At 74.7% G+C, this 56,053-nt stretch carries 51 protein-coding genes and 1 other RNA gene (2 of these 52 only partly in view); 29 read left to right on the top strand and 23 right to left on the bottom strand.

Translation table 11 applies throughout. The features are described 5' to 3' along the window. The 3 genes in view from AA0005_RS15285 to AA0005_RS15275 are tightly spaced (at most 14 nt apart) and all read right to left on the bottom strand, a layout consistent with a single transcriptional unit that may run on beyond the window. Window positions 1-176: the 5' end (the start) of a DUF4350 domain-containing protein gene (locus AA0005_RS15285; protein WP_413450988.1), read on the bottom strand. The gene continues 988 nt to the left of window position 1, outside the view; the window shows 176 of its 1,164 coding nt (coding positions 1-176); it begins with the start codon at window positions 174-176; its stop codon lies beyond the left edge, outside the window. Continuing rightward, on the bottom strand, window positions 173-817 hold the full coding sequence (locus tag AA0005_RS15280) for a DUF4129 domain-containing protein (protein ID WP_413450987.1): 645 nt from the start codon (window positions 815-817) through the stop codon (window positions 173-175). Before AA0005_RS15280 ends, AA0005_RS15285 begins: the two co-directional genes overlap by 4 nt. 14 nt (window positions 818-831) lie before the next feature. After that, window positions 832-1,953: a glycerophosphoryl diester phosphodiesterase membrane domain-containing protein gene (locus AA0005_RS15275; protein ID WP_413450986.1), complete on the bottom strand. Its 1,122-nt coding sequence runs from the start codon at window positions 1,951-1,953 to the stop codon at window positions 832-834. Between the two features lie 121 nt (window positions 1,954-2,074). Between AA0005_RS15275 and mtrA the strand changes: the two genes are divergently transcribed. The 9 genes from mtrA to AA0005_RS15230 all read left to right on the top strand — a co-directional run bounded on the left by mtrA (window position 2,075) and on the right by AA0005_RS15230 (window position 14,330). Continuing rightward, complete coding sequence (gene mtrA / locus AA0005_RS15270; protein ID WP_413450985.1) at window positions 2,075-2,758, top strand: MtrAB system response regulator MtrA; 684 nt, start codon at window positions 2,075-2,077, stop codon at window positions 2,756-2,758. Continuing rightward, on the top strand, window positions 2,755-4,398 hold the full coding sequence (gene mtrB / locus AA0005_RS15265; protein ID WP_413450984.1) for an MtrAB system histidine kinase MtrB: 1,644 nt from the start codon (window positions 2,755-2,757) through the stop codon (window positions 4,396-4,398). Before mtrA ends, mtrB begins: the two co-directional genes overlap by 4 nt. Continuing rightward, a complete protein-coding gene (locus AA0005_RS15260; protein ID WP_413450983.1) occupies window positions 4,395-6,083 on the top strand; it encodes an LpqB family beta-propeller domain-containing protein in 1,689 nt (562 codons plus the stop codon). Before mtrB ends, AA0005_RS15260 begins: the two co-directional genes overlap by 4 nt. Before the next feature lie 228 nt (window positions 6,084-6,311). Then, window positions 6,312-7,079 carry a ComF family protein gene (locus AA0005_RS15255; protein ID WP_413450982.1) on the top strand — a complete coding sequence of 256 codons (768 nt, stop codon included), beginning with the start codon at window positions 6,312-6,314 and terminating at the stop codon, window positions 7,077-7,079. 332 nt (window positions 7,080-7,411) lie between these two features. After that, window positions 7,412-8,041, top strand: coding sequence for a ribosome hibernation-promoting factor, HPF/YfiA family (gene hpf, locus AA0005_RS15250; RefSeq protein WP_413450981.1), 630 nt, complete (start codon window positions 7,412-7,414; stop codon window positions 8,039-8,041). A gap of 66 nt (window positions 8,042-8,107) precedes the next feature. Beyond that, window positions 8,108-9,376: a winged helix-turn-helix domain-containing protein gene (locus AA0005_RS15245; RefSeq protein WP_413450980.1), complete on the top strand. Its 1,269-nt coding sequence runs from the start codon at window positions 8,108-8,110 to the stop codon at window positions 9,374-9,376. Between the two features lie 75 nt (window positions 9,377-9,451). Beyond that, window positions 9,452-12,358: a preprotein translocase subunit SecA gene (gene secA, locus AA0005_RS15240; RefSeq protein ID WP_413450979.1), complete on the top strand. Its 2,907-nt coding sequence runs from the start codon at window positions 9,452-9,454 to the stop codon at window positions 12,356-12,358. Window positions 12,359-12,504: 146 nt separating this feature from the next. Next, window positions 12,505-13,692, top strand: a complete 1,188-nt coding sequence (locus AA0005_RS15235) for an LLM class flavin-dependent oxidoreductase (RefSeq protein ID WP_413450978.1) — start codon at window positions 12,505-12,507, stop codon at window positions 13,690-13,692. Between the two features lie 20 nt (window positions 13,693-13,712). After that, window positions 13,713-14,330 (top strand): FMN reductase, encoded by a 618-nt coding sequence (locus AA0005_RS15230; protein WP_413450977.1) that lies wholly within the window; start codon window positions 13,713-13,715, stop codon window positions 14,328-14,330. 4 nt (window positions 14,331-14,334) lie between these two features. Here the strand turns inward: AA0005_RS15230 and AA0005_RS15225 are convergent, their stop codons facing one another. Both AA0005_RS15225 and AA0005_RS15220 read right to left on the bottom strand, forming a co-directional pair. Continuing rightward, window positions 14,335-14,814: an Rv3235 family protein gene (locus tag AA0005_RS15225; RefSeq protein ID WP_413450976.1), complete on the bottom strand. Its 480-nt coding sequence runs from the start codon at window positions 14,812-14,814 to the stop codon at window positions 14,335-14,337. After that, entirely contained in the window at window positions 14,811-15,689 is an 879-nt protein-coding gene (locus AA0005_RS15220) for a LysM peptidoglycan-binding domain-containing protein (protein ID WP_413450975.1), read from the bottom strand. Before AA0005_RS15220 ends, AA0005_RS15225 begins: the two co-directional genes overlap by 4 nt. Before the next feature lie 133 nt (window positions 15,690-15,822). Between AA0005_RS15220 and AA0005_RS15215 the strand changes: the two genes are divergently transcribed. Further along, window positions 15,823-16,332 carry a hypothetical protein gene (locus tag AA0005_RS15215; RefSeq protein ID WP_413450974.1) on the top strand — a complete coding sequence of 170 codons (510 nt, stop codon included), beginning with the start codon at window positions 15,823-15,825 and terminating at the stop codon, window positions 16,330-16,332. Window positions 16,333-16,335: 3 nt separating this feature from the next. Here AA0005_RS15215 and AA0005_RS15210 read toward each other — a convergent pair whose 3' ends face one another. Further along, a complete protein-coding gene (locus AA0005_RS15210) occupies window positions 16,336-16,551 on the bottom strand; it encodes a helix-turn-helix domain-containing protein (RefSeq protein ID WP_413450973.1) in 216 nt (71 codons plus the stop codon). 137 nt (window positions 16,552-16,688) lie between these two features. On the opposite strand from AA0005_RS15210, the gene AA0005_RS15205 reads away from it, so the two are divergent. From AA0005_RS15205 to AA0005_RS15195, 3 genes are read left to right on the top strand one after another with little or no spacing between them, the layout of a single operon-like run. After that, complete coding sequence (locus tag AA0005_RS15205) at window positions 16,689-17,333, top strand: hypothetical protein (protein ID WP_413450972.1); 645 nt, start codon at window positions 16,689-16,691, stop codon at window positions 17,331-17,333. Then, on the top strand, window positions 17,330-18,598 hold the full coding sequence (locus AA0005_RS15200; protein WP_413450971.1) for an AAA family ATPase: 1,269 nt from the start codon (window positions 17,330-17,332) through the stop codon (window positions 18,596-18,598). Before AA0005_RS15205 ends, AA0005_RS15200 begins: the two co-directional genes overlap by 4 nt. Before the next feature lie 35 nt (window positions 18,599-18,633). Next, complete coding sequence (locus AA0005_RS15195) at window positions 18,634-19,116, top strand: DUF6912 family protein (protein ID WP_413450970.1); 483 nt, start codon at window positions 18,634-18,636, stop codon at window positions 19,114-19,116. 3 nt (window positions 19,117-19,119) lie between these two features. On the opposite strand, the gene AA0005_RS15190 is transcribed toward AA0005_RS15195, so the two are convergent. The 11 genes from AA0005_RS15190 to AA0005_RS15140 form a co-directional block, all read right to left on the bottom strand. Continuing rightward, a complete protein-coding gene (locus AA0005_RS15190) occupies window positions 19,120-22,119 on the bottom strand; it encodes an AAA family ATPase (RefSeq protein WP_413450969.1) in 3,000 nt (999 codons plus the stop codon). After that, complete coding sequence (locus AA0005_RS15185) at window positions 22,119-23,333, bottom strand: exonuclease SbcCD subunit D (RefSeq protein ID WP_413450968.1); 1,215 nt, start codon at window positions 23,331-23,333, stop codon at window positions 22,119-22,121. Before AA0005_RS15185 ends, AA0005_RS15190 begins: the two co-directional genes overlap by 1 nt. 53 nt (window positions 23,334-23,386) lie before the next feature. Continuing rightward, window positions 23,387-23,872, bottom strand: a complete 486-nt coding sequence (locus AA0005_RS15180) for a DUF1992 domain-containing protein (RefSeq protein ID WP_413450967.1) — start codon at window positions 23,870-23,872, stop codon at window positions 23,387-23,389. 37 nt (window positions 23,873-23,909) lie between these two features. Beyond that, window positions 23,910-24,611 (bottom strand): alpha/beta fold hydrolase, encoded by a 702-nt coding sequence (locus AA0005_RS15175; protein WP_413450966.1) that lies wholly within the window; start codon window positions 24,609-24,611, stop codon window positions 23,910-23,912. A 63-nt stretch (window positions 24,612-24,674) separates the two neighbouring features. After that, window positions 24,675-25,478 carry a histidinol-phosphatase gene (gene hisN / locus AA0005_RS15170; RefSeq protein ID WP_413450965.1) on the bottom strand — a complete coding sequence of 268 codons (804 nt, stop codon included), beginning with the start codon at window positions 25,476-25,478 and terminating at the stop codon, window positions 24,675-24,677. A gap of 170 nt (window positions 25,479-25,648) precedes the next feature. Beyond that, window positions 25,649-27,451 carry an exodeoxyribonuclease V subunit alpha gene (recD, locus tag AA0005_RS15165; protein ID WP_413450964.1) on the bottom strand — a complete coding sequence of 601 codons (1,803 nt, stop codon included), beginning with the start codon at window positions 27,449-27,451 and terminating at the stop codon, window positions 25,649-25,651. Then, window positions 27,448-30,777, bottom strand: a complete 3,330-nt coding sequence (locus AA0005_RS15160) for a UvrD-helicase domain-containing protein (protein ID WP_413450963.1) — start codon at window positions 30,775-30,777, stop codon at window positions 27,448-27,450. Before AA0005_RS15160 ends, recD begins: the two co-directional genes overlap by 4 nt. Further along, a complete protein-coding gene (gene recC / locus AA0005_RS15155; RefSeq protein ID WP_413450962.1) occupies window positions 30,774-34,112 on the bottom strand; it encodes an exodeoxyribonuclease V subunit gamma in 3,339 nt (1,112 codons plus the stop codon). Before recC ends, AA0005_RS15160 begins: the two co-directional genes overlap by 4 nt. A 54-nt stretch (window positions 34,113-34,166) precedes the next feature. Beyond that, window positions 34,167-35,213, bottom strand: coding sequence for a ribosome small subunit-dependent GTPase A (gene rsgA / locus AA0005_RS15150; protein WP_413450961.1), 1,047 nt, complete (start codon window positions 35,211-35,213; stop codon window positions 34,167-34,169). A gap of 11 nt (window positions 35,214-35,224) precedes the next feature. Continuing rightward, window positions 35,225-36,562 (bottom strand): 3-phosphoshikimate 1-carboxyvinyltransferase, encoded by a 1,338-nt coding sequence (gene aroA, locus AA0005_RS15145; RefSeq protein WP_413450960.1) that lies wholly within the window; start codon window positions 36,560-36,562, stop codon window positions 35,225-35,227. Window positions 36,563-36,630: 68 nt separating this feature from the next. Beyond that, window positions 36,631-37,146 carry a DoxX family protein gene (locus AA0005_RS15140; RefSeq protein ID WP_413450959.1) on the bottom strand — a complete coding sequence of 172 codons (516 nt, stop codon included), beginning with the start codon at window positions 37,144-37,146 and terminating at the stop codon, window positions 36,631-36,633. Window positions 37,147-37,247: 101 nt separating this feature from the next. On the opposite strand from AA0005_RS15140, the gene AA0005_RS15135 reads away from it, so the two are divergent. Further along, the gene (locus AA0005_RS15135; protein ID WP_413450958.1) at window positions 37,248-37,949 is read left to right on the top strand and encodes a sigma-70 family RNA polymerase sigma factor; all 702 of its coding nucleotides are present in this window, start codon (window positions 37,248-37,250) and stop codon (window positions 37,947-37,949) included. After that, window positions 37,946-38,227, top strand: coding sequence for a mycothiol system anti-sigma-R factor (gene rsrA / locus AA0005_RS15130; RefSeq protein ID WP_413450957.1), 282 nt, complete (start codon window positions 37,946-37,948; stop codon window positions 38,225-38,227). Before AA0005_RS15135 ends, rsrA begins: the two co-directional genes overlap by 4 nt. A 64-nt stretch (window positions 38,228-38,291) precedes the next feature. On the opposite strand, the gene AA0005_RS15125 is transcribed toward rsrA, so the two are convergent. Next, window positions 38,292-38,366 (bottom strand): 50S ribosomal protein bL37, encoded by a 75-nt coding sequence (locus AA0005_RS15125; protein ID WP_372435141.1) that lies wholly within the window; start codon window positions 38,364-38,366, stop codon window positions 38,292-38,294. A gap of 115 nt (window positions 38,367-38,481) precedes the next feature. Between AA0005_RS15125 and AA0005_RS15120 the strand changes: the two genes are divergently transcribed. Continuing rightward, entirely contained in the window at window positions 38,482-39,453 is a 972-nt protein-coding gene (locus AA0005_RS15120; protein WP_413450956.1) for a zinc-binding dehydrogenase, read from the top strand. A 3-nt stretch (window positions 39,454-39,456) separates the two neighbouring features. Here AA0005_RS15120 and AA0005_RS15115 read toward each other — a convergent pair whose 3' ends face one another. Continuing rightward, complete coding sequence (locus AA0005_RS15115) at window positions 39,457-39,999, bottom strand: hypothetical protein (protein ID WP_413450955.1); 543 nt, start codon at window positions 39,997-39,999, stop codon at window positions 39,457-39,459. 177 nt (window positions 40,000-40,176) lie between these two features. Here AA0005_RS15115 and smpB point away from each other — a divergent pair, with 177 nt between their 5' ends. The 4 genes from smpB (at window position 40,177) to ssrA (ending at window position 43,503) form a co-directional block, all read left to right on the top strand. Further along, on the top strand, window positions 40,177-40,692 hold the full coding sequence (gene smpB, locus AA0005_RS15110; RefSeq protein ID WP_413450954.1) for an SsrA-binding protein SmpB: 516 nt from the start codon (window positions 40,177-40,179) through the stop codon (window positions 40,690-40,692). Beyond that, window positions 40,689-42,548 carry a DUF2207 domain-containing protein gene (locus AA0005_RS15105; protein WP_413450953.1) on the top strand — a complete coding sequence of 620 codons (1,860 nt, stop codon included), beginning with the start codon at window positions 40,689-40,691 and terminating at the stop codon, window positions 42,546-42,548. Before smpB ends, AA0005_RS15105 begins: the two co-directional genes overlap by 4 nt. A gap of 71 nt (window positions 42,549-42,619) precedes the next feature. Beyond that, complete coding sequence (locus AA0005_RS15100; protein WP_413450952.1) at window positions 42,620-43,039, top strand: hypothetical protein; 420 nt, start codon at window positions 42,620-42,622, stop codon at window positions 43,037-43,039. A gap of 97 nt (window positions 43,040-43,136) precedes the next feature. Further along, window positions 43,137-43,503: a transfer-messenger RNA gene (ssrA, locus tag AA0005_RS15095) on the top strand. A 61-nt stretch (window positions 43,504-43,564) separates the two neighbouring features. On the opposite strand, the gene AA0005_RS15090 is transcribed toward ssrA, so the two are convergent. Next, complete coding sequence (locus AA0005_RS15090) at window positions 43,565-43,780, bottom strand: DUF1918 domain-containing protein (protein WP_413450951.1); 216 nt, start codon at window positions 43,778-43,780, stop codon at window positions 43,565-43,567. Between the two features lie 115 nt (window positions 43,781-43,895). Between AA0005_RS15090 and AA0005_RS15085 the strand changes: the two genes are divergently transcribed. Beyond that, on the top strand, window positions 43,896-44,390 hold the full coding sequence (locus AA0005_RS15085) for an N-acetyltransferase family protein (RefSeq protein WP_413450950.1): 495 nt from the start codon (window positions 43,896-43,898) through the stop codon (window positions 44,388-44,390). Window positions 44,391-44,398: 8 nt separating this feature from the next. Here AA0005_RS15085 and AA0005_RS15080 read toward each other — a convergent pair whose 3' ends face one another. Continuing rightward, window positions 44,399-45,274, bottom strand: coding sequence for an alpha/beta fold hydrolase (locus AA0005_RS15080; protein WP_413450949.1), 876 nt, complete (start codon window positions 45,272-45,274; stop codon window positions 44,399-44,401). A 92-nt stretch (window positions 45,275-45,366) separates the two neighbouring features. Further along, window positions 45,367-47,568 (bottom strand): DUF222 domain-containing protein, encoded by a 2,202-nt coding sequence (locus AA0005_RS15075; protein WP_413450948.1) that lies wholly within the window; start codon window positions 47,566-47,568, stop codon window positions 45,367-45,369. Between the two features lie 279 nt (window positions 47,569-47,847). On the opposite strand from AA0005_RS15075, the gene AA0005_RS15070 reads away from it, so the two are divergent. Together AA0005_RS15070 and AA0005_RS15065 are read left to right on the top strand one after the other, a co-directional pair. Beyond that, the gene (locus AA0005_RS15070; protein ID WP_413450947.1) at window positions 47,848-48,705 is read left to right on the top strand and encodes a DUF72 domain-containing protein; all 858 of its coding nucleotides are present in this window, start codon (window positions 47,848-47,850) and stop codon (window positions 48,703-48,705) included. Then, the gene (locus tag AA0005_RS15065) at window positions 48,702-49,115 is read left to right on the top strand and encodes a pilus assembly protein CpaE (RefSeq protein ID WP_413450946.1); all 414 of its coding nucleotides are present in this window, start codon (window positions 48,702-48,704) and stop codon (window positions 49,113-49,115) included. The genes AA0005_RS15070 and AA0005_RS15065 overlap by 4 nt, the downstream gene beginning before the upstream one ends. 48 nt (window positions 49,116-49,163) lie before the next feature. On the opposite strand, the gene AA0005_RS15060 is transcribed toward AA0005_RS15065, so the two are convergent. Then, window positions 49,164-49,853: a DUF4352 domain-containing protein gene (locus tag AA0005_RS15060; RefSeq protein WP_413450945.1), complete on the bottom strand. Its 690-nt coding sequence runs from the start codon at window positions 49,851-49,853 to the stop codon at window positions 49,164-49,166. Between the two features lie 169 nt (window positions 49,854-50,022). On the opposite strand from AA0005_RS15060, the gene AA0005_RS15055 reads away from it, so the two are divergent. The 6 genes from AA0005_RS15055 to AA0005_RS15030 all read left to right on the top strand — a co-directional run. Then, window positions 50,023-51,261, top strand: a complete 1,239-nt coding sequence (locus AA0005_RS15055) for a sensor histidine kinase (protein ID WP_413450944.1) — start codon at window positions 50,023-50,025, stop codon at window positions 51,259-51,261. A gap of 23 nt (window positions 51,262-51,284) precedes the next feature. Continuing rightward, window positions 51,285-51,962: a response regulator gene (locus AA0005_RS15050; protein WP_413450943.1), complete on the top strand. Its 678-nt coding sequence runs from the start codon at window positions 51,285-51,287 to the stop codon at window positions 51,960-51,962. A gap of 196 nt (window positions 51,963-52,158) precedes the next feature. Beyond that, window positions 52,159-53,028: a CAP domain-containing protein gene (locus AA0005_RS15045; protein ID WP_413450942.1), complete on the top strand. Its 870-nt coding sequence runs from the start codon at window positions 52,159-52,161 to the stop codon at window positions 53,026-53,028. A 148-nt stretch (window positions 53,029-53,176) separates the two neighbouring features. After that, the gene (locus tag AA0005_RS15040; RefSeq protein ID WP_413450941.1) at window positions 53,177-54,808 is read left to right on the top strand and encodes a TIGR04028 family ABC transporter substrate-binding protein; all 1,632 of its coding nucleotides are present in this window, start codon (window positions 53,177-53,179) and stop codon (window positions 54,806-54,808) included. Then, entirely contained in the window at window positions 54,805-55,812 is a 1,008-nt protein-coding gene (locus AA0005_RS15035) for an ABC transporter permease (protein ID WP_413450940.1), read from the top strand. Before AA0005_RS15040 ends, AA0005_RS15035 begins: the two co-directional genes overlap by 4 nt. Next, window positions 55,809-56,053 carry the start of an ABC transporter permease gene (locus tag AA0005_RS15030; protein WP_413450939.1) on the top strand. The gene runs 625 nt beyond the window's last position, so only the first 245 of its 870 coding nucleotides appear in the window; it begins with the start codon at window positions 55,809-55,811; its stop codon lies off the right edge, out of view. Before AA0005_RS15035 ends, AA0005_RS15030 begins: the two co-directional genes overlap by 4 nt.

Here is a 56,053-nt window from a genome sequence, read left to right as displayed (position 1 = left end):
GCGGCCTGTGCACCGCCGGGCTGCGGGTTGTCGGGGGCGAGCGGCACCGCGGACGTCGACTCCCGCCCGACGACGATCGCCACGACAGCGGCGACCGCGACGAGTGCGCAGGCGAGGAGGAAGAGGACCTGACGGCGGCTGCGCCGCGGCGGCGCGGTGGCGAGCTCGGTGCTCATCGCACCGCCGCCCACGTCGCACCCACGGCCGCCGGGCTCACCGGGCGGCTGCGGGCGACGGCGGTGGCGAGCTCGCGCAGCCGCGCGTCCTCGGCCTCACCGGGGGTGGCCGAGCCGTAGCAGACGTCGTCGAAGAGGTTCCCGGCCCAGGTGAGGCCGGCCGCGCAGTCGGGCAGCTGCCGGGCGGCGGCGGTGCTCGCCTCGTGGGCGGTGAGGCCGGGGCGGTCGTCGAGGACCGCGCGCTCGTCGAGGGACCGGATGACGGCCCGGAAGCGCATGAGGACCGCCGTCGGCCAGTCGCCACGGCGGGCGGCGGCGTCGGCGGAGGCCGTGAGGTCGGCGCTCGTCGCGTCCGCGTCGTCGAAGACGGCGTGCGAGCGGCTCGGCCCGCCACGCCAGCGGGCGCGGACGGGGCCGGCGAGGTAGAGCGCGACGGCGAGGAGCACGACCGCCCCGACGACGACGATGACGGGCACGACGTTGGGCGGGGCGGAGACCTCGAGCTCGACGAGCCGCTGGAGCTGCTCGACGAACCAGGCCCAGGCGCGCTCGAGCAGGTTCGGCTCGGTGTCGTACGCGCTGCGGGAGAGCTCCTCCTCCGCCCAGCGGCGCGCCTCCTCCGCGTCCGGCTCGACCGGCACGCCCAACCTCACGGTCACCCGCCCTGTGCCGCGCGGGCGAGCTCGACGTCCAGGCCCTCCTTGCGCATCCGCACGTCGATGTAGAGCAGCGCCAGGACGGCGGCCATGACGGGGATGGAGATGGCCGAGCCGACGAGCTGACCGATCGAGGAGATGACGAGCGGGAGCAGGACGTCGCCCTGCACCGTCGTGAAGACGCTGCCGACCATCGTGAAGGGCACCGAGAGGATGCTGATGAGGATCGTCACGAGGACGACGGTGAGCGCCATGATCCCGAACAGGCGCCAGAAGTTCCCGCGGGTGAGGCGCCACGAGCGTGCGATCGAGGCGAGGACCCCGGTGCCCTCGAGCATGATCGCGCAGGTGGCCAGCATGAGGCGTACGCCGAAGAAGCCGATGATGCCGACGAGGAGGAGGAACATCAGCGGGACGACGACGAGCGCGGTGAGGACGCCGTCGCCCGTCACCTCCGCGAGACCGACGGCGACGGCGACCGTGAGCGCGATCGCCCCGACCGCGCCGACGATCCCCGCCACGCCGAGGAGGAGGGACAGCACGACGAGGCGCCACAGCCGCCCCCGGGCGCGCTGCCACACCTCGCCGAGGGTGATCTTGCGGCCGAGGACCGACTCGCTGACCGAGATGATCGCCAGGCCCTCGAGGACGAGGGTGGCGAGGCTGACGGCGGCGGAGCTGAGGAGGAGTCCCGCGACGCTGCCGACGCCGAAGAGGGCGTCGAACTCGGCGACCCCGGACTGCGCGGCACGCTCGACCCGGCCCAGGAGCGGCACCGTCAGGGCGATCTGGACGACCGACCCGACACCGATGACGATGATCGCCAGCCCGAACATCACCAGGGGGTTGCTGCGGATGGCGCGGAAGGCGCCGTCGTAGATCTCCCCGAGCGTGAGCGGGCGCAGCGGGATGATCCCGGGCTGCACCGCCGTCGGGACCGGGGTGAAGCCGGGGCCGTAGTAGCCGCCGGGTGCCTGCCCGTACTGCCCGTACTGCCCCGGCGGGGGGCCGTACTGCCCGGGCGGGGGGACGGGTGGACCCGGCGGCGGCGCCTGCTGCCCGTACTGGCCATACTGCCCGTACTGGGGCGCCGGCTCCTGCTGGCCTGGTTGCTGGCTCATCGGTCCCTCCCCGGTTCTCAGCGGTCATCGTGCCACGGACGGGGACCGGCTCGGGGCGGTGGTGCACGACATGGCCGGGGGGCTCACCGGATTCGCCGCGGTGGGTGCGACGATAGTGGGCATGAACGCTCGAATTCTCGTGGTCGACGACGACACCGCGCTCGCCGAGATGATCGGCATCGTGCTCCACGGCGAGGGCTTCGACACCGTCATGTGCGCGGACGGGTCCCAGGCGCTGGAGATGTTCCGTGCCGAGGAGCCCGACCTCGTGCTTCTCGACCTCATGCTCCCGGGCATCGACGGTATCGAGGTGTGCCGCCTCATCCGCGCCGAGTCCGGCGTCCCCGTCGTCATGCTCACCGCGAAGTCCGACACGATCGACGTCGTCGCCGGGCTCGAGGCGGGCGCGGACGACTACATCCCCAAGCCCTTCAAGCCCAAGGAGCTCGTCGCCCGGGTCAAGACCCGCCTGCGCCGCACGACCGGCCCGCAGACCGAGCGCCTGACCATCGGGGACCTGTCCATCGACGTCGCCGGCCACCAGGTGACCCGCAACGGCGAGCCCATCGCGCTCACGCCGCTGGAGTTCGACCTGCTGCTCGCCCTGGCCCGCAAGCCCTGGCAGGTCTTCAGCCGCGAGGTCCTGCTCGAGCAGGTCTGGGGCTACCGGCACGCCGCGGACACCCGCCTCGTCAACGTCCACGTGCAGCGGCTGCGCGCGAAGATCGAGAAGGACCCGGAGAACCCCGAGGTCGTCGTCACCGTCCGCGGCGTCGGGTACCGGGCAGGCAGCCCGCAGCGGTGAGCCAGGAGCCGCAGGAGGAGACCGGCCCGCGCGGGTGGGCCGGTCGCGCCGTCGACCGCTGGCGCTCCTCCCTGCGGCTGCGCGTCTCGACGACGACGGTGCTCGTCGGGGTCGCCGCGCTCATCCTCCTCGGGGCGGTCGTCAGCGTGACGATCCGCGACGGGCTCTTCGAGACCCGCCGCGACGAGATCCTCGCCGACGCGGCGGCCCGCACCCGTTCGGCGCAGCAGTCCTCCGACGCCGCGATCGCCAACACCGGCCCGCAGGTGCAGCAGCTCGCCGCCGACATCGTGGCCGGCAGCCGGGCGGGGGGCAGCGGGGTGGTCGGCAGCATGCTGCTGCGCAGCCCGGACGAGTCCGCCCAGGTCCTCATCAACGAGGTCGTCCTGCCCGAGCGGCTCCTCGACGGCGCCGTCCTCACCGAGGAGATGCGGGCCGCGGTCGCGGAGGGCGGGCAGCACTGGCAGTCGATCTCGCTGCCGTCGAGCGCGGGTGGTGGCCCGGGGATCATCGTCGGCTCGGACGTGAACCTGCCGGTCGTCGGGACCCACGAGCTCTACACCGTCTACACCCTCGCCCCGGAGGAGGACACCCTCACGCTCGTCATCCAGGTGCTCAGCGCCGGTGCCGTCGTGCTCCTCATCTTCCTCGCCGCGATGACCGGCTTCATCGCCCAGCGGGTCCTGGGTCCGGTGCGGCAGGCAGCGCGGACGGCCGAGCGCCTCGCCGACGGGCTGCTCGACGAGCGGCTCGAGGTCCAGGGGCACGACGAGCTCGCCACCCTCGGCCGCACCTTCAACGAGATGGCCGAGAGCCTGCAGGACCAGATCGAGCGGATGGCCGAGCTCTCCCGCCTCCAGCAGCGCTTCGTCTCCGACGTCTCGCACGAGCTCCGCACCCCGCTGACGACCATCCGGATGGCCAGCGAGGTGCTCCACGCCAGCCGCGACGAGTTCGAGCCGGCCGTGCGCCGGTCCGCCGAGCTGCTCCAGACCCAGCTCGACCGCTTCGAGCAGATGCTCGCCGACCTCCTCGAGATCAGCCGCTTCGACGCCGGCGCCGCGCTCCTCGACGTCGAGGAGCGCGACCTGCAGGACGTCGTCGCCCACGCCGTCGAGCTGGCCGCCCCGCTCGCCGAGCGCACCGGCTCACGGATCACCGTCACCGGCCCCGGCCGGCCCTGCACCGCCGACATGGACCCGCGGCGCGTGGACCGCATCGTGCGCAACCTCCTCGTCAACGCGATCGAGCACGGGGAGGGACGGCCGATCGACATCACGGTGGGGGCCAACGACGTCGCCGTCGCCGTCGTCGTCCGCGACCACGGCACGGGCATGACGCCCGAGGCCGCCAGCCACGTCTTCGACCGCTTCTGGCGCGCCGACCCCGCCCGCGCCCGGACCACGGGCGGCACCGGCCTGGGCCTGTCGATCTCCCTGGAGGACGCGCGCCTGCACGGCGGCACCCTCGAGGCGTGGGGCCGCCCCGACGAGGGCGCCGCCTTCCGCCTCACCCTCCCGCGCCGGGCCGGGCTCGTCATCTCCTCCTCCCCGCTGCCGCTGCACTCCGCACCGGAGGAGCCCGTCGCCGACGACACCGGACCCGCCTCCGTCCCCGACCTCAGCCAGGGGGGCCGATGACTTTGCGCCGCCGCACCGCCGCCCGCCTCACGGCGGCCCTCGCTGCCGCCCTCGCCCTCGTCGGCTGCGTCAGCCTGCCCGACTCCGGACCCGTGACGGCCGTCGACACGGTCGTGCCCGCGGGCAGCCCCGTCGCGCTGCTCGCCTACGGCCCCACCCCCGACGCCACCGCCAACCAGATCGTCCAGGGCTTCCTCCGGGCGGTCGCCGCCGGCGGTAACGACGAGTTCGCCGTCGCCCGGGAGTACCTCGCCGGGCCGGCCGCGGAGACGTGGAACCCCCGCTCCCAGGTGCGCGTCTACACCGCCCGCGACATCACCTACACGCAGGCGCCCGACGGCGCCGTGCGCGCCAGCGCGGTGGCCGCCGCCAGCGTCGACGAGCACGGCCGCTACACGGAGGCGACCCCCGACACGGTCATCGAGGCGGACTTCACGCTCGCGCGCATGCCGGACGGGCAGTGGCGCATCGTCGACCTCGACGACGGCATCCTCCTGTCCCCGGTGGTCTTCGAGGCGCAATACAACCAGTACAAGCTCTACTTCCCGAGCCCGGACGGCGAGGCGCTCGTCCCCGAGGCCCGGTGGTACCCCGACCGCAGCGCCGCCTCCCTCATCGTGCGGCACCTGCTCGAGGGGCCCTCGCCGTGGCTGGCCGGCGGGGTCACCACCGCCGTGCCCACCGGCACCCGTCTGGGAGAGGACAGCGTGACGGTGAGCGACGGCGTCGCAACCGTCGACCTCACCGCCGAGCCGCTGGCGCTCGAGCCGGCCCAGCGGGCCCTCATGGTGGCCCAGCTCCAGGAGTCGCTGCGCACCGTTCCCGCGATCCAGTCGGTCGACGTGCGCGTGGGCGGCAGCCCGCTGCCCGTCGACGCGGAGACGCCCGAGCTGCTGCGCAACCCCTACGTGACGGGCAACCCCGTCGTCGTCGCCGACGGCCAGGTGCAGCGCTTCACGGGATCCGAGCTGGTTCCGCTGCCCGAGTCGACCCTCGTTTCGACCCCGCGCGCACCCGCGCTGCCCTACGAGGGAGCACCGGGGCGGGCGGTGGTGCTCGACGGCACCGACCGGCTCGTCTCCCTCCCCACCGACGACGACCCCGGCGCGGTGCTGCTGACCGGGCGTGACCTCCTGCCCCCGTCGGTCGACCGCCACGGCTGGGTGTGGACCTCGCCCCGGGCGAGCGACGGGGTGCTGCGCGCGGTCCTGCCCAACGGCACGGCCGCAGAGGTGGACGCGAGCTGGCTCGACGGCGCCGAGGTGCTCTCGGTCCGCATCTCGCGCGACGGCACCCGCGCCGTCGTCGTGTGGCGGGACGCGGAGGTCGAGCAGGTCGAGGTCGCCGCCGTGCTGCGGGACGCCGACTCCCAGCCACTCGCGCTCGGCGACCCGGTGCGCCTGGGGGAGTCCCTCACCAGTGCGCTCACGGCCACCTGGGTAGACGAGCAGACGATCGGCGTGCTCGGGACCAGTGGCGGCGAGCCGGCCGTGGCGGTCCACCTCGTGACGATCGGCGGGCCGACCACTGACCTGCCGCCCGTCGAGGACGCCACCCGGCTCTCCGCCGCCACCGGCGACCGCACGATCGTCGTCGGCACCGAGGCGGGTGACCTGTACGAGCGCAACGGCCTGGGCTGGACCCTGGCCGCCAGCGACGTCCGCGACCCCGCCTACCCCGGCTGACCACCCCCCGCCCTGGCGGCGTGCCTCCCGGGCTGATCGTGATCTGCGTACAAGTCCGAGACACGCTCACGACACGCTGGGACACGTGCCGATCAGACCGCCCTCGGGCGGCGGTGTGCGCAGATCACGCGCATGGCGCTGCTCCCCAGCTGACCCTCCCGGGCGGGGTCCGCACCGGCCGCCCGGCCCGGCCAGCGTTCAGGCCGCCGTGCCGGCGACGCTGGTCCGGTGCCAGCGACCCCGCCGATCCGCACGCCCCGTACCGCCCGGGTACTCACCGAGGGGCTCGCCCTCGTGCTGCCCGCCGACTGTGCCGGCTGCGCTGCGTGGGACGTCGCGGTGTGCCCGGCCTGCCGCGAGCTCGTGTCCCTCACCCCCGTGCGCAGCGACCGGGACGCTCCCGCGCTCAGCCTCCTCGGCGACGCCGGCTCGCTGCTGCCGGTGTGGTCGCTGGCCGACTACGCGGGCCCGGTCCGCGGCCTGGTCCTCGCGTGGAAGCGCACCGGCCGAGCCGACGTCGCGCGCGTGCTGCTGGAGCGGGCTCGCCTCGGGGCCGAGACGTGGGCGGCGGACCCCGAGCTGGACCTCACGGGAAGCGGCGACGTCGTCGTCGTGCCGGCGCCCTCCGGGTTGCGCCGACGGCTGCGCGGGGCGCTCGTCGCCGGTGACCTGGCCGACGCCGTCGCCGCCGGGATCGCAGCCTCCGGCGCCCTCGAGCCGGGGCGGGAGGTGCGCTCGGCCGACCTCCTCCGGCGCTCGGGCGGCCGACGCCACCAGGCCGGGCTCGGGGTGCGCGCCCGCGCTCGCAACCGGGGCGGGGGAGTGCGGGTGCTGGCGACGCCGCGCCCAGGCGACGTCGTCGTCCTCGTCGACGACGTCCTCACGACCGGCTCGACCCTCGCCGCCTGCGCGCGGGCACTGACCGGCACCCGCGTGGCCGGGGCCCTGGTCCTGGCGGCCACGCCGCCGCCCGGCCGGACGGCGCCCCTCGCCTGAGGCGGGGGCGGAGAATCCGGCTGTCGGCGAGAGTGTGGGGCGAGTCCGACTCTCGGTGGGGGCGGGCCCGGCTTCCGACGGGGGAGGGGCCCGGCTTCCGGCGGGGAGGGAGCGGCACCGGGGAACCGTTTCCACGAGGCGGGACGACCATCCCAGGTCAGGGGAGCGAACCTCGACTAACGTTCATGTATGGACGCCCTCTCGCCCCGCCGGCAGCTGCCGGAGGCACGCGAGCTCCGAGGAGAGGAGGTGCCAGACATCTTCCTCACCCGCCACAGCCGGCGGGACGCATCAGGAACCGACTAGGTTTCACTCTCTCTACGGAGGACACCATGGACATCGCCGTTGTTGCCCGTAACACCGAGGTGGCGGAGCGCTTCCGCACGCACCTGGAGGACAAGCTCTCGAAGGTGGAGCAGCTCGCCCCTCGCGCGCACCGCATCGAGGTGGAGATCACCCGGGAGCAGAACCCGCGGCTCGCCGACCAGGCCGAGCGCGTCGAGCTCACGGTGATCGACCGCGGACCGACAGTCCGGGCGGAGGCCGCCGCGGACGACCGGTACGCGGCCCTGGACCTGGCGACGACGAAGCTCATGGAGCGCCTGCGCCGTTCGCGCGACCGGCGCAAGAACCACCACCGCCGCGCCGGCGCCAAGGCGCCGACGCTCATGCCCGACACCCTGCCCGAGCCCGTGGAGGAGGAGGCGCCGACCGCGCCCACCCCGCCGACCGAGCCCGGGGTCGCGGTCGAGGCACAGCTCGGTGACTCACCCGTCATCGTGCGCCAGAAGCTGCACGACACCGCCCCGATGACGGTCGACCAGGCCCTCTACGAGATGGAGCTCGTCGGCCACCCGTTCTACCTCTTCATCGACGAGGAGACGAAGCAGCCCTGCGTGGTCTACCACCGCCACGGCTGGACCTACGGGATCATCCGGCTCAACCACCAGGTCCAGGACTGACGGACGACGACGGCGGGTCGCGGCAGACGCTGCGGCCCGCCGCCGTGTTTCGGTAGCGTCACCGGCGTGACGCGCACCATCAGTCTCGCCCAGGCCCGCAGGGTCGCGATCGCCGCCCAGGGCCTGGACCGCCCACGGCCGACGACGGTGACGATGCGCCACCTCACCGGCACCCTCGAGCGCATCGGGCTGCTCCAGATCGACTCCGTCAACGTCCTCGCCCGCGCGCATCTCCTGCCGCTCCTCGCCCGGCTCGGGCCCTACGACACCGCGCTCGTGGACCGCGCCTCGGGCCGCGCCCCGCGCCGCATGGTCGAGGCGTGGGCGCACGAGGCCTCCTACCTGCCGGTCGAGACCTACCCGCTCGTCGCCGGCACGCGCCGGCGCTGGGCAGGCATGGACCCCGCCGTCATCGAGCGGAAGCACCCGGGGCTGCTGCGGCTCGTGCGCGACGTCGTCGCCGAGCGTGGGCCGATCACCTCACGGGAGGTCGAGGCGCTCGTCGACGCGCGGTACGCCGAGCGCGGCGAGGGGTGGGGCTGGCGGTGGAGCGCGTCCAAGACCGCCCTCGAGGCCCTCTTCGACGCCGGGGAGATCACCGCGGCGCGGCGCAACGCCCAGTTCGAGCGCGTCTACGACCTCACCGAGCGGGTGCTGCCCGCCCACGTCCGCGACCGGCCGGCGCCCGCCGTCGAGGACGCCGTACGCGAGCTCGTCCGCATCGCCGCCCGCGCCCACGGTGTGGGCACCCTGCGCTGCCTCGCCGACTACTTCCGCCTCGGCCAGCGGGTGATCCGCGGCGCCGTCGACGAGCTCGTCGACGCCGGCGAGCTGCTCCCCGTCACCGTCACCGGCTGGGACCGCCCGGCGTGGATGCACGCCGCCACCCGCGTGCCGCGCCGTACCGCGGCCCGCGCCCTGCTCGCCCCCTTCGACCCGCTCGTCTTCGAGCGCCGGCGCCTGCTCGAGCTCTTCGGCATGCACTACCGCATCGGCATCTACACCCCGGCACACCTGCGCACCCACGGCTACTACGTCCTGCCCTTCCTCCTCGGGGAGCACCTCGTCGCGCGGGTCGACCTCAAGCACGACCGCGACGGCGGCCGCCTCCTCGTCCGCAGCGCCTTCCTCGAGCAGCCCCGCCCCGGTGACGGGGCGACGTGGCCGGCACCCGCCGTCGTCGTCGCCGAGCTGGCCCGGGAGCTGGCCGTGATGGCGACGTGGCTGGGCGCGGGCGCCGTCGTCGTCGACGACGACGCGCGCGGCGACCTGGCCCGTCCGCTCGGAGCGGAACTGGACGGGGTTCGGCTCCCGGACGCTGACGCTTACCATTGACGGCAGGCGTGCGCACAGACGGTGCGCCCGACGCCGAGCAACGGCGCCGACTTGTCGAACCGGGAGTGGAACCGCGTGGCTTCGATCCTCAGCAAGATCTTGCGCATGGGCGAGGGACGGGTGCTCAAGCAGCTCACCGCGATCGCCGACCAGGTCAATGCGCTGGAGGAGAGCGTCAGCGGCCTCACCGACGCCGAGCTGCGCGCGGAGACCGACCAGTTCAAGGAGCGCCTCGCCGCGGGGGAGACCCTCGACGAGCTCCTGCCCGAGGCCTTCGCCACCGTCCGCGAGGCCGCCAAGCGGACCCTGGGCCAGCGGCACTTCGACGTCCAGGTCATGGGTGGTGCCGCGCTGCACCTCGGCAACATCGCCGAGATGAAGACCGGTGAGGGCAAGACCCTCGTCGCGACGCTGCCGGCCTACCTCAACGCGCTGACCGGCAAGGGCGTGCACGTCGTCACGGTCAACGACTACCTCGCCGGCTACCAGGCCGAGCTCATGGGCCGTGTGTACCGCTTCCTCGGCCTCACCACCGGCGTCGTGCTCTCCGGCCAGAAGCCCGACGAGCGCCGCAAGCAGTACGCCGCCGACATCACCTACGGCACGAACAACGAGTTCGGCTTCGACTACCTGCGCGACAACATGGCGTGGTCCACCGCCGAGCTCGTCCAGCGCGGCCACCACTTCGCGATCGTCGACGAGGTCGACTCGATCCTCATCGACGAGGCGCGCACCCCGCTCATCATCTCCGGGCCCGCCTCCGGCGACTCGAACAAGTGGTACTCCGAGTTCGCCCGCCTGGCCATGCGCCTCAAGCGGGACGACGACTACGAGGTCGACGAGAAGAAGCGCAACGTCGGCGTCCTCGAGTCCGGGATCGAGAAGGTCGAGGACCACCTCGGCATCGACAACCTCTACGAGTCCCTCAACACCCCGCTCATCGGCTTCCTCAACAACGCCCTCAAGGCCAAGGAGCTGTTCAAGCGGGACAAGGACTACATCGTCCAGAACGGTGAGGTCCTCATCGTCGACGAGCACACCGGCCGCGTGCTGGCCGGGCGCCGCTACTCCGAGGGCATGCACCAGGCCATCGAGGCCAAGGAGGGCGTGCAGATCAAGGCGGAGAACCAGACGCTCGCCACGATCACCCTGCAGAACTACTTCCGCCTCTACGACAAGCTCTCCGGCATGACCGGTACCGCCGAGACCGAGGCGGCGGAGTTCTCCAGCACCTACAAGATCGGCGTCGTGCCCATCCCGACCAACCGGGACATGCAGCGCATCGACCAGCCCGACCTCATCTACAAGAACGCCCAGGTCAAGTACAAGGCGATCGTCGAGGACATCGTCGAGCGGCACGCCAAGGGCCAGCCGGTACTCGTCGGCACGACGAGCGTGGAGAAGTCCGAGCTGCTGTCCTCGCTGCTCAAGCGCAAGGGCGTCCCGCACGAGGTCCTCAACGCGAAGAACCACGCCCGTGAGGCCGCGATCGTCGCGATGGCCGGACGCAAGGGCGCCGTCACCGTCGCCACCAACATGGCCGGCCGCGGTACGGACATCATGCTCGGCGGCAACGCCGAGCACATCGCCATCGACGCGCTGCGCCAGCGCGGGCTCGACCCCGAGGAGAGCCCCGAGGAGTACGAGGCCGCGTGGCCCGAGGCCCTCGAGGAGGCCCGGCGCTCGGTGGCCGCGGAGCACGAGGAGGTCGTCGAGCTCGGCGGCCTGTACGTCCTCGGGACCGAGCGCCACGAGTCGCGCCGCATCGACAACCAGCTGCGCGGCCGCTCCGGCCGACAGGGCGACCCGGGCGAGTCCCGGTTCTACCTGTCGATGGAGGACGACCTCATGCGGCTGTTCAACTCCGGGCTCGCCATGCGCGTGATGGACGGCTCCGCCTTCCCCGACGACATGCCCCTCGAGGCCAAGATGGTCTCCCGCGGGATCGCCTCCGCCCAGGCGCAGGTCGAGGGCCGCAACTTCGAGATCCGCAAGAACGTCCTCAAGTACGACGACGTCCTGTCCCGCCAGCGCACCGTCGTCTACGAGGAGCGCCGCCGCGTCCTCGAGGGGGAGGACCTGCAGGAGCAGGTCCAGGGCTTCCTCGACGACGTCATCTCCGGTCTCGTGCGCGAGTACACCGCGGGGCCCGACGCCGGCACCTGGGACCTCGAGACCCTGTGGGCCGAGCTCGCCCGCGTCTACCCCGTGTCCATCACGGCCGAGGACGTCATCGAGGAGGCCGGCGGCCAGAACCGGCTGAGCGCCGACATGCTCGTCGAGGAGCTTCGCTCCGACATCCACCTCGCCTTCCAGCGCCGTGAGGAGGAGCTGACCCCCGACGTCATGCGCCAGCTCGAGCGTCGGGTCGTCCTGTCCGTGCTCGACCGCAAGTGGCGCGAGCACCTCTACGAGATGGACTACCTCAAGGAGGGCATCGGGCTGCGGGCCATGGGCCAGCGCGACCCGCTCGTGGAGTACCAGCGCGAGGGCTACCAGCTCTTCCAGGCCATGAACGAGGCCATCAAGGAGGAGTCGGTCAGCTACCTCTTCAACCTCGAGGTCAAGGTCCAGCAGCCGGGCGAGGCTCAGGCCGACGGCCAGGCCGCCGGCAACGGCCAGGGCGGGGTCACCGCCGAGGCCGCGGCGGCGACCGCCGCCGGTGCCCGCCTGGGCGCGACGGCGAGCGACGGTGCCAAGCAGTCCGGGCGCCGCGCCGGCGCCAAGTCGGTGACGGCGAACCGCGCCGCTGCGGCACCGGCCGGCGACGGCCCGCAGATCGTGGGCCTGGAGGAGCCGCAGCGCCCCTCCGCGCTCACCTACACCGCCCCCTCCGCCGACGGCGACACCCGCCCCACCGTGCGCACCGAGGGCAAGGGCGCGGCCGCCGGGAGCGGGCAGGCCGGGGCCGCCCAGGCCGCCGCCGGCGGCGGCAACCGCGAGGCACGCCGCCGCGCCGCCAAGGCCGCCAAGAAGCGCTGAGCAGCCACTGCCGACGCCCCGCACTGCACCCGCAGCGCGGGGCGTCGGCGTGTGACGTGGCCCTCGGCGCGGCCGGAATAGATCCGCGACGGACCCGGTTGGACGGGGTGTACATGCATACGCATCGAGTCTGAGGGGCTGGCACCATGCAGTTCGGAATCTTCACGGTCAGTGACGTCACCACCGACCCGACGACGGGGTGCACGCCCGACGACACCGAGCGGGTGCGGGCCATCCTCACCATCGCCGAGCACGCCGACCAGGCCGGGCTCGACGTCTTCGCCACCGGTGAGCACCACAACCCGCCCTTCGTCGCCTCCTCGCCGACGACGATGCTCGGCTACCTCGCCGGCCGGACGAAGAACATCGTCCTGTCCACGGCGACGACGCTCATCACGACGAACGACCCGGTGAAGATCGCCGAGGACTACGCGATGCTCCAGGTCATCAGCGAGGGCCGCATGGACCTCATGATGGGCCGCGGCAACACCGGGCCGGTCTACCCGTGGTTCGGCAAGGACATCCGCCAGGGCGTCAACCTCGCCGTGGAGAACTACGCGCTGCTCCGCCGCCTGTGGGAGGAGGAGGTCGTGGACTGGCAGGGCAAGTTCCGCACCCCGCTCCAGGGCTTCACCGCCACCCCCCGCCCGCTCGACGGCGTGCCGCCCTTCGTCTGGCACGGCTCGATCCGCACCCCCGAGATCGCCGAGCAGGCCGCGTACTACGGCGACGGCTTCCTCCACAACAACATCTTCTGGCCCCTCGAGCACACCTCCCGGATGGTCCAGTACTACCGCCAGCGCTACGAGCACTACGGCCACGGCCGCGCCGACCAGGCGATCGTCGGCCTCGGTGGTCAGTTCTTCGCCCGGAAGAACTCCCAGGACGCGTGGAACGAGTTCCGCCCCTACTTCGACAACGCGCCCGTCTACGGGCACGGCCCCTCGATGGAGGACTTCACCCGCGAGACCCCGCTGACCGTCGGGTCCCCGCAGCAGGTCATCGACCGGTACGCCACGATGCGTGAGCACGTGGGCGACTACCAGCGCCAGCTCTTCCTCATCGACCACGCCGGCCTGCCGCTCAAGACCGTCCTCGAGCAGATCGACATCCTCGCCGAGGACATCGTCCCGGCGCTGCGGGAGATCAACGAGTCCAAGCGCCCGGCCCACGTGCCCTCCGACCCGCCCAGCCACGCCGAGCGTGTCGCCGCGGCCCGCGCCGAGGGCAAGGCCGGCGACGGCCACGTCGCCGGCGAGGACCGCTGGACCGGCCGCCGCGCCGAGGACGAGGCCGCCGCGACCGCCACGCGCGGTGCCGCCTTCGGACTGTGAACCGACAGGAGAGAACAGACATGACCAGCCGCACCATCGCCGTCGTCTCCGCCGGGCTGAGCCAGCCCTCCTCCACCCGGATGCTGGCCGACCGGCTCGCCCAGGCCACCACCGAGGCGCTCGCCGAGCAGGGCGTGACCGCCGAGGTCACGGCCGTCGAGCTGCGCGACCTCGCCCACGGCATCACCGACGCCATGCTCACCGGCTTCCCCACCGGAGAGCTGCGCACCGCCCTCGAGTCGGTCACCGGCGCCGACGGCGTCATCGCCGTGACGCCGATCTTCATGACGAGCTACTCCGGGCTGTTCAAGTCCTTCGTCGATGTCATCGACAAGGACGCCCTGCGCGAGGTGCCGGTGCTCCTCGGCGCCACCGGCGGCACGCCCCGCCACTCGCTCGCCACCGAGTACGCCATGCGGCCGCTGTTCTCCTACCTCCACGCCGACGTCGTCGGGACCGCCGTCTTCGCGGCCACCGACGACTGGGCGGGGCAGGGGGACGACATGAACCCGCTGCCCGAGCGCATCCGGCGGGCCGGCCGGGAGCTCGCGGACAAGGTAGCCGCCCGCCCGGCGCGCGCGGCCGCCGCTGACGAGTTCGATGCCGTCCCCGACTTCGCCGACCTGCTCGGCCGGTAGGCGCTCAGCCGATCTCCAGGGCGGTAGCCCGCCAGCGGCCGCGGTGGCACTCGACACGCACCGCGGCCGCCCGGATGCGCACGCCGTCGTGGACGACGACGGCGGCCTCGTGGACGCCCGGGCGCACCTCCGTGCAGCGCACCCTCCGGACTCGCGCGCACAGCGCGGGGTTCGGCCGGCCGAGGATCCGCACCGCGAGCCCGGCCCGCCGGGCCAGCGACTCGTAGAGCTCGGCACTGAGCCAGCGCGCGAGCTGGGCGGTGGGCCGGCTGCCGGTGAGGACCTCGACCGCGGCGCGCACGAGCGTGCCCGCCCACGGGCCCACGGGCGGCAGCCCGCTGAGGTCCTCGCCCGCCGGTGGCGGGTCGGCCGCCTCGGCCGGGGTCTCGGCGCTGAAGCGCACCCGGTCCCAGGTGCGGGCCTCCTCCAGGCTCGGCGTGGCGGGCCGCGGCGGTGCGGCGAGGGGTGGGGCGAGCGTGGTCATCGCTGCTCCTTCGGTTCGGGGGCCTGCAGGGTCTGGCCCGGGTGGATGAGGTGGGGGTCCGCGCCGATGACGGCGCGGTTCGTCGCGTACCAGCGCGGCCACTCGGCCGCGACCTGCGCGTCTGTGACTTCCGGCCCGAGCCGGGCCCGGGCGATCGACCAGAGCGAGTCGCCGGGCCGCACGACGTGCGCCGCTCGGCTCGGGGTGGGTGCGGCGGGTGCTCCGCGTGCGGTGCCGACGGGCGCGGCCACCGGCGCCTCCTGACGGGCGCTGCCGACCGCCGCCGCACTGCCCGCCGGGGACGGTGCGGGTACCGTCGCGTCCGGTGCCGCGGGCGTGGGCTGCGCCCGCGCCGGGGTGTCGGGCGGCGGGGGTGGCTGCGTGGGCGGCGTCTCCGCGGGCGGCTGGTCGGCCGCCACCGGGGACGGCTCCGGAGTCGGTTCGCCGGCCGTCTCCTCGCCGTCTGCCGAGGGCTCGGGCGAGGCGAGCGAGCCGATCCCGGGCCGCAGGTCGTGCGGGACGGCGTCGTCCGCAGTGGTCCCGGCGCTCGCCGGCAGCGCCGCGAGGGCGAGGCCCGCCCCCATGCCGACGACCGCGGCCCGGCGCAGGACGGGTGCCCCCGCCGTCCCGACCGCGGCGCGGAGCCCGCGGGCCAGGCGCGGGGCGCGCCGCCCGAGCTCCGCCACGTGGGCGAGCAGGAGGGCGGTGGCGGTCAGCGCGTACCAGGCCGCGACGAGCGTGCCACCCGCCGCGGCCGCGATTGCGACGGCGTCGTCGACGCGGACGACGCCCCGGGCGGCGAGCTCGCCCGCCCAGCCGCCGAGCAGCACTGTGACGAGCGTGGTGAGTGCGGCGAGCGCGGCGGTCCGAAGCATCCCTTGCCCCCGTATGGTGTCGGACGATGGCGTTTGATGTGCTTTGGTGTGGCTAGGGTCACATGTGTACGCCTCGACAGGCGTCCTGTCCAGGGGGAGGCGGCGGGGTGTGGACGGGCACTACCGTGGGCCGATGCGGTGGGAAGCCCTCTTCGACGACCTCGAGCGCCAGTTCCTCCAGGCGGCGCGGGTGGCCGAGGACGAGGAGGTCGTCGACCTCGCCGAGGCGGAGCAGGCGCAGGTGTCCCTGGCCGACCGGCTCCGCGCCCGCCACGGCCAGGCCGTGGCCCTGCGCCTGAGCGACGGCAGCGACGTGCACGGCACGGTCGTCGACGCGGCGGTCCAGTGGCTCCTCGTCGCGGACGCCGGCCGGCGGGTCCTCGTGCCGACCGCCGCCGTCGCGGCGGCTAGGTCGCTGGGGGCGGCCGCTCCCGAGGCGCCCGTCGTCGAACGGCGGCTGCGGCTGACGCACGTGCTGCGAGCGCTGGCGCGGGAGCAGAGCGCCGTCGTCGTGCGGACGACGGCGGGGGACTTCCGGGGGCGCATCACCCGGGTCGCGGCGGACCACGTCGACGTCGAGGGCGAGCCGGGCGGCGTCGTCGCCGTCGCGCTCGCGCACGTGCTGACGGTGCAGACCGCCTGAGGGTCAGTCGGGCAGGTCCTCACCGCGGGCGAGCGCGGAGCGCGTCCGGGCGTACTGGCGCTGGATGTACTCCTCGAGGACCACGGCCTCCACGCGCCACACCCCCCGGCCACCGACCTGGATGGCGGGCAGGTCGCCCGAGCGCACGAGCGAGCGGGCCTGCGCCACGGAGACAGACAGCTCCTCCGCGACGTCCGCGAGGGTGAGGAAGCGCGCCATAGGCCACAGTCTCTCACCGTGGCGGCGTGCCGCGGCGCACCTGTGCACAGCGCGGCCGTCCAACAGCGCTGTGGAGAACGCCCCCGCGGCGGGTCCGGAGCAGGCACGATAGGCCCAAGCACGCGGAGGGGAGTGCGATGAGCGACGACGACTCGGCACAGCGGCTGAGGCGGCCCAGCTGGCGTGACCCGCGCCTGGGCGTCGGGGTGCTGCTCGTGGCTGCCTCCGTGGCCCTGGGCAGCTGGACGGTCGCGCAGGCCGACCGGACGACCGAGGTCCTGCTCGCCGTCGAGGCCCTGACGCCCGGCGACCGGCTCGCCGACGCGCAGCTGCGGCCCCACGCCGTCCGCCCCGACGGCCTCACCGGGACCTACCTCGCCGCCGGCGACGAGCTGCCCGAGGACGCGGTCGTCACCCGGGTCGTGGGCGAGGGGGAGCTCGTGCCGGCGGCGGCCGTGGGGAGCGCGGAGGAGGTGGACCTGCGTCCGGTCGTCGTCGCGCTGCCCGGCGCCACGCCGAGCGACGTCGTCAAGGGCGCGGCCGTGGACCTGTGGCTCACCGCGCCGGCCGCGCCCGGCGTCCAGGCCGAGGTGGAGCCGCCGACGCCGGAGCTGCTGGCCGAGCGGCTCGTCGTCTCCGACCTGCTCGAGGCCGACACGATCTTCGCCGGGGCGGGCGGCTCCGCCGTCCAGGTGCTCGTCCCGCGAGCCGAGCTGCCCGCCGTCCTCGGTGCGCTGAGCGGGGAGGGGCAGATCGTCGTCCTCCCGGTGCCGGGCGCATGACGAGCGGGGTGCTGCTCGCCCTCACGGGGCCGGAGGAGGCCGAGCTCGTCTCGCTGGTCGACGGGCCCGGGACGGGCCTGCAGGTGGTGCGCCGCTGCGCCGACGTGCCCGAGGTCCTCGCCGCCGGGCTGGCAGGCCTGGCCTCCCTCGGGGTGCTCTCGGCCGAGCTGCCGGGCCTGGACCGGCCGGTGCTGCGGCAGCTGGCCGGCAGCGGGGTCCGCACCGTGCTCGTCGCCGAGGAGGCCGACGCCGAGCGCTGCCGCGCGCTGGGCGCCACGGCGGTCACCTGGGTGGGGGCAGGCCCGCAGGAGTGGTTGCGGGTCCTGGCGGAGCTGGCCGGCAGCGAGCCGGCCGAGCGTCCGGCGCCCGCGCGGCCCGAACCGGCGGACGACGCCGTCCCGTCCGGGCGCCTCGCGGTCGTGCGGGGCCCGCGCGGGTCACCGGGCCGGACGACGGTGGCCGTCAACCTCGCCCACGAGCTCGCCGAGCGCGCCGAGGTGCTCCTCGTGGACGCCGACACCGAGGCGCCGAGCGTGACGCAGGTCCTCGGTGTCCTCGACGAGACGGCCGGCATCGCGGCAGCCGCCCGGCTCGCGGGGGACGGGCGCCTCGACGACGCCGCCCTCCTCCCGCTGACGCGGCGGCTCGGCGGCGGGCCGCGCCTGCTCACCGGCCTTACCCGCGCTGACCGGTGGCGCGAGCTGCCGGCCGCGTCCCTCGACGTCGTGTGGGAGCGGGCGCGCGCCGTCGCCGGGTGGACGGTCGTGGACGTGGGGGCCGGGATCGACGACTCCGCCGGCAGCTTCGGCCCCCGCCGCCACCAGGCGGCGCTGTCGGCGCTCGGGGCGGCGGACGTCGTCGTCGTGGTCGGTGCGGCGGAGCCGGTCGGCATGCACCGCCTCGTCATGGGGCTGCAGGAGCTGAGCGACTCCGGGGTGTGCGGGCCGCAGGCGCAGCGGGTGGTCGTCGTCAACCGGGTGAGGGGGTCGGCGGCGGGCGCGAGCCCCGAGCAGGCGGTCGTCGAGTCGCTCGCGCGCTTCGCGGGGGTGAGCGCGCCGCTCCTCGTGCCCGACGACCGGCCCTCCCTCGACCGTGCCGTGCTGCGGGGCGCGACCCTCGCGGAGGTAGCGCCGGGCAGCCGGGCGCGCGCCGCCCTGCGTGAGCTCGCCGACCGGCTCGCCGGGCCGGTCGAGGAGACCCGCAGGCGCCCGCGGGGCAGACGCTCGGGCAGAGTGGTCCGGGCGGCTCGCACCGGCGCGGGATGACGCGCTCTCGTACGTCCGTGCGGAACAATGCCGGTATGCGGATCTACCTGCCCGCCACCAACGCGGACCTCAGCCGACCGGCCGGGGTCCCGCCGCGCTGGGCGCACGCGGTGACGGCCGAGCTGCGGCGGGCACTTCCCGACGAGGACGACGAGGGCCTGGAGGCCGCCGCGATGCTCGCAGCGGCCGACGAGAGCGTCGTCCACCTCCGGGCGGCGGCCTCCGCGGTACCCCGCCGGGTCGTCATCGCGGCCGACGTCGAGGACTCCGCCGTCGTCGTGCCTGGGCGGGCTCGCCCGTGGCAGCCCGGGGACGACCAGCTGCCCAGCGCCGTCGAGGTCCGCGCGATCGTCCCGTGGACGGACGTCGTGAGCATCCACGTCGACGAGCCGCAGGCGGAGGGCGACGTCACCGCCGCCCTCGCGGACGACGACGCCGTGGACCGCGCCGCCGAGCACGACCTCCTGTGGCACGACATCGTCGAGCGCGAGGTGCTCGCCCGCGAGCTGCGCGGCTGAGCGCTAGGCCCGCACGGTCAGCGTGGAGGCGCCCGAGCCGAGGCGCCGCACCTCGATGCGCTCGGCGATGCGCTCCTTGAGCTCGTTCACGTGGCTGACGATGCCGACGGCGCGGCCACCGGCCTGCAGGCGACCGAGCTCCCCGAGCACGCCGTCGAGGGTGTGGGGGTCGAGCGAGCCGAAGCCCTCGTCGATGAACAGGGTGTCGAGGGAGATGCCGCCCGCCTCGCTCGTCACGACGTCGGCCAGGCCCAGGGCCAGGCACAGCGAGACGTAGAAGGTCTCGCCGCCGGACAGGGTGTGGGGGTCGCGGGTGGTCTCGGTGACGTGGTCGTGGACCGCCAGGCCGAGGCCCGCCTTGCGGGAGCGGCCCTCGCGCTCGTCGATGCGGGTGAGGGCGTACCGGCCGTCGGACATGACGGTGAGGCGGTCGTTCGCGGCGGCGACGACGTCCTCGAAGCGGCGCAGCAGGACGAAGGTCGACAGCGTGGTGGCGCGGGCGTTGCCCTCGCCGGCCGCCGCGAGCTCGCCCATGCGCAGCACCGGCGCGGCGCGCTCGGTGACGGCACGGTGGCCCTCGAGGACTGCGGTGAGGGACCCGTGGCAGCGGCGCAGCCGGGTGACGGTGTCCGCGGCCCTGCCGGCGGTCTCGGTGGCGGCGATGAGGGCGGAGTGCCGCTCGGCGTGCACGGCCTCGGCGGTCTCGACCGCGGGTACCTCCTCACCGGTGAGCGAGGCGATGGGGGCCTCGGCCAGGCACTCGCGCACGCGGGCCGTCGCGGCGCCGTGCGCGCTGACCTCACGCTCGAGCTCCGCCATCCGGGAGGACGGCAGCTGGGCGGCGGAGGCCGCGGCGGCGTCGGCGAAGCCCGACTCGATGAGCGCGGCCGCCAGCGCCGCGGCCGCCTCGTCCTGCCGGTGGCGGGCCGCGTGGTGCGCGTCGCGGGCGTCGACGACCCGCTGTGCCGTGCCGAGCCGGGTCTCGATCCGCCGGGCCCGGGCCGCGACCGTGCCGGCGTCGGCGGCGCCACGGGCGCAACGCTCCCGGTCGGCGGCGATGGCGGCGCGCCGGCCCCGGAGCTCCTCGGACGCGGCGGCGAGGGCGCTCTCCTCGCGGCCCGCGGCCTGCCTGAGTCGCTCGGTCTCCGCATCGAAGGCAGCGAGCTCCTCCTCGCGCAGGGCGGCCAGGCGGACGGCCTCCCGGGCATCGGTCAGCTCCTCCTGCGCGGCCGCGAGGGACTGCTCGGCCTCCGCGAGAGCGACGCCCCCGGCGGCCTCCTGCGCAGCCCGCAGCCCGGCCTCGGTCTGGGCACGAGCCTCACGGGCGGCGCTGAGGGCCTCCTCCGCGCGCACCCGGCGGGCGGCGGCGGCGTCGACGTCCTGCGTCGTCGCGTGCTCGGGAGAGCGGGGCGCAGGGGACGGGTGCTCGGTGCCGCCGCACACGGCGCACGGCTCGCCCGGCTCGAGCTCCGCGGCAAGGCTGCCCGCCATCCCGGCGATCCACCGGCCGCGTACCGCCCGCTCGTCCTGGGCGACGGCCGCGGCGCTGGTCGCCGCTGCGGTGACCGCAGCCTCGGCCGCCACGAGCTCGGCGAGGTGCTGGTCGGCGCGCCGGGCGGCGTCACGGACCGCGCGACATGCCGCGACCCGTGCCTCGGCGGCGGGCACGCTCATCGCCTCGCGCTGGATCCTCGTCAGCGCCTCCGCCAGCCGCTCCCGCTGCCCGGGACGCGCATCGAGCGCTGCACGGCGCTCCTCGAGGGCGGTGCGCCGCTCGGTCAGCGCGGCCTCGTCCGCCTCGACGGCCGTCTCCCGGGCGGCCAGCCCGGCCTCGAGCTCGAGCAGCTCGACGAGCCCGCCGCGCTCCCCGGTGAGCCGGGTGACGACCTCGCGCAGACCGGCGAGCTCGAGGTCGGTGAGGTCGGCGTCGGGACCATCGGCGGAGGCGGTGCACACCTGCGTGAGCCGCTCCTCGGCCTGCTCGGCTGCGGTGCGGGCCGCGGCCTCGGCACGCAGCGCGCCGGCGGCCACCGCGGCCCGCCGCGCGGCCGCGAGCTCCTCGCTGCGCGCGGCAACGGCCTCCTCCCGCTGCGCGAGGAGCTCCTGCTCGGCGAGGAGCTCGCGGCGGCGGCTCACCCGCTGGGCGAGGTCACGCTCGGCGTCGAGCGCCTCCTGGGCGGCGCGCTCGGCGGCACGCGCCTCCTCCCGGCGACTCTCCGCGGCGGCGTGCTCGCTCTCGGCGCGGGCGACGACGGCGGAGGCCGCCTCCTCGAGCGCCGCGGCGTCGAGCTCGGCCGCCGCCTGCTCGAGCGTGGCGAGGGAATCGTCCTCCTCGGGCAGGAGCGCGACAAGGTTGCCGACGCAGCCGGTGACCGCCCGGTGGGCGGCCTCGAGCTCGCGGCGTGCCTCTCGGGCCATGGCGACGAGCTGCTCTTGGACGCGCTGGTAGACCTCGGTGCCGAAGACGTCCTGGAGCACGGCGGCCCGCTCGTCGGGCTTGGCACGCAGGAAGGTGGAGAAGCGCCCCTGCGGCAGCACCACCGTCTGGCTGAACTGGCTGCGGTCCAGGCGCACGATCCGCCGGACCTCGGTGCCGACCTCCTGCGTGGTGGCCGCGAGCGGCTCACCGGCGAGGTCGGAGACGGACTCCAGGCGCCACAGCTTGGCAGTGGCGTTCTGGCGGGTGGTGCCCTCCCCACGGCGCTTGGGACGCTGGAACGCCGGGGTGCGCCGCACCCGGTAGATGCCGGCGCCGGTGGAGAAGACGACCTCGATGACCGGCTCGGTGCCCGGCGCGTGCGCGGAGGGCAGGCGGTCGTCCCGGGCGGGGCTGCCGAGGGTGCCGTAGAGGCCGAAGGTGATGGCGTCGATGAGCGTGGACTTGCCCGAACCGGTCGGCCCCTCGAGGAGGAAGAGCCCGCCCGCGGAGAGCTGGTCGAGGTCGACCTCGTGGCGCCCGGCGAAGGGGCCGACGGCCTCGAGGGCGAGGTGGTGGATGCGCATCACGCACTCCTCTCGGCGGCGAGCGCGGCCTCGTACGCCGCCCGCAGCACCGCGGTCTCGGCCTCGGTGGGAGCCGTGCCGGTGACCTCGTGGACGAACTCGGCCGCCACCTCGAGGGGGTCGCGGGACGTGGTGACGGCGCGCGCCGGGCCACCGATGAGCGGCACCGCCGGCCGGTGCTGGACGACGAGGGCGTGCGGGAAGCGCTCGCGGACCCGGGCGTAGAGCTCACGCGGCCGCGCGGTGTCGGTGACCGCGACCCGCACCCAGTCCTGCGCCTGCGCGTCGAAGGCGGGGGAGAGCAGCTCCTCGAGGCTCCCCGACACCTCCGAGAGCCTCCGCGGGCACGGCGCGGGCAGGAGCTCGGTGTGCGCGACGCCCTCGCTGCCGAGCTCGACGAGCACGCTCGACTTCGTGTGGTGCATCTCGGAGAAGGAGTAGGCCAGCGGCGAGCCGGAGTACCGGGCCACCGGCCCGCGCCCCGCCGTGCTCTCCGGGCCGACCCGCTGCGGGCCGTGGAGGTGGCCGAGGGCCACGTAGTCGGGGGCAAGGTCCCCGCCCGTGAGGACCTCGAGCGGGACGGCGTCCACGCCGCCGACCCGGATGTCGCGCTCGGACTCCGAGGCGCGCCCGCCGACGACGAAGGCGTGGGCCATGAGGACAGCCGGCACCCGCGGGCCGCTCACGCGACGGGAGGCGAGGTCGGCGCGGACCCGGCGCATGGCTGCCGCGGCCACCGCCTCGTGCGAGCGCGCGGGGACGGCGGTGGCGCCGTCGTCGTCCTCCTCGGCGAGGCGGTGGCGGGTGGTGTCCGGGTCGAGGTACGGCAGGGCGTAGACGAGCGCGGAGGACGCGCCGTCCGCGGACGGCAGCTCGACGGGGCGGGCGAGGTCCTCGACGCGGGCGCGCACGGCCAGGCGCTCGCGGAAGAGCGGGGCGGCGAAACCGAGCCGGGTGGCGGAGTCGTGGTTGCCCGGGGTGAGGACGACGCGGGTGAGCTCGGTGAGCCGCAGCAGCGCGTCGGTGAGGAGGTCGACGACGGCGACGGGCGGGATCGCGCGGTCGTACACGTCACCGGCGACGAGGACGGCGTCGACGCGCTCCTGGCGCACCACCTCGACGAGGTGGTCGAGGAAGGCGGCCTGGTGCTCGACGAGATCGACCCCGTGCAGGGTGCGCCCCAGGTGCCAGTCCGAGGTGTGCAGGATGCGCATGGGACGACGGTAACCGCGGCCACCGACATCGCCGGGGAGGCTGGGGAGCGGCGTCACCCACCACGCGTGCGACGCCACCACCTGCGGCGGCGGGCGGGAGGCGCCTGCTCGGCGGGAGCGGGTGGGCCGGCGGCGGGCTCGCGGTCGGCGCGCCACCGGGCGACGACGGCGTCGACGTCCGCGGGCGCGACCGGGAGCAGCGGGCCCGTGGGGGTGCGGATGTAGTCGGCGACCCGCCGGTTGAGCGCGCGGACGGTGTCCCGGACGGCGTCCTCGTCGCGCAGGTGGCGCACGGTCTCCGACAGCGCCGCGAGCTCCTTGCGCAGCAGCAGCGCGGGCGGCAGGAGGCCGTCGGCGGGCAGGTCCTCGCTGCGGAGCTTCTGGCGGATCCACCAGTCCTCGTGGAGCGGCTCGTCGATGCCCGGCAGCGGCTTGCCCGCGCCCGGCAGGTCGGCGAAGGCCCCGCGGGCCTCCGCGTCGCGGACGAGGCGGTCGACCCAGGTCTCGACGGGGACGTCGTGCGGCCGGCGCTCGGTCATCGCCCCATTCTCCCCGTCCACGCCGGAGCGCAGCGAGCTAGGCGCCCCTGCCGGCGACCTCGGCGATGACGGCGGCGAGCTCCGCGGGCCGGGACCACATCGGCCAGTGGCTCGTCGGCAGGTCGATCCACGTCGTGTCGGTGAGCTCGGGGATGCCGGCGAGCCAGGCCATCGTGCCCTCGGCGGCGTAGCTGCGGTAGGCCTCGGCCGTGAAGCTCGTGCAGACGAAGGTGCTGGGGATGTCGCGCCGTGCGTCGTCGACGAGGTCGGCCGCCCCGCGCAGCACCCCACCGGGCTGCGGGACGGCGCGGCGCCGGAAGGTCTCCAGCTGGTCCTCGCTCAGGCCGTCGAGGTTCTCCTCGGCGGCGAGGGACTCCCAGTCCAGCGGCATCTCGACGCCGTCGAAGTCGGGCTCCATGGCGCCGACGCCCGGCGCGGTGTCGACGTAGACCATGGCCGCGAGGCGGTCGGTGAGCCGGTCGCTCGCCGCGTGCCCGGAGAAGCCGGCGCCGCTGTGGACGACGAGGACGGTGGGCCGCCCGGTGGCCTCGACAGCGGCGACGATGGCCTGCACGTGGTCCTCGAAGGTGACGGCCGAGCGGTCGGTGCCGACGGCGTCGAGGCCCGGGAGGGTCAGGGCCTCGGCCTCGACGCCGGCCTGCTCGAGCCGGGCGAGGACCTCCTCCCAGGCCCAGGCGCCCAGCCAGAAGCCGGGGACGAGGACGACAGGGTGTGCCATGGCGCTGCTCCGCTCGTCGGACTGGGGCCGAGCGTAGTCGCGACGGCGGAGCCGTGGAAGGGCTCAGTCCTCTTGCGCGGTGAGCATTTGGAGGACCTCGTCGTGGAGGAGGCCGTTGGTGGCGACGGCGTTGCCGCCGAAGGGCCCCGGCGCCCCGTAGAGGCTGGTGAAGCGGCCGCCGGCCTCGGTGACGATCGGGACGAGCGCGGCCATGTCGTAGGTCTCGAGCTCGGGTTCTGCCGCGAGGTCGACGGCGCCCTCGGCGACGAGCATGTAGGACCAGAAGTCGCCGTAGGCGCGGGTGCGCCAGCAGCGCTGGGCGAGGTTGAGGAAGGAGCGCAGGCGGGAGGCCTCCGCCCAGCCGTCGAGGGAGGAGTAGCTGAGGGACGCGTCCTCGATGCGGGACACGCTCGACACGTGGAGCCGGCGCGCGGACGACAGCGAGCGCCCCGTCCAGGCGCCGGAGCCGAGGGTGGCCCACCAGCGCCGGCCCAGGGCGGGGGCGGAGACGACGCCGAGGACGACCTCGTCGTCCTCGACCAGCCCGATGAGCGTGGCCCACACCGGCACCCCGCGCACGAAGTTCTTCGTGCCGTCGATGGGGTCGATGATCCACTGCCGCGCGGAGCGGCCGGTGGTGCCGAACTCCTCCCCGAGCACCGAGTCGCGCGGCCGGGTGCGGCCCAGCTGGGCGCGGACGATCTCCTCGGCCGACTTGTCGGCGTCGGAGACGGGGCTGAGGTCCGGCTTGGTCTCGACGACGAGGTCGAGGGCCTGGAAGCGGGCCATGGTCTGGGCGTCGACCTGGTCGGCGATGACGTGGGCCAGGCGCAGGTCGTCGTCGTACCGGATCCGCGTGATGGACATGCGCCTCACGCTAGCGGCGCCGCCGCGCGGCGCGGGGACGCGCGCCGGGGATGCGGGTAGCCGGAGAATCCGGCTCTCGGCGATAAGTGTGCTGTCGGCGGTAACTGTGCTGTCGGCGGTAACTGTGCTGTCCGCGGGAGGGGGGTGGTCGGGGGAGAACGAGGGGTCGGCTACAGGGGGGTGCGCAGGCCGCTGGCGCGGCGGACGGGGGTGTCCACGGCGCGGCGGACGGCGGCCGCGGTGCCGACGACGCGCACGTGCTCCCGCGCGCGGGTGACCGCGGTGTAGAGCAGCTCGCGGGTGAGCAGCGGGGAGGCGGCGGGCGGCAGGACGAGGGAGACGCGGGTGAACTGGCTGCCCTGGCCGCGGTGGACGGTCATCGCGTGGACGGTCTCGACGGCGGGCAGCCGGTGGGTGCGCACGCGCACCGGGGAGTCGGGGTCGCCGAGGACGGCGACGACCCCGCCCTCGCCGTCGGCGACGACGACGCCGGTGTCCCCGTTGTACAGGCCGGTCTCGCGGTCGTTGGCGGTGACGAGCAGCGGACGGCCGGGGTACCACGGGCTCGTGCCCCGGACGTCGGGTGCCTCTGGGTGCGGGCCCGCCGCCTCCGTCACCCACTGCTCGACGAGCGCGGACCAGTGCGCCACCCCCGCCGGCCCACGGCGGTGGGCGACGAGCAGGCGGTGGGAGCCGAGCGCGCGCAGCGCCCCCTTCGCGTCCCCGGCGCGGGCGGCCAGCACGAGCTCGCGGCCGGCGGCCCCGGCGTCCGCGCGCAGCGCGGCGAGGTCCTCCTCGCGCGGCAGCTCCTCCTCACCGAGCTCGATGAGCTCGACCGACGGGTGGCCCGCGCGCAGCAGCCGCAGCGTCTTCTCGGCGTCGCCGGCGCGGATCGCCGCGGCGAGCGGGAGGATCGCGCTGCCCTCCTCCTGCCGGTGGACGGTGACGAGGCGGACGACGCCGCCACTGCCGCTCTCCGGGGCGCGCGCCACGAGGTCGCCGAGCACCGCCCCCGCCTCGACCGAGGCGAGCTGGTCGGGATCACCGACGAGCACGAGCCGGGCGTCGGGCCGCAGCGCCTCGAGCAGCCGGGCCATGAGCGGCAGGGACACCATCGAGGTCTCGTCGACGACGACGACGTCGTGCGGCAGGTGCCGCCCCGGGCCGTGCCGGAAGCGGGTGGAGCTGCCGGGCAGCCAGCCGAGCAGGCGGTGGAGGGTCGAGGCGCTCAGCGTCCCGACCCGCTCCCGGTCCTCGGCGCCGAGCGACCCGACGACCTCGTGCACCGCCTCCTGCAGGCGTGCCGCGGCCTTGCCGGTGGGGGCGGCCAGCGCGATGCGCAGCGGGCCGGCGACGTCCTGGAGGACGGCGATGAGGCGGGCGACCGTCGTCGTCTTGCCCGTCCCCGGCCCGCCGGTGAGCACGGTGAGCCGGCCGGTGACGGCGGCCGCCGCGGCCGCCCGCTGCAGGTCGTCACCGGCGGCCGGGAACAGGCGGTCGAGGGCGGTGGCGAGCCGGGCGGGGTCGGCCGGGGCGCTGGGAGCGGCGAGTCGGGCGTCGACCTCGCGGCGCACGACCATCTCGTCGCGCCAGTAGCGGTCGAGGTAGAGCCGCCCGCCCACCCAGCGCACCGGGTGGTCGGCGGGCCCGTCGACCCCGGCCGAGACGAGCGGGCTCGCCTCGATGGCCGCCGCCCACGCGGCGGGTTCGGGCCACGGGAGGTCGGGGGTCTCGGCGTCGGCGGCGAAGGACGCGGCGTCCTCGAGGTGGAGGCACACGGAGCCCGAGCGCACCGCCCGGGTGGCGAGGGCGACGGCGAGCAGCACGTTCTCGTCCGCCTCACCGACCAGCGCCCCGAGGCGCCGGGCGACCTGGACGTCGGCCGCGGCGACCACCCCGGCCGCGTTGAAGCGGGCCAGGAGCGGGGGAGCGTGCAGCGCGAGGCGGGGGTCGCCGTCGTCGAGGATGGTCATGACCCCTCCAGCAGTGCGGACAGGGCGACGACGAGCGAGGCGGGCGGACGCCACGCCATCACCCCGTAGGGCGTGCCGTCCGCGGCAGGCGTGCCGGGGCCGGCCATCCCGCGGACGAAGAGGTAGAGCCCGCCGCCCAGGTGCCGCTCGGGGTCGTAGCCCCGGTGGCGCCAGCGCAGGTAGCGGTGCAGCGCGGCGAGGTACAGCAGCAGCTGCAGCGGGTAGTGCGAGCGCATCATCGCGTCGGCGACGGCCTCGGGCCGGTAGTGCCACAGCGTGAGGGGCTCGTCGGGCGGCGCGAGCCGGTTGGTCTTGTAGTCGACGACGAGGTAGCGGGTGGCGTCCCCGGACCCGTGCCGCAGCACGGCGTCGATGCTGCCGGTGAGGTAGCCGTGCAGCCGCTCGGGTCCGAGCGCGGCGAGCTGGTCCGCGTAGGGCGCGAAGACGTCGTCGGCCGGCAGGTGGCGGCGCAGGAGGAGCGCGAGGTCGACGAGCGTGGCGGCGCTCGCGGCGGGGTAGTCACCGCCCGCGAGGGGCAGCTCGAACTCCATCTCGGCGAGCCGGTCGCGCGGCGCGAACTCCGCGAGGGTGGCACCGCCGGCCAGCGGCCCGAGCGGGGTGGCGAGCACCTGCTCGAGGGCGACGGCGAGGGCGTCGGGGTCGAGCCCCGGCACCCGCGCGGTGCCCGCCTCCGCGCACCGGGCGCGCAGCTCGGTCGCGAGGTCCGGTGCGCTGGTGTCGACCTCCTCGAGCACCTCGTGGACGACGGTCCCGAAACCGGTCCCTCCGGGCAGCTCGGCCATCGGCGAGGGCACCTCGCGGGCGGGGTCGGCGCCGCCCAGGCCGGTGACGACGACGTCCGTCTCGTCCTCCACGCCTGTGCCCTCCGGCTCGCTGCCCACCGCCTCGTGGTGCGCAGCGGCGGTGAGCCCCGTGTAGGAGGTGCGCCGCCACGTGTGGTCGAGGCTCCGGCCCAGCCGCGCGACCGACAGCGCGGGCCGCTCGGGCGCCGGCGGCTGCCAGGTGACCGGGGCCGGGCGGGCGGTCACGCGCTCGAGGGCGACCGTGCCCCCGGAGCGGGCGACGACGTCGGACAGCGCCTCGGTGACGGCGTCGTCGGTGCGCACGGGCACGCGCGGCGGCGGCTCCTGGCCCGGGGAGTGCCCGCCCTGCAGGAGGCGGGTCAGCGGCCCGGCGGGGGAGTTCGACGACGGTGCCCAGTGGACGACGACCTGCGCCGCGGCCCGGGTGAGCGCGACGTAGAGGAGGCGCAGATCCTCCCCGCGCTCCTCGGCGAGGTGGCGCTCGCGGGCGTCGTCGTAGCCGGGGTCCTCGGTGCCGCCGACGTGGAGGAGCCGGGTGCCGGCGTCGTCGTGGTAGCGCAGGATCGGCGGGGTGCGCGACTCGTAGCGGTCCCAGCCGAAGGGGACGTAGACGACAGGGAACTCCAGGCCCTTGGAGGAGTGGACGGTGACGACCTGGACGGCGTCGGCGTCGGTCTCGAGGCGGCGGCTGCGCTCCTCGGCGTAGTCGCGGTCCGCCTCGGCGATGCGGGTGCGCAGCCAGTCGGTGAGCGCCGCGACGCCGAGCCCCTCCTCCGTCGCGGCCAGGTGGAGCGCCTCCCCGACGTGCCGGACGTCGGTGAGCACCCGCTCCCCGCTCGTGGTGGCCAGCAGCCGCTCGGCCACGCCCTCCGCGGTGACGGCCTCGACGAGCGCCGCGACGCCCCGCTCGGTGAGGAGCCGCGCCCAGCCGCGGACCGTGTCCGACAGCTCCTCGCGCGCGGCGTCCTCCGCGGTGCCGAGGCGGGCGGCGTCCCAGCCGAGGAAGGGGGTCAGCGCCAGCGCCGCGGCCCGCCCGCCGTGCCCGGGCTGCTCGAGCGCGGTGAGGAGGGTGAGCCAGTGCCGCGCGGCGTCGGTGGCGAAGACACTGAACAGCCCGGAGACGACGGCGGGCACACCGGCGGCGGCGAGCGCGTCCCGCACGGCGTCGGCGTCGGCGTTGCGCCGGGCCAGCACGGCGATGTCACCGGGGTGCAGCGGCCGCCAGTCCTCGCCCTCGCGCAGGCGGGTGGTGCCGAGCTGGGCGACGACGTCCGCGGCGACGTCCTGCGCCACGAGCCGGCGCACGTCCGCGACCCGCGGGTTCTTCGTGCCGGCGAGCCGGAAAGGCTCCCGGGTGACCTGCCGCAGCCGCACAGGCGCCCCGCCCTCCAGGCGCCGCTCCCCGGTGTGCGCGGCCGCGACGGGCCGCACGACGATGGCCTCGTCCCCGAGCGCGGCGCCGCCGAGCACGGCCTCGAGCCCGGTGAGGAGCGGGGCGTCGCTACGCCAGTTGCGCCCGAGCGTGGCCGTGCTCGTGGCGAGCTCGTGGGCCTGGAGGTAGGTGACGACGTCGCCACCGCGGAAGGCGTAGATCGCCTGCTTGGGGTCGCCGATGAGCACGAGGGTGCGGTGCCCGTGGAAGGCGGTGCGCAGGATCTCCCACTGGACGGGGTCGGTGTCCTGGAACTCGTCGACGAGGACGACGGCGTAGCGCTCGCGGACGCGCGCGGCGGCGGCCGGCCCGTGGACCGGGTGGGTGAGGGCGTCGCGCAGCAGGGTGAGGAGGTCGTCGTAGTCGAGGAGGCGGCGCCCGCGCTTGCGGAGGCGCACCTCCTCGCGCACCGCCTGCGCCAGGGCGTGGCGGTGCCCCGGCAGCGAGTCCGGCGGTGCGTCGGTGGGGCGCAGCGCGGCCTGGTGGTCGCTCACCGCCTCCTTGCCGATGGTGCGCGCCTCCTCGGGGCTCAGCTCGGGCTGCCGCGAGCCGGCGTAGCGGCGCAGGTAGACGTCGTCGAGGACCTCCTCGCGCAGGTCGGCGACGTCGGGGACGAAGGTGTGGTCGGGGTCGAGGTCCGCCGCCACTCCGAGCGAGGTGAGCATCTGCTGGCAGAAGCCGTGCGTCGTCGTGATCGTCGCGGCGTCGAGCTGGGACAGGGCGCGGGTGAGCCGGCGACGGCGGGTGGTGACCTCGGCGTCGTCGGTGGCGGCGAGGTGGGCCACGACCTCGTCGCGGCTGTCGCGTGCGGCGGCCGGGTCCCGCAGGGCGTGCTCGGTGGCGAGCAGCCGGGCGCGCACGCGGTCACGCAGCTCGGAGGTGGCGGCGCGGCCGAAGGTGACGAGGAGGAGGTCGGCGAGGTCGACGCCCAGCTCGGCGACGTAGCGGGTGGCCAGGGCGGCGATGGTGAAGGTCTTGCCGGTGCCCGCGCTGGCCTCGAGCACGGTGGTGCCCTCGGGCAGCGGGCCGCACACGTCGAAGACGGGCAGGTCGAGCTCGGTGGCGGTCACGGCTTGTCCACCCGTTCGTGGGCGAGGAGGGGCTCCCACACGCGGCGGGCGAGGACGCCGAGGCGGCTCGGGTCCTGGGGGAACCAGGCCCGCTCGCTCTCGGTGGGGGTGCCGAGGATGTCGTCGAGGCTCGCGCCGCTGCCCCAGCAGATGACGTGGTGGGCGTCCTCCCGGAGGAACTGGTCCCCGTCCCAGGCACGCCGCGCGTTGACGAGGGCCATGTCCGGGGAGTCCCCGGCGGCGCGGGAGGTGGCGTAGGTGCAGGCGACGGGGACCGGGACGGGCAGCGGCTCGCGCAGGGCCAGGGCGTGGAGGTGGACGAGCTGGTCGAGGATCGCCACGGCCTCCTCCGGCGACGGCGGGCGGAGCCGGGCGACGTAGGCGCCGGGACGGCTGTGGTCGGGCCGGCCGACGGTGGCGGTGCTCCAGGCCCGCCCCGGGTGCGCGGCGACGAGCGCCAGCAGCTGCACCCAGGCGCGCAGCCGGTGCTTGGGCGCGAGCCGCGAGTAGGTGGCGCGCACGACCGTGGAGCCGTGGACGCCGGGGACGGTCCCGGTGAGCGTGACGCCCGAGGGGAGGGGGACGAGGACGTCGACTGTCTCGGCCGGCGCCGCCCGTTCCCCGGCGGCCGCCGCCGCGACGGGCACGACCCGGCTGCCGACGTCGAGCAGGGCGGTGCGGCCCAGCTCCTTGGGCGGGGCGGTGCCGCGGCGCCACTCGGCGTTCATCACCTGCTGGTCCGGCACGCCCTCGAGGCGCGCGTGGAGGAAGCGCTCGCCGATCGCCCAGCCGTCGAGCGGGGGGAGGGTGAGCGGGAGGCGGTCGCTGACCTCGGCCTCCTCCCCGGGCACCGACAGACCCAGCCGGTGGCGCAGGAAGTACTTGACCGGGTGCTCGAGCACGGCGACGAGCTCGGCGAGCTCGAGGGCGGCGGGCGTGGGGAGCGGGGGCAGCGGCTCGCCGAGGAAGGTGGTGCGCTCGACCCGCTCCCCGCGGCCGGCGAGGGCTGCGCGGTGGGCGACGGCGTCGAAGCTGAAGGGGCCGGGCGTGCCGAGCGCGCCGGGCGTGAAGTTGCGCTCGTCGACGACCTGGAGCGGGTGGTGGCGCACGACGTGCTCGCGCACGCTGCCGGAGGGCGCGGTGGCGGCCCGTTCGAGGGCGTCGAGGAGCTCACCGACGGGCACGGCCGGGGGCCGGGTGGCGCCGGTGCGCTCGTGGGCACCGGAGTAGAGGAGGACGAGGTGGTCCTGCGCGGCGGTGACGGCGTCGAGGAAGAGCTGGCGGTCCTCGCTGCGGCGGTCGCGCTCGCCGATGCACGGCTCGCGCAGGAGGAGGTCGTCGCCGTCCTGGCCGCTGCCGCGGGGGAAGGCGGCGTCGTCGAGGCCGAGGAGACACACGACCCGGTGCGGGACGGCCCGCATCGGCTCGAGGGAGCACACGGTGAGGGCGCCGGTGCGGAAGCCGGCGCGGGTGGGCCGCCCGGCGAGCCGGTCGGTGAGCAGGGCGCGCACGTCCGGCAGGCGCAGCGGCCCGTCGGTGGCGCGCGCCCGCTCCTCGGCGAGGACGCGGCGGGCCGCGACCACCTGCCACGAGTCGGCCGGGGCGGTGTCGGCGAGGAGGGTGACGGCGCGGTCGAGGGTGTCGAGCCAGTGCGCCAGCGGGTGGGCGCCGTCGAGCTCGGCGAGGAGCGTGCTCAGCCGCTCGACGAGCTCGGCGAGCCGCCCGGCGAGGTCGACGTCGGTGCTGTCGACGTCGTCGAGCGGCAGTGCGTGGCCGACGTAGCGGTGCTCCTCCTCGGCCATGGCGGCCCCGAGCAGGAGCCGGTCCAGGGCGACGTGCCACGTGCCCTGAAGGACGCCGGGCAGGTCGAAGCGGGCGCGGCGGGCGGCGCCCTCGCCCCAGCGCACGCCGGCCTCCGCGGACCACTCGCGCACCCGGTCGAGGTCGTCGTCGGTGAGGTGGAAGCGGCGGCGCACCGGCTCGGTGGCCGCGAGGTCGAGGACCTCGGAGGCGGTGACCCGGCCGTCGGCCAGCGTGAGGAGCGTGGCGAGCAGACCGAGGACGGGGTTGGTGCGCCCCGGCGCGCGGTCGGCCAGCCGCACCCGCATGGTGTGGCCCGGGTGGACGTCGCTCACGCCCTCGGGCGCCAGCCCGAAGCTCGCCGTGACGAGCGGTGCGACGGCCTCGACGTCCGGGCACATGACGATGACGTCGCGCGGCTCGAGGGTGGGGTCGGCGGCGAAGAGGCCGGCGAGCACCTCGCGCAGCACCTCCACCTGGCGGGCCAGCCCGTGGCAGGCGTGGACCTGGACGCTGGAGTCCTCCGGCGCGACCGGGTGCGGGGCGGCGTCCGGGGTGTCCGCGGCGAGGCGTTCCTGCAGGGCGGTGAGCAGGGTGCCCCCGGCCCGGGGTGCGGGGTGGTGGGTGTCGGTGACGCCCTCGCCGAGCAGGCGCAGCTCGAGCTCGGTGGCATCCCGGGCGGTGGAGGCGAGGAGCGGGTGGTCGGCGTGGACCCGCTGGTCGCGGCGGCGGCGGGAGGGCGGTGCCGCGGCGCCGGCGACGGCGGCCCACAGCGCGGGGGAGGGGTGGGGCAGCCACAGGTGGACCTCGCGGTGGGCGGCGAGGGCGCGCAGGACGCGCAGCTGGTCCTCGGGCAGCCGGGTGGGCCCGAAGACGCTGAGCCGCCCGGGCAGGTCCACCGCCTCCGGCCGCGCGACGACGGCGTCCAGCGCCTCCGCCAGACGCTCGGCCGGGCTCGGCTCACCGACGCGGGCGCGCAGCCGCCGCCACAGCTCCACCTGCCAGGCGAGGTCGGCGGGCACGGTGCCGCCGGCGCCGTCGTCGTCGTGTCCCTGTGCCCAGGCCCGCACCATGTCGGGCCGCTGGGCGGCGTAGGAGGCGTAGAGGCGGGCGAGGTGGCGGGCCGCGCCGAGACGGCGCCCGTGGCGGTGGTCCTCCGGCTCCCCGGCGCCGAGGTAACGGCCCAGCGGCGCGCACCAGGGCTCCTCGGCGTGGGCGTCGATGACCTCCAGCAGGGGCGAGGTGAGCAGCTCCGGCGCCCACGGGTCCTCCTCCGGCGCGCCGGGCAGTCCGCTGAGGACGCGGGCCACGAGGCGGGCGGGGGAGGAGAAGTCGACGTTGGCGCAGATGCCCGGCTCCGCGCCCGGGAGCGCACCGAGGTGGTGGGACAGCCGCTGCGCGAGCCACCGCTCGACCCCGCGCGTGGGCACGGCGACGACGTCCGGAGTGAAGGGGTCCTCCGGGGCGTCGGCGAGCAGGGCGGCGAGCGGCGCGACGAGCGCGTCCGCGCGCTCGGACCGGTGCACGTGCAGCACGTCCCAGCCTCCCTCCGTCGGTTCGCGCCCAGCCTAGGTGGGAGCACCGACAGGCTACGGCGCCTCCGCGAGCGCGCTGGCCGAGCGCGCCGTCAGCAGCCGCCGGAAGGACTCGAGCCGTGCCTCGCCGGACGCGCCGGCCTCGCCGCGCTCCACCCAGGCGTCGAGCTCGCAGTCGAGCGTGCCCTCCTCGTGGTCGCAGCCCCGCGGGCACTCGGCGGCCACGGCGGCGAGGTCGGGGAAGCCGCGCAGGAGGTCGTCCGGGCCCACGTGCGCGAGCCCGAAGGAGCGCACGCCGGGGGTGTCGATCGCCCAGCCGCCGCCGGGCAGCTCGAGGGCGACGGCGCTGCTCGAGGTGTGGCGCCCGCGGCCCGTCACCTCGTTGACGACCCCCGTCGCGCGCCCCGCGCCGGGCACGAGCGCGTTGATGAGCGTCGACTTGCCGACGCCGGAGTGGCCGACGAGCACCGACTCGTGGCCGGTGACGACGTCCCGCACCGCGTCCAGCCCCTGCACCTCGCCGTCGACGACGGAGGTGATGACGGCGGGCACGTCGAGCGCCGCGTACTGCGCGAGGAAGGGCGCGGGGTCCGCGAGGTCCGCCTTGGTGAGGACGAGGACCGGCTCCATCCCGGCGTCGTAGGCCGCGACGAGGCAGCGGTCGACCATCCGGGGGCGCGGCGGCGGGTCGGCGAGGGCCGTGACGATGAGGAGACGGTCGGCGTTGGCGACGATGACGCGCTCGACGCCCGCCGCCTCGCTGTCCTCCGCCGAGCGGCGCAGCGCCGTCGCCCGCTCCTCGACGCGGACGATCCGCGCGAGGGTGTCGGGCGTGCCGCTCGTGTCACCCACGACGCCCACCCGGTCCCCGACGACGACGGCGTTGCGCGCCCCGCGTCCGAGCTCGCGTGCCTTCATCGCGACGAGGCGCACGCCGTCGGCGGTGAGGAGGGCGTAGCGGCCGCGGTCGACGGCCAGGACCCGCGCCTCGACGGCGTCCTCGTGCTGCGGCCGCTGCTTGGTCCGCGGCCGCGAGCCGCGCTTGGACGGACGGACACGGACGCGTTCGTCGTCCGTGCCGATGTCCCGCCGTCGGCTCATTCGCCCCTCCCTCAGCCGCGTCCGCCCGTCGCGACCATGTCGGTCCACATGCGGGTGAAGTCGGGCAGGGTCTTGGCGGTCGTCGCGACGTCGACGACCTCCGTGCCGGGCACGCGCAGGCCGACGACGGCGGCGAAGGTCGCCATCCGGTGGTCGTGGTAGGTCTCCAGCCGGGCGCCGCGCAGGGTGCCGGGCTCGATCTCCAGGCCGTCCTCCGTCTCGCGGGCGTGGCCGCCGAGCCGGTTGATCTCGGTGACGAGCGCGGCAAGGCGGTCGGTCTCGTGCCCGCGCAGGTGGGCGACGCCGCGCAGGCGGCTGGGCCCGTCGGCGAGCGTGCACAGGGCGGCGACGGTGGGGGTGAGCTCACCGGCGTCGTGCAGGTCGACGTCGACGGGGTCGATGGCCCCGGTGCCCGCGACCGTGAGGCCGGCCGGGCCGAGCTCGACCGAGGCACCCATCCGCACGAGCAGCTCGCGCAGCCGGTCACCGGCCTGGGTGGTGTGGGTGGGCCACCCGGGCACGCGCACCTTGCCGCCCGCGACGAGCGCGGCGGCGAGGAAGGGACCGGCGTTGGACAGGTCCGGCTCCACCGGGACCAGGCCGCCCGCGACGGGACCGGGGTGGACGAACCAGCGGGCGGGCTCGCCGTCGTCGCCGAGGGTGACGTCGACGACGACGCCGCGCTCGCGCAGCACCTCGACGGTCATCGCGGCGTGCGGCTGGCTCGGCATCGGGCCGACGCGCCGCAGGTCCAGGCCCTGCTCGAGGTGCGGGGCGACGAGGAGGAGGCCGGAGACGAACTGGCTGGATGCGCTGGCATCGACCTCGACGACGCCGCCGGGCAGGCCGCCGGTGCCGTGGACGGTGAAGGGCAGCGCGCCGCGGCCGTCGTCGTCGACCTGCGCACCGAGGTCGCGCAGCGCCTCGATGAGCGGGCCCATCGGGCGCTCGCGGGCGCGCGGGTCGCCGTCGAAGGTCACGGTGCCGTCGGCCAGGGCGGCGAGCGCGGGCACGAAGCGCATGACGGTGCCCGCCAGCCCGCAGTCCACCTGCGCGGGGCCGCGCAGCGGCGCGGGGTCGATGAGGAGGTCGGCGCCGTTCGCGTCGGGGCGGCCGTCCGCGTCGACGTGCTCCACGCGCACGCCGAGCGCCCGCAGCGCCTCGACCATGAGCACGGAGTCGCGCGAGTGCAGTGGCCGGCGCAGCTGGGTGGGCTCCGCGGCCAGGGCCGCGAGCAGGAGGTAACGGTTGGTCAGGGACTTCGAGCCGGGGACCGGGACGACGGCGTCGAGCGGGCCGGCGGCCACGGGGGCCGGCCAGGCGAGCTCGGACGTGGTCTGGGTTGACATGCCCTCGAGGGTAGCGGGCACGTCGGCTCGCCCAGGCCCTGGGCCCGGGCGAGCGGCGGGTGGTGTGGTCAGCTGAGCTTCGCCTTGAGGTCGGCCTTGGTCTCCTTGGCCGCCGCCCGGACCTCCCGCATCTTGGCCTTGTGGCCGCGGGTGTTGCTCGCGCGCCAGGCGAGGGAGGGCTTGCCGTCCCGGTCGAGGCCGGCGATGAGCAGGCCGCCCACGAGGCTGGCGCCGGTGAGCAGGCCGCGGCGCATCTCCTTCTTGCGCTCGCGGCTGGTCGCCGTCCAGAAGGGGTTGTTGACCAGGGTGACCGGCACGGTCATCGCGGCGAGGGTGAGCGCGGCGGTGCGGGGACGGCGGTTGGTGGCCAGCATGAGGCCGGCGACCGCGGTGATGCCGCCGCTCACCCGGACGAGCAGGCGGGTGTCGGAGGCGATGGACGGCGGGATGCCCGCCTTCTCGAGGGCCGGTTCGACCTTGCGGAAGCGCTCGACGTGCGAGTCCGGGTGCATGAGCGCGTCGACCCCGGTGGCGACGAAGGACGAGGCGAGCAGCGGGCGGGCGAGGCGGCGGGAGATGCTCATGGACCATTGCTACCGCAATCTTCTCGTCGCGGCGAGTGGTGCGGGTCACCGTGTTCGGTGGGCCGTGGAATGTCCGGCGCCCCTCGTCGGTTGCACCCGGCATGACCTGCGTGACCACTGCCCTCGACCAGTCCGCGGACCGGCTCCTGACCCGCGGTCCGGGGCCCGGCGGACTAGGCTCGTGGGTGATGACCGAGGACCGAGACCTGGACCGCGCACCCGAGACGGAGAGTGACGCGGAACGAGCCGCGCGCTTCGAGGCGGACGCGCTGCCCTACCTCGACCAGCTCTACGGCGCGGCCATGCGGATGACGCGCAACCCGGCGGACGCCGAGGACCTCGTCCAGGAGGCCTTCACCAAGGCCTACGCCGCCTTCCACCAGTACCGCCCGGGCACGAACCTCAAGGCCTGGCTGTACCGCATCCTCACGAACACCTTCATCAACACGTACCGCAAGAAGCAGCGCCAGCCCCTGCAGTCCGACGCGGACAGCGTCGAGGACTGGCAGATCGCCCGCGCTGCCTCCCACACCTCCCAGGGCTTGCGCTCGGCGGAGATGGAGGCGATGGACCGGCTCCCGGACTCCGAGATCAGGGACGCGCTCATGGAGCTGCCGGAGGACTTCCGCATCGCCGTCTACCTCGCCGACGTCGAGGGCTTCGCCTACAAGGAGATCGCCGAGATCATGTCGACCCCCATCGGGACCGTCATGTCGCGGCTGCACCGAGGCCGCCGCCAGCTGCGCGAGCGGCTCGCCGACCACGCCCGCGAGCTGGGCATGAGGACCGAGGCGACAAAGTGACCGAGCACACCGACCCGCTCCAGGACATCGACGCCTGCCGCTGCGAGGAGCTCCTCGAGCACCTCTTCGAGTTCGTCGACTCCGAGATGAACGAGCACGACCGCGAGCGGCTGCGCCGTCACCTCGACGAGTGCCCCACCTGCCGCGAGGCGACCGACGCCGAGACCCGCGTGCGGCTGCTCCTGCGCCGCTCGTGCCAGGAGATCGCGCCGTCGACGCTGCGCATGCGCGTCATCACGCAGATCAGCGTGCTGCGCTCGGGCGGCTCCGCCGTCTGAGTCGCCCGGGCCCGGGCATGCGAAAGGGCCGGCCACCCGGGCCGACCCTTTCCCCTTGCCAGCCTCAGCTGTTGGGGCGCTTGCCGTGGTTCGCACCGCTCTTGGCGCGTGCCTTGCGCTTGCGTCCGCGCTTGCTCATGTTGACTCCCTGACGATCGAGCACCCGTTCCGGGTGGGTACAGCGAACCATCGTCCCACATCCTCGCCACCCGCGTGAGACGCGGTGGACGACGACGGCGTGGCAGGCTGGGTCCATGCTCGCCGCCTACGCCGCCGGTCAGGACACCGAGAACCCGCTGAGCGGGCTCGTCGTGGGCGAGGTCGCCGATCCAGGTCCGCCGCACCCCGGCTGGGTGCCGGTGCGGGTACGCGCGACCGCCCTCAACCACCACGACCTGTGGTCGCTGCGCGGGGTCGGCCTGCCCGCCGACCGGCTCCCGATGGTCCTCGGCTGCGACGCCGCCGGCACCGACCCCGACGGGCGGGAGGTGATCGTCCACGCCGTCGTCGGCGACCCACTGTGGCGCGGCGACGAGACGCTCGACCCCGCGCGCACGCTCCTGTCGGAGAAGTACCCGGGCACGCTGGCGCAGACCGTGTGGGTGCCGCCGGGCAATCTCGTGCCCAAGCCCGCGGAGCTCAGCTGGGCGGAGGCCGCGAGCCTCCCCACTGCCTACCTCACCGCCTACCGGCTGCTGTTCACCGCCGCGGGACTGCGCCCGGGCCAGCGGGTGCTCGTCCAGGGCGCCGGGGGCGGGGTGGCGACGGCCGCGGTGATCCTCGGCCGCGCGGCCGGCCTGCAGGTGTGGGTGTGCGGCCGCGACGAGGCCCGCAACGAGCGGGCCCGCGAGCTCGGCGCGCACGCCGTCTTCCCCAGCGGGGCGCGGCTGCCGGGCCAGGTCGACGCCGTCGTCGAGACGGTGGGGGAGGCAACGTGGGCGCACTCGCTTCGCGTGCTGCGGCCCGGCGGGACGATCGCGGTGGCCGGCGCGACGAGCGGGGCCATGCCGCCCGCCGAGCTCAACCGGGTCTTCTTCCGCAGCGTGCGGGTCGTCGGCTCGACGATGGGCACGCTCGAGGAGCTGACGTGGCTCACGTCCATGCTCGTCGCCTCCGGTGCCCGGCCGCTGGTCGACGAGGTCCTGCCTCTCGCGGAGGCGGCGCGCGCCTTCGAGCGGCTGCACCGCGGGGACGTCTTCGGCAAGCTCGTGCTCGAGCTGCCCTGAGCCCTACTGCTGCGCGGCGGCGTATCGCAGCAGCCCGAGGCCGAGCGTGGCCACGCCCTGGAAGCAGAAGCTCTGTGCGCCCAGCTGCACCCGGCTGAGGCAGCGCGCGCCCCAGGTGAGCAGGTGGTCGTGGACGAGCGCGTGGCGCGCGGCCTGGTCCTCGCGGCCCGGCGGGAGCTCGAGCAGCGCGGCCCAGGCGCGCAGCGCGGCGGTGAGGTCGGGGGGCCCGGTGACGGCGACCCGGGCCAGCAGCCCGGCGAGGTCCGGTGCGACGAGGTCGGGCGCGGCGAGCGGCGCGACCGGCGGGCGGCCGGGGCCGCCGAGGAAGAGGCGCTGGTGGTCGGCGAGCAGCCGCTCGGGCTGCTCGGCGGAGAGGCGCGACTCGGCGAGCAGCGCGACGCCGCGCAGGGACTCCGGGTCGTGCACCGGCCAGTTGACCTCGTGGAGCCGGTCGAAGGCGGCGGGCCCGGGGGACCCGATGACGCGCGCGACGGCGGTCACGGCCGTGCCGACCGCGTGGGGACTGCTGAGCACCTGCTGACTCATGGCCGATCTCCCCCTTCCAGCGACCATCCTCGCGCCCCCGTCCCTGTCCGCCCTGGGCCGAACGACCCTGGCGGGTGGCTGGGCCGCCGGAATGACGACGACGGCGGGCCCGCCGCTGGACTACGCTGGAACGCCGCGGCCCGGCCGCGCGCGAACCACCCAGCAGAAGGAGCCCCGGTGTCCCCGACCAAGCCACGCAAGCCCACTGCGGCTGAGAAGGCCAAGGCCGAGGCGGACAAGCGCACCGTGGTGGCCCGCAACAAGAAGGCCCGGTACGACTACCACATCGACGAGACCTTCGAGGCGGGGCTCGTCCTCACGGGCACCGAGGTGAAGTCGCTGCGCATGGGCCGCGCCTCCCTCGTGGACGGCTGGGTCGAGTTCGACCGCGGCGAGGCCTGGCTCCAGGGTGTCCACATCCCGGAGTACAGCCAGGGCACGTGGACCAACCACTCGGTGCGACGCAAGCGCAAGCTCCTGCTGCACCGCGCGGAGCTGGACAAGCTCGTGGGCAAGAGCAAGGACAAGGGCCACACGGTCGTGCCGCTCGAGCTCTACTTCATCCGCGGGCGTGCCAAGGTGCTCGTCGCCCTGGCCCGAGGCAAGAAGGAGTACGACAAGCGCCACGCGCTGCGCGAGCAGCAGGACCAGCGTGAGGCCCAGCGGGCCATGAGCCTGCGCACCAACCGATGAGCCTGGTGCGCCGCGGCGCGTCCGTCCTCGCCCTCGGCCTCCTTCTCGGCCTGCTCACCCTCACGCTGCTCGCCCCGCCCGCCCGCGCGGACGACTCCGTGGGGCACATCTCCCGCCTCGACGTCGCCGCCACCGTCGACGCCGACGGCGGCACGGTGGGCGTCGAGCTCGACCTCACCTACGACTTCGGCGACGACGAGGCGCACGGCCCGTTCCTCGTCCTCGCCGAGCTGCAGGAGATCGCCGACGACCCCGACAGGTACCGCCGGCTGACGGTCAGTGACGTCACCGCCGAGTCGCCCACCGGCGCGCCCGCGGACGTGCGGGTGGAGCGGGACGGCGGCGCCGTCCAGCTCTACATCGGCGACGAGGACGTCGAGGTCACCGGCGCCCACGACTACCGCATCACCTACACCGTGGACGGGCTGCCCAACCCGGAGGTCACCGGCCCCGACGGCACCGTCCGCGACGAGCTGTACTGGAACGTCGTCGCCCCCGGCGGCTTCGACATCCCCATCGAGGACATCACCGTCTCGATCACCGGCCCGGTCCCCACCGAGGTCGGCGGGTGCTACGTGGGGCGGACCGGCTCGGACACCGCGTGCGACGGCGACGGCCAGGCTCGCGGGGAGCGCGTCGACTTCTTCCACGGGCGCCTCGACGAGGGCGAGGGGCTGAGCGTGGCGGTCGGCTGGCCCGCCGGCACGCTCGTCGACGCCAAGCCGGTCTACGAGCCGCGCCGTACCTGGTCCAACACCTTCCAGATCGACGGGCTCACCGGTGGCGCGGCGGGACTGGCCACGGTGCTGGGAGCGGGTGCCGCCGTCGTCGTCGCCTCGCGGCGCGGACGCGACGAGGCCTACCTCGACCTCACGCCCGGGCTCGTCGCCGCGGACGGGGGAGCGGGCACCGTCGGGAAGGTGCGCCGCCGTCAGCCCGTCGCCGTGCGCTTCACCCCGCCCGACGACGTCCGGCCCGGTGAGGTCGGCACCCTCCACGACGAGTACGCCGACCTCCGCGACGTCTCGGCCACGCTCGTCGACCTCGCCGTGCGCGGCTACCTCCGCATCGAGGAGGTCGCGCCGGAGAAGGACGACGACGTGAGCGACTGGCGGCTCGTCCCGCTGCGCGACTGGTCGGAGGGGCTCGAGGCCTACGAGCGCGAGCTCCTCGACGCGCTCATGCCGGAGGGGAAGGCGGTGACGCTCTCGGACCTGGGCGCCGACTACGCCACCGCCGTCGCCAGGACGCAGGAGGCGCTGTACCGCACCGTCACCGAGCGCGGCTGGTTCCGCGGGTCGCCGCTCGCGGTGCGCAACCGCTGGCTCGTCGGCGGGCTCGGGCTGGTGGGGCTGGGGATGCTCGTCACACTCGCCCTCGTCCTGCTGCGGTGGCCCGCGGTGCTCGGCATCCCGCTGCTCGTCGTCGGCCTGGTGGTCGCCGTCGTCGCCTTCGCCGTCCCGGCGCGGACGGCTGCGGGCACGGCGGTGCTCGCGCAGACACTCGGCTTCCGTCAGTACCTCGCGACCGCCGAGGCGGAGCAGATCCGCTTCGAGGAGGGGCAGGACGTCTTCTCGCGCTACCTGCCCTACGCGATCGTCTTCGGGCTCACCGAGCGGTGGGCGCAGATCCTCGCGGACGTCGCGGCCCGCGGTCAGGTGAGCGAGCCGGACTGGTACGTGCCGGTCAACGCGGGTGTCCTCTGGTGGACCCAGCCGGCACTGTTCGCCGGGTCGGTGGGCGCCTTCGCCGAGGCGGCGTCCTCCGCCGTCAGCACGGCCGGCTCCAGCAGCAGCTCGGGCTTCTCCGGCTCGGTGGGCGGCGGGGGCGGCGGCATGGGCGGCGGCAGCTGGTAGCGCGCGGCCGGGAGGTCTGGCGGACAATGGGGATCTGGACCCGTACCGCACCGAGCAAAGGGAAGACCACCATGGGGATCAAGCTTCGTCACGTGCCGCCGCGCCTCGCCGCGGGGGCCTTCATCCTCAACTCCGGGCTGAACAAGCGCGGCCTCGACGAGGAGTCCGCCGCCGGGCTGCAGGCGATGGCTGTCAACGGCGTCCCGCAGCTCAAGGACATGTCCCCGAAGGACTTCGGCAAGCTCGTGAGCACCGGGGAGATCGCGCTCGGCGCCGCCCTGCTGCTGCCCGTCGTGCCGAGCGCGCTCGCCGGCCTGGGCCTGACCGCGTTCTCCGCGGGCCTGGTGCGCATGTACCTCAAGACCCCGGGGATGACCGAGGCCGACGGCATCCGTCCCACGAGCGACGGCACGGGGCTGGCCAAGGACGTGTGGCTGCTCGGGATCGGGCTCGGGCTCGTCGTCGACGCGCTCACCTCGCGCAAGAAGTAGCGGCCCGCCAACCACCGGCCGGGAATAGACCTGACCAGGTCCCGGTTGGGACGTATGATGGATGCGCCGGCTCCGGCCGGTGGTTGACAACTCCACAGGGGATGATCGGTTTCGACGACGGTCGTCGTGCCAGAGGAAGCGGGTCGAGGATGCAGAGTTATCTCGATAACGCCCTCTGCAAACCAATAGGTGCCGATTCCAAGCGCACCGACTTCGCCCTCGCCGCCTGAGCGAGCCTCGAAGTCCGTCAGCCCGGGCTAGCTCTCGACCCGGTTCCTGGCGTCAGCTAGAGAGCCACTGCTCGTAGCCCTCGTCATCGGGGTTACGGGGACTTCTAGATGACTGAGCCCGTCAGCTGCTTGTCTGCGTGACAGCTGGGGCCGAGAAAATCGCAGCAGACTGCACCCGGAGAAGCTCTGGTTCCACGCCGTCGGACGCGGGTTCGATTCCCGCCATCTCCACCATCCCTGTGCCCGAAGGCCGCCTCCCAGGAGGCGGCCTTCGGCATGTCCGGGCACCTTGCGGTCAGGTGTCTGCGGAGACCCGTTCCCCGGCCCCGCCGTGACGCACGACGGTGTCGGAGCCCGGGAAGAACAGCGACTCGGTCCCCGAGTCGCCCCATCGCACGAGGTACGGCGGGCCGCCGTCGGGGCCGCGGGCCGCGACGACCTCCCCCTCACGCTCGCGGCCGCCCACGTGTGTGGCGTGGACGACGATCCGGTCCCCTGGCTGGACAGACATCTCGCTCACCTCCGTCGGCAGCGACGGCACTGCCGGTCCTTCCCATGGTGCCCGAGCCCGGGCGGGGAGGGAAGGGGGTCCGCGCCCGCCCGGTCGCCGACCTACCCTCGTCCCCATGAGCGACGAGATCCTCGTGCGTCCGGCCACCTCGGAGGACTGGCCCGGCATCTGGCGCGCCCTCGAGCCCGTGCTGCGTGCGGGCGAGACCTATACCTACCCCCGGGACATCAGCGAGGCCGACGCCCGGGAGGCATGGACCGCCGGTGCCGCCGTGCTCGTCGCCGTCGGCGCCGACGGCACCGTGCTCGGCACCGCCAGGTACCTGCCCAACCACCCCGGCGCGGGGGCGCACATCGCCAACGCGAGCTTCGTCGTCGCCCCCGAGGCCGGCGGGCGAGGCGTCGGTCGTGCCCTCGCCCACGCCGTCCTCGAGGCTGCTCGCGCGGACGGCTACCGGGCGATGCAGTTCAACGCCGTTGTCGAGACCAACGAGCGTGCGGTCGGGCTGTGGAGGTCACTCGGCTTCGCCGTGCTGGCGACGGTGCCCGAGGCCTTCGACCACCCGCGCCACGGGCTCGTCGGCCTGCACATCATGCACCGCACGCTCTGAGCGACGGGCTAGCTCGCGAGCACCTCGCGCAGCTTGGCGGCGAAGGCCTCCGGTTCGCCCGTCTGGCCGTACTCGCCGCCCATGAAGCCGCTGTGGCCGCTCGGGAAGACCGCGAGCTCGACGCCGAGCTGCTCGGCGAGCGACGCCGTCGTCCGCCACGTCACCATCCCGTTGCTCTCGATGCCGGCGGCGGGTACGACTCGAGCCCCGGAGGCCTTGAGGGCGGCGATGTCCGGCTGGTAGCGGATGATCCCCAGTGCAACGCCGGACAGGAGCGGGTCGTCCCGTGAGCCGTCGTCCTCGCTGGGCATGCCGAACATGGCGGGGTCCGGGAAGTCCGTGCCGAAGTCCTCGGGGAACTCGCCCTGCCAGGAGGTCGTCGCGATGAAGGCGGCCATGCCCCAGCCCCAGCCGCGCTCCTCGTACACCGACATGACCCGGCCCCACGCCCCCAGCGCGCGGTCCGCGTCCGGCAGCAGGAGCAGGGCCGGCGGCTCGTGGGCGACGACGGTCCGGACGTCCTCGGGGAAGGTCTCCGTGAGGCACAGCGCCGTCACGGCACCGCCGCTGCTGCCGAGGAGGTCGACCGGGCCGGCGCCCAGCGCGGAGATGACACGGTGGACGTCGTCGGCCTGCTGCTCGGGCGTCTGGATCTCGCTGCCGTCGTGGCGCACGCTGCGGCCCAGCCCGCGGGGGTCGTAGGTGACGACCGTCCGGTCCGGGAAGTACGAGGCGAGCGTCGTGAAGCCGACGGCGTCCATGGGCTGGCCGATGAGGACGAGCGGGGGAGCGCCGTCGGCGGTCGGAAGAGGCCCGCGGACGTCGTAGGTGAGGGTGGCGCCCGGGACGTCCAGGGTGCGGGTCTCGACGGTCGTCGTGGTCATCGTGCTCTCCTGTCGAAAGTGCTGGCGGTGGCCAGGGGTGGCGCACTGCCGCTACCGACCAGCGACACCTGCGGAACTCATCGCTGCTGTCGCTAGAAGGGCGGTGCGGCTGTGGCCCAGGCGACCTCTGGCTTCGGTGCCTGCTCCGTCGGTGCGGTGTCCTCTGCCCAGTGGGCGAGGGGGTCCTCGCCGATGGAGATGGCCGCGAGGATGGTGTCGATGGTGGCGGGGTCGACGGGCCGGTTGTGGCGTTCGGAGTTCTTGACGAGCTGGCGGAGCTTTGTTGCGGTGTGGCGGGGGAGGGGGATGGTGGTGCCGTCGGGGCGGCGGAGGTAGCCGTGGCCGGTGGGGGTGGTCCAGGCGTAGGTGCGGTCGGTGGCGTAGGCGACGGTGAGGGCGCCGATGGTTTTGGCGCGGTGGTCGGTGGTGCACTGGGGGCCGAGGTTGTCGGCGGAGGTGGTTCCGCCGTGGTGCCATTCGTGGATGTGGTCGAGGTCGGCGGTGCGGGCGGGGTGGGTGCAGCCGGGGACGATGCAGGTGCGGTCGCGGTGGCGGACGTGGTCGGCGATCGCGGCGGGTGGTTGGTAGCGGGTGCGTCCGACGTCCAGGACCTGGCCGGTGGCGGGGTCGGTGAGCAGGCGGCGCCAGGTGCCGCCGGTGGCGAGGGCGCGGGCGATGATGGGTGGGATGGGTCCGTAGCCGTCGAGCTCGGCGACGGGTTCGGGGTCGCGGTCCAGGGCGGTGACACCGGGCTGGCGGGGTTGGGGCTGTAGGACGTTGAGGGGGATCAGGACGCCGATGTCGGCGCGTCCGCCGCCGATCATGCCGACCCGGATGGTGGGCAGAGCTCCGCCGGGGAGCCGGTGACCGGGCAGAGGTGGACCGTCGACCACGCGTCGTGGAGCGGGGGTGGCCGGTGGAGCTGGATCCCCGGCAGGCGGCGGCGGGTTGCCGGGCGGTGCTGCCAGGCCAGACGGTGATGCCTGGTCCAGTGGAGATGCGTCAGCGGCGCTTGGCGGTTCTGTATCCGAGGGCGTCGAGTCCGCGATGTCCGGCGGCGGTGCGTCCGCGGTCGGCAGCGGGGCGGGATCCGTCGACGGTGTGTCCACGGTAGTCAGCGGGGCGGGATCCGGCGGCGGTGTGTTCGCAGCCGTCAGTGGGGCGGGATCCGAAGGGGGCGCGTCCGCCGATGTCAGCGGGACGAGATCCGAAGGCGGCGCGTCTGCGGTGCTCGGTGCGTCAGTGACGGTTGGCGGTGTCGCGTTCTCCGAGGGCTCGGCAGTCAAGGACGCCGTGTCCGAGGGCTGCGGTCGCGAGTCGTCGGCGGAGGGCTGTGTGGCTGTGCCGGCCTGTGCGGTGTGGTCCTGGCAGCCGCAGGGGCAGTGGTGGTTGGCGTGGGGGCCGATGTAGCCCAGGGTCAGGGCGGTGTGGGCCATGAGGGCGAGGCTGTCGGCGCGCAGCTGGTCCAGGGTGCGGGCGTCGCCGTTGTGTTTGGCTGCGCGGGCGGAGGCGTCCAGGGCGAGGTCCATGGCGATGGCGTCGGCGGCGGGGAGGCGGGCGGAGAGGATGGCCATGCCGTCGGGCAGGGGGCGGGGGCGGTAGACGCAGCGTTGCTGGCGGGCGGCGATGTGGCGCTGGTCGGCGGAGTCGGGGTCCACGGCGATGACGGCCTTTTCCAGGTCCTGCTGGACCTGGCGCAGGGTGCGGCCGGGTGCTTTGGGCAGGACGTCCCACTGGGCGGCGAGGGCGACCTCGGCGGGCAGCTTGGTCAGGGTGGTGATGATGGCCTGGGCGCGGGGCCAGTCGATGAGGCCGCGCTCGAGGAGCTCACCGGTGGGCTCGAACATCCCGTCGAAGGCGCGTCCGCAGGCGGCCATCTTGGTGGCGGCCTGTTTGGTGATTCGGAGCCGCATGGACAGCTCCTGGCCCACGACCGACTCACCGCGGGTGTGGCCGGGGGTGTCACTCGGCCAGGTGGGGTTGAGGGAGTCGCGTTCGGCGAGGACCGCGGCGGCGCGGGCGGCCTGGGCGGCGGACCAGGCCTCCATGCGCTTGTGGGCGGCGATGACCTCGACGAGGGAGAAGTCGTCGACCTCGGTGGGGTCGATGGCCCGCAGCAGCGTGGACAGCCGCTCACTCGGCTCCAGGGGTGCGAGGAAGTCACCCAGGGCCCCGGGCTGGGGCAGCAGCTCGGCCAGCACGGCCCGTGCCCAGGTGGGCGGCTGGAGAGTCTCGCCCATGGGGAGCGCGACCTGTACCCGCTCGGCGACGGGCGGGTCGGCAACGGGCGTCACCTCAGGGGAGGAGGGGCGGCCGGCACGCTCACGCGCCGGCTTGGGTTCGAGGCTAGACGAGTCCGAAGAGAGGAAGTCGGACCAGCGGAACGAGAGGATCCGCCACCCGGGGCGCTGTTGCGCTGCGCCGCCCTGCCCGGTCTCCTCGTCGGCCATCCTGTCACCTCCTCATTGCCACTATGATATAGAACACACGTTCGAATAGCAAGGGCCTGTGGAGAGTCCAATAGGACACTCGCCAGCGAGCAAGCGAGCCTGGCCCTCCATACACTCGCTCGCATGGCCGAGGTGCGGATCGGCGTGTCCGGGTGGCGCTACGCGCCCTGGCGCGGGGACTTCTACCCGTCCGGGCTCGCCCAGCGCCGGGAGCTCGAGTACATCGGACAGACCTTCCCCACGGTGGAGCTCAACGGCTCGTTCTACTCCCTCCAGCGGCCCGAGTCCTATGTGCGCTGGCGTGAGAGCACCCCGCCCGGATTCACCTTCGCCCTCAAGGGCGGTCGCTTCATCACCCACTTCAAGGCGCTGCAGGACGTCGAGGTGCCGCTCGCCAACTTCTTCGCCTCGGGTGTCCTGGCACTGGAGGACCGGCTCGGCCCGTTCCTGTGGCAGCTGCCCGCCCGACAGCAGCTCGACCTCGACCGGGTCGCCGCCTTCCTCGAGCTGCTGCCCACGACCACGACGCAGGCCGCGCAGCTCGCCGAGCGGCACGACGAGCGCCTCGACAACCGTGCCTGGACGACGACGGACGCCGACCGTCCGCTCCGCCACGCCCTGGAAGTCCGTCACGAGAGCTACGCGGATCCCGCCTTCCACGAGCTGCTGCGGGAGCACGACGCCGGTCTCGTCGTCTCCGACGGCGGCGCGAGCTGGCCCGTGTTCGAGGACGTCACCGCCACGCTCGTCTACGTCCGCCTCCACGGCGCGACGGAGCTGTACGTCAGCGGCTACGACGAGCCGGCGCTCCAGTCCTGGGCCGCGAAGGTGAGGGCCTGGTACGAGGCGGGGCACGACGTCGTCGTCTACTTCGACAACGACGCGAAGGTGCGCGCGCCCTTCGACGCGCTCGCCCTCACCGAGATGCTGGCGGACATCGCAGAGCGCCCCGCCGCCGCGGTAGGCACACTGGGTGGATGATCAGCGACCACCTCGCCCGCGAGCTCGAACAGGCCGGCCTGCGCTGGGACCCCGCGCCCGGCGACCGGTTCCGCATCAAGGCGGAGGAGCTCTCCGAGGACGTCTTCATCCTCTCCCACATGGTCATCGAGGCCCGGACCTACGACACCGGCACCGTGCTCAACTTCAACGGCACCACCGAGTGGGCGTTGGACAACGTCGACCAGGACGACGCGCTGTGGCTCCCGCGTGAGGACCAGCTGCGGGACTTCCTCGGCGGCACCTTCCGCAGCATGGAGCGGGTCGACGGCGAGTACGTCGTCACCACCGCGGGCGCCGACGGCGGCACGAGCACCCACCGGGCCGCCGACGTCGAGGACGCCTACGCGGCGGCCCTGCTCGAGCTGGTGGAGCGCGCGGTCTCGGCGTAGCCACGGCCCGGAGCCCTGACAGGGGGCTCCGGGCCGCGGGGCTGTGCGTCAGCCGGCCAGGCTGACCGTGACGCCGCCGGAGAACATCGAGTCGTGCAGCTCGATCGCGGTCGGCTGGGCGTCGGCGGGGATGTCGAAGACGACGATCCCCTCGACCGAGTTGCCGGGGTTGATGTCGTTGAGGAAGGTGTCGGACCCGTCGAGGTAGATGGCCGCCGAGCCGTTGGCCGAGTGCTCGCGGCCCTGGTCGTCGATGAGGGTCTGGTTGCTGCCGTCGAGCATCTGCGCCTCGTCGCCGATGTTGCTCACGGTCAGGTGCACCAGCACGAACTGCCCCTGGGCCTGCTCGTTGAGGAACTCGTCACCGACCTCGCTGACGCCGGTCTCGACCTGCGTGACGGTGAACTCGAACTTGCCGTCCCGGACCGCGTCGCCGACCCCGGCCTCGGCGGCAGCCGGCTCCTCCTGCTCGTCGGCAGGCGCCGCGTCGTCGGCGGGCGCAGCATCGCCATCCGCAGGCGGGGCCGCCGGCTCCGTACCAGCGGACGGTGCGTCGTCGTCCCCGCCCCCGAGAGCGCCGACGACGACGAAGAGCGCGACGACCGCCAGCACGGCGGTGAGGATCTTGTGCCGGGCGAACCAGCTCCGCTGCTTCCGGGGCTCGGGCGCCTGCGGCGTCCCGGGGGTGGCGTAGGCGCCGGGACCGTGGGGGAAGGTCTGGCCGTCGGTGTGGTTCATCGTGTCCTCCTGCGTGGTGGGGCGTGTGACCACCAGCGAACTCGACCCGGCCCCGTCGCCACATCGGCCGACTGCCTACCGTTGGGTAACCGATCGGCCAGGGCGCGCCACGCTGCGACTGGCCGGTCGGCGGTGCCGGAGCGTCGTAGGCGTTGCATACGGTGTGCCCATGGAGCGACGTGGGCAGGTCCCGGAGCGGCGCGCCCCGTGGTGGCGCACCGTCCTGTGGGGCACCCTGTGCGCGTTCATGTCGCTGATGAGCTTCGTCTTCTCCGAGACCGGGCAGCGCGCAGACGAGGGGGCGGCGATCATTGCCCTCACCGGCTTCTTCGTCTCCCTCGGTCTTCCGCTGGTCCTCCTGTGGCGGCACCGCGCGCCCTACGCCGTGACCCTCACGGCCGCCGCCACCGCGGTGGTCCTCCCGGTGGGGACCTGGACGGCGCTCGTCGCCCTCGGCTCCCTCGTCTCCCGCAGACGCGGTCCCGACGTGTGGTGGACGACGGCGGCCGTCGCCGTGGCCACGGGCGTCACCGTGGTCCGGGACGCAGCCGGCAGCACGTCGGCCTCGTCCCTCCTCAAGACCTTCCTCGCGCCCGCCGGAGCCGAGCCCGGCGCCGCGGTCACGCTCGGGTGGTGGGTGGCGCCCCTCTTCCTCGGGCTCGGCATGGCGGTAGCGGTCGGCGCCGGCCTCGCCGTCCGTGCCCACCGGGAGGCCGCGGTGTCCGCCGGCCAGGTGAGCGCCGCCGAGCAGATGACCGTCCGCCTCGACGACCAGCTCGCCCGCCAGCGCGAGCGTGAGCGCATCGGGCGCGAGGTGCACGACGTCCTGGGGCACCGCCTCTCCCTGCTCAACCTGCACGCCGGCGCCCTCGAGGCGCACGCCCCGGCGGACGGCCCGCTGCGCGACAGCGCCCGGCTGGTCCGGGAGGGCGCGGCCCGCTCGATGGCGGACCTGCGCTCCCTGCTCGCCATGCTCAACGAGCCGCTCGACACCGAGCCGGCCGAGCCCGACCTCTCGCTCGTCGACCTGCCGGCGATGATCGGCGAGACCGTCGACGCCGGCCTGCCGGTGAGCTCCTCCGTGTTCATCGACGGCGCCGAGCGCGCGGACCCGGCACTGGCCCGGGCCGTCTACCGGATCGTCCAGGAGCTCCTCACCAACGCCCGCCGTCATGCCGAGGGCAGACCGGTGCGCCTCGACGTCCACGGCGGCCCGAGCACCGGTATGCACATCGACTCCCGCAACCCCTACGTCCCCGGCCCGTCGGCCGGCGGGGGAGGGCAGGGGCTGCGGGGGATCGCCGAGCGCGTCGAGCTCCTCGGCGGGGACCTCGCCTACGGCCTGGACGACGACGGCCGCACCTTCCGCGTCACCGTCCGCCTGCCGTGGCGCGAGGCGGGTGCCTGACCCACGCCGCCTACGATGACGGCATGCCCGACGCCCACCGGATCCTGCTGGTCGACGACGACCCGCTCGTGCGGGGCGCACTGCGCCTGCTCCTCAGCAGCGACCCGGAGCTCGAGGTCGTCGGGGAGGCCGGCGACGGCGACGAGGTCGTCGAGGCCGTGCAGCGGCACGCGCCGGACGTCGTCCTCATGGACCTGCGCATGCCACGGCTCGACGGCATCGAGGCGACGCGCGCGGTGCGCGCACTCCCGCGCCCGCCCCACGTCGTCTCCCTGACCACCTGGGACGTCGACGACGCCGTGCTCCGCAGCCTCGAGGCGGGGGCCGAGGGCTTCCTCCTCAAGTCGTCGTCCCCGGCGGAGATCATCGGAGCGGTGAAGGCCGTCGTCGCCGGTGACGCCGTGCTCTCCCCACGCAGCACCCGGCAGGTCCTCGACCACTTCACCAAGCGCGGTGACGGGCGGGCCCGGCAGCAGGCGCAGGAGGCGGTCGCGGCGCTGACCGAGCGCGAGCGGGACGTCGCCGTCGCTGTCGGTCACGGCCTGAGCAACGCCGAGGTCGCCGCCCAGCTCTACGTCTCGCCGGCCACGGTCAAGGCCCACCTCGCGACGATCCAGACCAAGCTCGGGGTGCGGAACCGCGTCCAGGTGGCCGTCCACGCCGAGCGCGCCGGGCTCCTCCAGCTCCCGCCGCGCCACTGAGGCGTTCGCCACGACGCCGTGACCGAAACGTGACATTGGGTCCGCGGCGGGGCTAGTCTCGCCGGTGTCCCGCGCTCCCTCCGCGCGGAACCCTCGGCCGGTTCCCCTCCCGCCACCTGCCGTGGACGACGATCGAGCGGCGGGTGGAGCCTCCGGCCGTGCGCCGGTGCGCCCCAGGGAGTGAGAGGGGCCATTTGTGGCCGGACACGCCCACCGCACGGCGAGCACCGTCGAGCGCCTCACCCGGCTGCTCCGACCCCGCGACTGCGTCGCGCCGGACCTCCAGCGCCGCTACCGCAGCACCCTTGCCGGCGGGCTGGCCCTCGTGCTCGTCGCCGGAGGCGCGGCGGCCGCCGTCGTCGACGACGACGACGCCACTGCCGCCCGCGCGGATCTCGCCGCCCTCGGGCTCGAGGCCGAGCAGGCCGTCGCCCCCGGCGTCACCGTTCCCGGGACCGCCGAGCTCGAGATCGCGCCGATGGACGTCGACGTCGAGCTGAGCAAGACCGACATCGCCTCCATCCCCGAGGCCCTCGCCAGCCGGCAGGCCGAGCAGGAGGCCGTCGCCGCCCGCGAGGCCGCTGCCGCCGCCGCGCGATCCTCCGCCCGCACCGCGCCGCCCGACGCCCCCAGCGGGGGCGCGGCCGCCACGCCCGCACCGGCCGCTGTCTCCGTGGGCCAGGGTGGGGAGCGTGGCGCGATCGGCGCCATGGTCAACGACTTCCGGGCCCAGAACGGCATGCACACCCTCGGCAGCGACCCCACGCTCGACCAGGTCGCGCAGGGCTGGGCCGAGTGGATGGCCGCCAACCAGACCCTGCAGCACAACCCGAACTACCGCTCGCAGATCGGCGCCGGCTGGTCCGCCGCGGGGGAGAACATCGTCCGCAACACCGGCGGCGCCTCGATGGCCCCCAGCGCCATCACGAGCTGGATGGTCGACTGGTGGAAGAACTCCAGCGTCCACCGGGCCAACATGCTCAATGGTCGGTACACCCACGTGGGCGTGGGCTACGCGATGGGCGCGGGCGGCCCCTACGCCGTCCTCCTCTTCGGCGGCCGCTGAGCCGTCTCACCGCTCGCGCCGACGAGCCCGGCGGTTCTCACGCGCTGAGATTTTCCCCGACCTCCCGGTCACACGGCGGCGGCCGACCTCCACGCTGATGGTCAAGCGTTCAACCGAACGCCCGACCATCGCCCGAGAGGACCGCCCGATGCGCACCACCCGTCGCCGCACGCTCGCCGCAGCCACCGCTGCCGCCGCGACCCTGGTCCTCGCCGCCTGTAGCGGCAACGCCGGCCCCACCACCCAGGCGGCCGCCGACGACGGCGCACCCCGGGAGGGCGGGACGCTCACCTTCCTCGAGTACCAGTTCCCCACGTGCTTCTACGCGGGCGGCTCCGGCTACTACCCGGTGGCGACGGTGCTCAACCAGATCGCCGACAAGCTCACCTACCAGGACCCCGAGACCCGCGAGATCCACCCGTGGCTCGCCGAGTCCTGGGACGTGTCCGAGGACGCCACCGAGTACGTCTTTCACCTGCGCGACGACGTCACCTTCTCCGACGGCACCCCGCTGACAGCGGAGCACGTCGCGGCGAACTTCGACCACCTCGGGCTGGGGGACGAGGAGCTCGGTCTGGCCGCCCAGGAGTTCGTCTCGAACTACGCCGGCTCCGAGGTCCGCGACGAGCACACCGTCGCCTTCACCTTCGACGCCCCCGTGCCCGGCTTCCTCCAGGCGACCTCCGTCGTCGGCGCCGCGATCGTCGGCCCCACGACCTACGAGCTGCCCTACGAGGAGCAGTGCCAGCTCGAGAACGTCGTCGCGACCGGGCCCTTCACCGTCACCGAGGTCGTCCCCGAGCAGGAGTACACGCTCAGCGTGCGCGAGGACTACGACTGGGCGCCCCCGCACCTGGAGCACCAGGGCCGCGCCTACCTCGACGAGATCCACATCGTCGTCACGCCCGAGGACTCCGTCCGGATCGGCGCCCTCACGTCCGGACAGGCCGACGCCGTGCGCTCGGTCCAGGCCTACGACGAGCCGACCATCGAGGCGGCGGGCTACCAGCTGTACGCCCCGCAGACCAACGGCGTCAGCCCCCAGATCGCGCTCCGCGCCGACAACCCCGTCCTCACCGAGCTGCCCGTCCGCCAGGCGCTGCTCAAGGCCACGGACACGGCCGCGATCGTCGACACGCTCTTCACGGAGAACTACCCGGTCGCGACCTCGCCGCTCAGCTCCGGCGCCACCGGGTACACCGACCTGTCCGACAGGCTCGCCGCGGACCCGGACGAGGCGAACCGGCTGCTCGACGAGGCCGGCTGGGAGCGCGGCCCGGACGGCATCCGGGAGAAGGACGGCCTCCGCCTGGAGCTGACGACGATCGTCGGGGCGGTCTTCCCGCTCGGCCAGGAGACCGCCGAGCTCGTCGCCCAACAGTGGGAGGCGGTCGGCGCCAAGCTCCACATCGAGCTGCCCGACCCCGCCACCGCCGTCCAGCGCCAGCAGGATCCCGACGACGTCGGGGTGCTCATCAGCCACGTCGGCCGCGTCGACCCCGATGTCCTGTACAGCGCCTTCCACAGCAGCCAGCGCGACTACCTCCTCTCCACCGACGAGACCCTCGACGGGCTGCTCGAGGAGATCACCTCCCTGCCCGGTACGGAGGAGCGCTACGCCAAGGCCGCCGAGGTGCAGGAGTACCTCGTCGACAACGCCCTCACCATCCCGCTGTACGACATGCCCCAGACCTACGCCGCCGGACCGCACGTCCACGGTCTGGGCTGGGAGCCGGTCGGACGCCTGCGCCTGTACGACACGTGGGTGGAGGAGCGGTGAGCGCCCGCTACGTCGCGGGACGGGTGGGCCAGGCCCTCCTCGTCCTGTGGGCCGCCTACACGCTGTCCTTCCTCCTCCTCGGGGCGCTGCCCGGGGACGGGATCATCATCAAGTTCGAGAACCCCGAGCTCGGCCTGAGCGCGGACCAGATCGCCGCCATCCGCGAGTACTACCGCGTCGACGACCCGCTCGTCCTCCAGTACGTCCACGCCCTGGCGGGGACGCTGCGGGGGGACCTGGGCTACTCGGTCGAGACGGCCACCCCCGTCCTCGACCGCATCTCGGCGGCCCTGCCCGCCACGCTGCAGCTCGCGTCGCTCGCCTTCGTCGTGGCCGCGGCGCTCGCCGTCGCCCTGGCGCTGGCGGCGGGCCTCTCCCGCCGCCCGTGGCTGCACAACGCGATCACCTCGGTCCCGTCGCTGTTCGTGTCCGTCCCTGCGTTCTGGCTCGGCATCGTCCTGCTCCAGGTATTCTCCTTCCGTCTCGGGTGGGTGCCGGTCATCGGCGCCGAGGGCTGGCAGGAGCTCGTGCTGCCCGTCCTCACCCTCGCGGTCCCGGTCAGCGCGCCGCTCGCCCAGATCGTCCTGCGCACCCTCGACGACGTCGCCACCCGGCCCTTCGTCCACGTCGTCGAGGCGAAGGGCGCCTCGCGGTGGTGGACGCTGAGCCGGCACACCGCCCGCAACTCCCTGCTGCCCGTCCTCACGATCAGCGGCCTCCTCGTCGCCGAGCTCATCGCCGGCTCGGTCGTCACCGAGTCCGTCTTCGGCCGCGACGGCCTGGGCCGGCTGACCAACCTCGCCGTCGCGGCGCAGGACCTGCCGGTCATCCAGGCGATCGTCCTCGTCGCGGCGCTCGCCTTCGTCACGGTCAACCTCGCCGTCGACCTCCTCTACCCCGTCCTCGACCCCCGTCTGCGCCGGGCGAGGACGACGACGGCGGAGCCACCCGCCGTCGTCGTCGCGCCCGCCGTCACCACGCCGCTGGAAGGAGCGCGGTCATGACCGCGACGACCACCCGTCCGCCCGCCGCCCCGCCGGTCACCGTCGCTGCGACGCCGGCACCCGTGGCGCGCCGGCGCCGGATCGTGCCCGTCGGGCTCGTGCTCGCGTGGGCCGTCATCGCCACGGTGCTGGCATGGGCCCTGCTGCCGGGCGTCCTCGCCCCCTTCGACGCGTACTCGAGCGTCGGTGCCGGGCTCCAGGCCCCGGGCGGCGAGCACCTCTTCGGAACGGACGCCAACGG

It is taken from the genome of Georgenia phoenicis (genome assembly GCF_047302425.1).
GTDB lineage: Bacteria > Actinomycetota > Actinomycetes > Actinomycetales > Actinomycetaceae > Oceanitalea.
Note: the sequence above shows the minus strand (reverse complement) of the source record. Positions and strands in the feature narration are given on the sequence as shown.

Bases quoted from the DNA above. Each gene is read 5' to 3' on its own strand.
- AA0005_RS15275 (WP_413450986.1), bottom strand. From the start codon at position 1,953: ATGAGCCAGCAACCAGGCCAGCAGGAGCCGGCGCCCCAGTACGGGCAG.
- mtrA (WP_413450985.1), top strand. From the start codon at position 2,075: ATGAACGCTCGAATTCTCGTGGTCGACGACGACACCGCGCTCGCCGAG.
- AA0005_RS15260 (WP_413450983.1), top strand. From the start codon at position 4,395: ATGACTTTGCGCCGCCGCACCGCCGCCCGCCTCACGGCGGCCCTCGCT.
- hpf (WP_413450981.1), top strand. From the start codon at position 7,412: ATGGACATCGCCGTTGTTGCCCGTAACACCGAGGTGGCGGAGCGCTTC.
- AA0005_RS15235 (WP_413450978.1), top strand. From the start codon at position 12,505: ATGCAGTTCGGAATCTTCACGGTCAGTGACGTCACCACCGACCCGACG.
- AA0005_RS15230 (WP_413450977.1), top strand. From the start codon at position 13,713: ATGACCAGCCGCACCATCGCCGTCGTCTCCGCCGGGCTGAGCCAGCCC.
- AA0005_RS15225 (WP_413450976.1), bottom strand. From the start codon at position 14,814: ATGACCACGCTCGCCCCACCCCTCGCCGCACCGCCGCGGCCCGCCACG.
- AA0005_RS15220 (WP_413450975.1), bottom strand. From the start codon at position 15,689: ATGCTTCGGACCGCCGCGCTCGCCGCACTCACCACGCTCGTCACAGTG.
- AA0005_RS15215 (WP_413450974.1), top strand. From the start codon at position 15,823: ATGCGGTGGGAAGCCCTCTTCGACGACCTCGAGCGCCAGTTCCTCCAG.
- AA0005_RS15210 (WP_413450973.1), bottom strand. From the start codon at position 16,551: ATGGCGCGCTTCCTCACCCTCGCGGACGTCGCGGAGGAGCTGTCTGTC.
- AA0005_RS15205 (WP_413450972.1), top strand. From the start codon at position 16,689: ATGAGCGACGACGACTCGGCACAGCGGCTGAGGCGGCCCAGCTGGCGT.
- AA0005_RS15200 (WP_413450971.1), top strand. From the start codon at position 17,330: ATGACGAGCGGGGTGCTGCTCGCCCTCACGGGGCCGGAGGAGGCCGAG.
- AA0005_RS15195 (WP_413450970.1), top strand. From the start codon at position 18,634: ATGCGGATCTACCTGCCCGCCACCAACGCGGACCTCAGCCGACCGGCC.
- AA0005_RS15190 (WP_413450969.1), bottom strand. From the start codon at position 22,119: ATGCGCATCCACCACCTCGCCCTCGAGGCCGTCGGCCCCTTCGCCGGG.
- AA0005_RS15185 (WP_413450968.1), bottom strand. From the start codon at position 23,333: ATGCGCATCCTGCACACCTCGGACTGGCACCTGGGGCGCACCCTGCAC.
- AA0005_RS15180 (WP_413450967.1), bottom strand. From the start codon at position 23,872: ATGACCGAGCGCCGGCCGCACGACGTCCCCGTCGAGACCTGGGTCGAC.
- AA0005_RS15175 (WP_413450966.1), bottom strand. From the start codon at position 24,611: ATGGCACACCCTGTCGTCCTCGTCCCCGGCTTCTGGCTGGGCGCCTGG.
- hisN (WP_413450965.1), bottom strand. From the start codon at position 25,478: ATGTCCATCACGCGGATCCGGTACGACGACGACCTGCGCCTGGCCCAC.
- recD (WP_413450964.1), bottom strand. From the start codon at position 27,451: ATGACCATCCTCGACGACGGCGACCCCCGCCTCGCGCTGCACGCTCCC.
- rsgA (WP_413450961.1), bottom strand. From the start codon at position 35,213: ATGAGCCGACGGCGGGACATCGGCACGGACGACGAACGCGTCCGTGTC.
- aroA (WP_413450960.1), bottom strand. From the start codon at position 36,562: ATGTCAACCCAGACCACGTCCGAGCTCGCCTGGCCGGCCCCCGTGGCC.
- AA0005_RS15140 (WP_413450959.1), bottom strand. From the start codon at position 37,146: ATGAGCATCTCCCGCCGCCTCGCCCGCCCGCTGCTCGCCTCGTCCTTC.
- AA0005_RS15135 (WP_413450958.1), top strand. From the start codon at position 37,248: ATGACCTGCGTGACCACTGCCCTCGACCAGTCCGCGGACCGGCTCCTG.
- AA0005_RS15120 (WP_413450956.1), top strand. From the start codon at position 38,482: ATGCTCGCCGCCTACGCCGCCGGTCAGGACACCGAGAACCCGCTGAGC.
- AA0005_RS15115 (WP_413450955.1), bottom strand. From the start codon at position 39,999: ATGAGTCAGCAGGTGCTCAGCAGTCCCCACGCGGTCGGCACGGCCGTG.
- AA0005_RS15105 (WP_413450953.1), top strand. From the start codon at position 40,689: ATGAGCCTGGTGCGCCGCGGCGCGTCCGTCCTCGCCCTCGGCCTCCTT.
- AA0005_RS15100 (WP_413450952.1), top strand. From the start codon at position 42,620: ATGGGGATCAAGCTTCGTCACGTGCCGCCGCGCCTCGCCGCGGGGGCC.
- AA0005_RS15090 (WP_413450951.1), bottom strand. From the start codon at position 43,780: ATGTCTGTCCAGCCAGGGGACCGGATCGTCGTCCACGCCACACACGTG.
- AA0005_RS15085 (WP_413450950.1), top strand. From the start codon at position 43,896: ATGAGCGACGAGATCCTCGTGCGTCCGGCCACCTCGGAGGACTGGCCC.
- AA0005_RS15080 (WP_413450949.1), bottom strand. From the start codon at position 45,274: ATGACCACGACGACCGTCGAGACCCGCACCCTGGACGTCCCGGGCGCC.
- AA0005_RS15070 (WP_413450947.1), top strand. From the start codon at position 47,848: ATGGCCGAGGTGCGGATCGGCGTGTCCGGGTGGCGCTACGCGCCCTGG.
- AA0005_RS15065 (WP_413450946.1), top strand. From the start codon at position 48,702: ATGATCAGCGACCACCTCGCCCGCGAGCTCGAACAGGCCGGCCTGCGC.
- AA0005_RS15060 (WP_413450945.1), bottom strand. From the start codon at position 49,853: ATGAACCACACCGACGGCCAGACCTTCCCCCACGGTCCCGGCGCCTAC.
- AA0005_RS15055 (WP_413450944.1), top strand. From the start codon at position 50,023: ATGGAGCGACGTGGGCAGGTCCCGGAGCGGCGCGCCCCGTGGTGGCGC.
- AA0005_RS15050 (WP_413450943.1), top strand. From the start codon at position 51,285: ATGCCCGACGCCCACCGGATCCTGCTGGTCGACGACGACCCGCTCGTG.
- AA0005_RS15040 (WP_413450941.1), top strand. From the start codon at position 53,177: ATGCGCACCACCCGTCGCCGCACGCTCGCCGCAGCCACCGCTGCCGCC.